Below are 42,813 nucleotides of genomic sequence, written 5' to 3' on the forward strand. Positions count from 1 at the left end.
CGTCCCATCACATACGCGCCGCGCGGCCGCATCAGCCAGCCGATCGCGGCCGTGTCCTCCTCGGTCGCCCGGGGATCGCCCAGATGCCAGGCGTGCAGCTCCAGTCCCCGCTTTCCGAGCGGGTTCTCCCGGCTTTGCTCCGGCCCGGCGACGAAGCCGTCCAGCGAGACCGACATGTGGCAGGTGGTGTCCGGCATCGCGAACCTCCCAAGTGATTGCGAATTGCAAGCAGTAAGCCGGACGTTAGCAGCCCGAGGGCACTGGCACCAGCCCTGTCGCCGCCCTTCGCGCGGCTCTCTCGCGCCCTCGCGCACCTACCGAGCGCCCGCTCGCGCGCGCCCGGCCCGGAGGTCCGTGAAGGGCCCCTTGAGGGACTTAGATTCCGGCAAGGGGCCCTTCACAGACAGCGCTACCCCTCCGCGCGAAGGATCATCGCTCGTCCTCACTGGGGGCAGGTGGACGGCGAGGAAGCCGGCTTGATCCGCGGCCGCCTTCTCTACTACCGGCGGGTGGCAGACCGGGAAGTGATCCGCATCGTAGTGGTTGAGCACCGCGTTCGGCGCGTCCTGCGCGGCCCGCTCGGCGATCGCCGGACCGAGCTGGCGGGGTCGCTCGGCACCGGGTGATTCGTTCGCGGCATCCGCCGGGCGGAGGAGCGGCTTGTGCATAATTCCGATCATGACGCCCGTGGGTGACGACGCCGCTACCTTCAAGACGCTCCTGCTGAGCTACCGCCTGCGCGCGGACCTCACTCAGGAAGAGCTGTCCGAGGGCTCCGGCGTAAGCGTCCGGGCGATCAGCGACATGGAGCGAGGGGTCGCGAAGAGCCCGCAGCGGCGCACCGTCGAGGCGTTGGCCCGGCCGCTCCGGCTCAGCCCGGACGAGCTGGCGCAGTTGCAGCAAGCCGGCAAGGCGGGCCGTGCCCGGCCGCTGGCCGAGCTGCCCTGTCCCGCGGTGCTGCCGTCCGACCTGGACGACCTCACCGGACACGAAACCGACCTCGAGATCCTCCGCGAGCTCGCCGCCCGCAGCCGCCGGTCGGCCGGGGTCGCGGTGCTCAGCGGACCTCCCGGCACCGGCAAAACCAGCCTCGCCGTGCGGACCGCGCACGACCTCGCCGGGCAGTTCCCGGACGGGCAGGTGTTCCTCAAGCTGCGCGGGATGTCCGCCGAACCTGCGGGGCCCGCCGATCTCCTGCACCTGGTGCTGCGTTCGGTCGGAGTGGACGCGGTGCGGATCCCGCCCGGCCTCGACGACCGGGTCAACCTGTGCCGCTCGATCCTGCACGACCGGGCGGTGCTGTTCGTGCTGGACGACGCCGCCGACGAGGCCCAGGTCCGGCCGCTGCTGGTCGGCGGGCCGCGGTGCCTGACGCTCGTCACCAGCAGGCAGATGCTGGTCGGGCTCGAAGGCCCGCAGCGGCTGAACCTGACCGAGCTGACGCCGGACGACGCGGTCGCACTGCTCACCGCGATCGTCGGTCCGGGCCGGGTGGCCCGCGAACCGGCGGCGGCCGCCGAAGTAGCTGAACTGTGCGGACGGCTGCCGCTGGCCATCCGCATCGCGGGCAACCGGCTCGCCAGCCGGCCGGCCTGGCCGCTGTCCCGGCTGGTCGAGCAGCTGCGCGACCAGGGACGGCGGCTGACCACGCTCACCGCGGGCGACCTCAGCGTGCGGAGCGTCTTCGACCTGTCCTACCGCCAGCTCACCCCCAGCGCCGCCCGCGTGTTCCGGCTGCTCGCGCTCAACCCGTCCGCCGACTTCTCCCCCGGGGCCGCGTCGGCCCTGACCGAAGCTGCCGACGAGGACGAAGCCGCCCTGTTCCTGGAAGAACTAGCCGACGCGAGCCTGTTGCAGAGCACCGCGCTGGACGGCCGCTACCAGTTCCACGACCTGCTGCGGGTGTTCGCGACCGAGCGCCTCGCGCAGGAGGAAAGCCGCGCCGACGTCGACGCGGCGCGCGCCCGGCTCGAAGACTGGCTGGGGGAAACCGCGACCGCGGCGGGGAACTACTTCCAGCCGTCGGTCGATCTCACCACTGCCCCGGTGCCGACCCGGTCCTTCGCCGACCATGTCGGCGCGGGCCGCTGGCTCGCCGCCGAGCAGCAGGGCTGGTCCGCCGCCGCGCGCCGGGCGGCCGGGCGCGGGAGGCACCAGCAGGTACTCGACCTGGCCGAGTCGATGCACTGGTACTCGGAGCTCGGCGGCACCGCGGACCTGTGGGAGGAACTGTTCACGCTGGCGCGGGACTCGGCGCTGGCGATCGGCAGCAAACGCGACGAGGCGGTGCACGCCAACTACCTGGCTTGGGTGCAGACGACGCTGAAAGGGCAGAACGAAGCCGCGATCCGGACAGCCGGCCAGGCACTGGCGGCGGCGGTCGCCGCGGGTGATGCGCGCGAACAGGGCTGGGCCCGGCTCTACACCCTCACCGTCGCGGTGCGCACCGGCGCCCTGCCGGTCTCCGGCGAACTCTTCGACGAGGTCATCCGGCTGTTCGACGAAGCCGGCTACCAGTACGGGTCGATCGTCGCGCGCTCGGTGCGGGCCACCTACTGGCACACGAACGGCCGATTCGCCGACGCTGCCGCCGAACTGGAGGAGTGTCTCGCATTCTTCCGCCAGCCGGTCGCCGGGACGCGCACCCCGACCGACGACATCAGCGTCGCGTACCTGCTGATGCGGTCCACCCGGACGCTCGCCTCGCTCGGTTCGGTCGAGCTCGCGCTGTCCCGGTGCGAAGAAGCGCTGCGGGTCTTCCAGGACTACGGCGCGACGATGGGCCAAGCCCGCGCGCTGGCGACCGCCGGCGAGCTCGTCACCCGGCTCGGCGACCCGGCGAAAGCCCACGAGCGGTTCGCCGAAGCTCTCGAACTGTACGAGCGAACCGGCATGGGACGCGCCCAGGTGGAGGTTCTGACCGCGATGGCCGACCTGTCCGATCAGCTCGGCGCGCACAGCGTCGCGCAGGAAGAGCGGCAGCGCGCCCTTTCCCGTTCCGAACAGGCCGGGGCGGCCCCCGGGGATGCGTTGCCTCCGAAGAAAACGGCCAACCGCGTCACCGCGTCCTGACCGCGGGTTCGAGCAGCTGCCGTTGGGCGAGCCGGCGAAACAGCCCGCCTTCCTCGGCGAGCAATTCGTCGAACGAGCCGCATTGGGCGACGCGGCCGTGGTCCATCACCACGATCTGATCGGCATCGCGCACAGTGGACAGTCGGTGCGCGATCACCACCCGGGTCACCGCCAAGGCACGCGTGCTGTCGGTGACGACTGCCTGCGCACGGTTGTCCAAGGCACTGGTGGCCTCATCGAAGAACAGCACTCGCGGTTTCGCCGCCAGCGCCCGGGCGATCAGGACTCGCTGACGCTGTCCCACCGACAACGTTCCGCCGCCGTACGGGACGAGACTGTTCATGCCCATCGGCATCCGGCGGATGTCTTCCTCGATGCCGGCCAGCCGCGCCGCTTCCCACACCTGCTCCAACGGCAACGGCTGCGCACCGCAGATGTTGCTGCGGACGGTGCCGTCGAACAGCTGCCCGTCCTGCAGCACGACACCGCATTGGCGCCGCACGGCTTGCCGGTCGAGCCGGGCCAGGTCTAGCCCGTCGTAACGCACCGAACCGGCCTGTGGCTGCTCGAAGCCCAGCAGCAAGCGAAGCAGCGTCGACTTCCCGGACCCGCTCGGGCCGACGATCGCGACGAACCGGCCGGCCGCGATGCGCAGCGATACTCCTTTCACCGCAACCGATTCCGTGCCGGGATAGCCGAACGTCACGCCCCGAAGCTCCAGGTCGCCCCGCAGCGCGGGCGGCTGGATCCGGCCTTCGTCGGATTCCGTCGGCTCGGCCAGGATCTCGCTGATCCCGTCGAGGCGCGGCAGCACCGCGACGAACTCGACCGCGGCGGACAGCAACGTCGTCATCGACTGGGCCAGCATCGCGAACGCCGCGTTGAGAGTGAAGAAGTCCGTTGCCGGGACGCGCACCGCCAGCAGCAGGACAAACGGTCCGGCGATCGGCAACGCGACCGACAACGCGGTCAGGACGGCCTGCATCCGCCCGACGTGCAGCCGCTCGACGCGTGCCGCGACGGTCGCGCGGGACCATCGGTCGAACGCCCGCTGTTCGGCGGCGGCCAGTTTGATCTTCGCGATGCCGTGGATCGTTTCGTGCGTCACGGCCGCTGCCCGGTGTTCGGCGGGCAGTGCGGCGCGCAGCCGGCGAGCGACCAGGAAGCCCAATCCGATCCCGGCCGAGCTCGTGCCGAGGACCAGCGCGACCGCGAGCCAGATCAGCGGAGAACCCAGGACGAGGAGGAAGCCGATCCCCGCCACGACGGTCAGCACCGCAAGCATTGTCGCCGTGATCAGGCCGTCGATCGCTTGCCTGGCGAAGGAAATCCCGATCAGCTTGTTCGCAAGAGCGCCGCTGTTCTCCCGCGCGAAGAAGGTCGCGGGCAACCGCAGGAGCCGGTCCCACAGCGCCAGCTGGACGCCGGTCTCGAGCCGGTCCTCGAAGCGGAGAGTACGCAAGTTCGCCACGACGGTCAGCAGCGCGGCGGCCAGCGCGCTCACCAGATACAGCGCGCTGGTCCAGGAAAGACCGTCCAGCTCGCCGTCGGCCAACTGGCTCAGCACGTGTCCGATGAGGACTGGAGTGGCCAGGCTGACTACCGCGACCGCGGTCGCCGAGGCCAGCATCGCGCACAGTTCTCCGCCGGTACCCGCCAAACCGGACCGGAACAGCTGCCGAAGCCCGGATTCGGCGGGCAACGGAAGCCGCTGACCGGGCGCGGCACCGTCGAGCCGCCGGCCGAGTCGCATTCGGACAGTCATGCGTCCTCCCGGAGTTCATGGCAGCGCACCAGGTCCGCGTACGCGCCGGCTCGCGCGAGCAGTCCGTCGTGGGTGCCGCGCTCGACCTCTTTGCCGTCCTCCAGCACGACGATCAGGTCGCAGTCGCGCACGGTGGACAGCCGGTGCGCGATGATCAGGCAGGTCGCGCCGCGATCGCGGAGGTTGGCGTCGACCAGCAGCTCGGTCTCTGGGTCCAGCGCGCTGGTGGCCTCGTCCAGCACGAGAATCCGGGGACGGCGGACCAGCGCGCGGGCGATCTCCATCCGCTGCCGCTGTCCGCCGGAGAAGTTCCGGCCGCCTTCGAGGACTACGCCGTCGAGTCCGCCGGGCCGGGCTTCGATCACCTCGCGCAGCTCGGCGTCGGCGAGCGCGGCCAGCACTTCCTCGTCGCTGACCGACGAATCCCAGAGCGTCACGTTGTCCCGCACGGTGCCTTCGAACATCGCCGTGTCCTGGTCGACCACCGCGAACACGCGCGCCAGCACCGCCGGATCGACGTCGGTGACCGGGCAGCCGTCGATCGTCACGCTCCCGCTCCACGGCCGGTACAGGCCCGCGACCAGTTTGCCCACTGTGGACTTTCCGCTGCCGGACGCGCCCACCAGCGCCACTCGCGCACCGGGCGGCAGATCGAGGGAAAGCCCGTCCAGCAACGGCTTCGCCAGCGGGTTGTAGCCGAACCGGACGGATTCGAGGACGACGCGACCCCGCGGCGGCGGCGCGGCGACCGACGGCGCGGGCGGGACCGGGTAGCGCTCGACGTCGTCCAGCCGCTGCAGGTCGACCCCGATCTCCTGCACCTGCCCGGCCAGCACGCTGAGGTCGCCGATCGGCCGGCTCATCGACGAGACCAGGAACTGCACGGCGACCAGCAGGCCGACGGTCAGCACGCCGGCGGCGACCAAGCTGCTGCCGATCAGCAGGAGCACCACCGTGTTCGCGGCCGCCAGCAACGCCGGCACCACCGCGAACACCGCGGCCGGCGCGCCCGCTCGCTGCCGCCGGGTCGTCAACGCCGCCTGCCGGGCGGCGAAGCGGCGGAAGCTGACGTCTTCCTGGCCGCTGGCTTTCACGGTTTCGATCATCGCGATGGTCGCGTAGACCACCGAATACCACCGCGCGCGCTCGGCTTGCAGCCCAGCGACCGCGGACAACCGCATCCGGGACAACCCGCGCAGCACCACCAGGTTCAGCCCGGAGAACGCCATCGCACACAGCCCGAGCAGAGAACTGTACGAGCAAAGCAGCACACCGTAGGCGACAACGAGCGCGACATCCACGGCGGTCGCGGCGAACCGTCGCGTATAGACATCCGCGACGTCGTCATTGGTACGCACCCGATAAGCCAGGTCGGCAGTGTCGCGCTGGGAAAAGAAGGCCATCGGCAACCGCAGCAGGTACTGGACGAAGCCGACTGCTCCGGCGAGCCCGCTCACCGTCGAGGCCCGAGCCAGCAGCAGCCGTTGCGCTAAGGCAGCCGCGAAGGTCAGCACCATCGCGATGCCGAGTGCCGGCACCACTCCGGCGACCGAATCGGCGTCCCCGGCGAGCAGCGCCCGGTCGACGAAGACGCGGATCAAGGCCGGCACCGCGATGCCGGCGACCGCCACGCACAATCCGAACAGAATGGCCAGCGGCAGGAGCGGCCCGATCGAACGCCACCGCGCGAGCAGCGCGCGGACCAGGCTGAACTTCCGGCCGCCGGTACGGAACTCCGGCCCGGGCGCCAGCTTGATCGCGACCCCGGTGTAGGAGCGGAAAAGCTCGTCCATGCTCACCGAGCGCGGCCCGGTCGCCGGGTCGTTCAGCCGGACCTTGCCGCGCTGGACGCCTTCCAGCACCAGAAAATGCGAGAACTGCCAGAACAGGATCGCCGGGACCGCCATCTTGACCAGGTCCTCGGCGCCGCACTGGATTCCCTTGGCGGTCAGGCCGTAGGCGCGCGCGGCTTTGACCACGCTGGAGGCGGTGGACCCGTCGCGGCTGACGCCGCAGGTCTCCCGAAGCTCGCCGAGCGGGACGTGCCTGCCGAAATGCGCGAGCACGATGCCCAGCGAAGCCGCCCCGCATTCGGTGGCTTCCATCTGGATGAGGGTGGGCGTGCGCACCCGCTTTCCGGTCATGACAGCAGCCAGCGGACCGGGTGCTCGTACGCGAGCGTGATAGTGGCCTTGACGTCGCTTTGCGAAGCGAGTTCGAACGGCGGGGCGGCCTTGGACCACCGGATCTTGTCCAGGGCGATCACCACTCGCACCACTGGCCCGGACGCCAGCAGCGCGCGTACGTCGTGGGCAGTGCCGAGAAAGGCTCGCAGCGATTCTTCAGTCTCCGGGAACGTGCCCACTTCGGACACGATTCCAGCGAAAGTCCCGTAGTCGCCGACGGATACGGCACGCGCCTCGAGCCGGACGGCCATGCCAGGCCGCAGCGAAGGGGCGACGACCGCGTCGACGTACACCGCGGCTTCGAGCTTGCTGCTGTCCAAGCGTTCCAGCGCGAAAACCGGGGTCTCCGGGCGGAGCCACTGCCCGCTGGAGATCAACTGGTTGACGACCAGCGCAGGCCACGGCGCCAGGACGTTGTGCTGCGATCCGGCCTCATCGGACTCGGTGTACAGCGGCTGGCCTTGCGCCACTTGCTGGTCCGAGCGGGCCCACACGGTGACCACCTGCCCCGGTTTCCCGGCTGCCAAAGTGGACACTCCGGCCGAATAGGTCAGCACACCTTGCGCGGAGACAGTACGGGGAACCACCGCGAAGATCGCCCAGCAGCCGCCGACCGCGAGTACGAGCGCCGCCGCGGCAGCGGCCAGCCAGACCGGGGCCGGCACCAACCGGGCGGCCTCGTCCAGATCCTCCGCCGATTCGAGGGTCCGCAGCGCCTGCTTGCTGAATCGCATCGCCGCTCCGGCCCTCGGCTCAGCTCAACGGCCCGCGCGGGCCGCCGCCGGCGCCGGCGATGACGTCCAGTTCCGGGTCTTCGGTCTCGACCGCGACGTAGTCGGCGTCGTCGTCGGCCAGGGTGTGCTGGGGCTGCGCCATGATCCGGCTCCTGCAGGGCGAAAGGGGTCCGGGGGCGCGGGCGGACGGGAGGGGGAGCCGCCCGCCCGCGCGTTCCGGAGAAGGGCTGGAGTTCAGGCACCGGCGGCCCGAAGGGCTTCCGCCGGGCCGCCGGTGCCTGAAGTGCCGGTCCACTGTGTACTGACCAGGGAACCGGCACTTGCCCGGAACCGCGCCGCCGCCGGTCGCGGCCCGGGCAAGAAGGTGAGGTCAGGCGCGCGGCTGGCGCGGCACGGAGCCGAACTCGCCGGCCGCGGCGATCGCGTCCAGCTCGTGGTCGGCGATCTCGACGACCGGGGCAAGCTCTTCGGTGACGGTGATCTGCGCGGTGTTCGCCATGACAACGCTCCTCGATAAGGTAAGCCGCTTCCGGAGGTTGTCCCTCCGGCGCCGCCGCTCGGCGACTGGTCATGAAACTAATCGCGGCACAGTTGCCGTCCCAGGCAGTTCCACCGGCAGAACCGGGTTCTTCCGGCCGTCTCGCGGCCACAGTGGACAGTGGCGCGGCAGTCCGGAGATTGCGAGAATCGCCAGGTGAACGAAGGTGCGGAAAGAGGCGAAGCGGCCGCGCGGCGGCTGGCCGAACTGGACTGCTGCCTGCTCACGCCCGGGCTGACCGACGCCGAGTTCGCGCGCATCGAGCGCGAATACGGTTTCGAGTTCGCCCACGACCACCGCGCGTTCCTCGCAGTGGCGCTGCCGGTGGCCCGGCCGTTCGACCCGGCGACCGGCGATCCGGCGGCTCGGCGTCCGCCGTGGCCGGACTGGCGCGACGGCGATCCCGAGGAGCTGCGCGGGAAAGTCGCCTGGCCGGTCGAGGGCGTGCTGCAGGCGGTCGAGCACGGCTGGTGGGATCCGGCCTGGGGCGAACGTCCGGCCCCGGCGGCGGCCGCGGTGGCCGCGGCGAAGCGGCGGGCCGAAGCCGCGCCGAGGATGGTTCCGGTCTTCTCGCACCGGTACCTGCCCGGCGGCCACGGCTCGTCCGGACGGCCGGTGCTGTCCATGATGGGCGCGGACATCATTTATTACGGCACGGATCTGCTGGACTACCTGAACCAGGAGTTCGGCGGATCCGGGCGCGCCAGCCTGGCCGCGTTGACGAAGCAGGACGCGGGACCGTTCTGGAGCGACTTCCTGTAACCGAAAGGGTCTGCCCCGGCCGGAGCCGGGGCAGACCGGCTGGCGCTCAGGACAGGTGATGCACCTCCTGCAGCCCGTACACCGGCGTGTCCATGCCTTCGAAGCGCGCCTTCAGCTGCAGCGCCAGATACAGCGAGTAATGCCGCGATTGGTGCAGGTTCCCGCCGTGGAACCAGAGCCCTTCCTGCTGGGTCGGCTTCCACATGTTCCGCTGCTCGCCCTCCCACGGGCCCGGGTCCTTCGTCGTCTCCGAGCCGAGGCCCCAGCACTTGCCGACCTTGTCCGCGGTCTCCTGCCCGACCAGGTCGGCGACCCAGCCGTTCATCGAGCCGTAGCCGGTCGCGTAGACCACCACATCGGCTTCCAGCTCGGTGCCGTCGGCGAGTACGACCGAATTCGCCGTCAGGTGGTCGACCTGGCCGTGCGCCAGCTTGATGCTGCCGTTGGCGACCAGCTCGGACGCGCCCACGTCGATGTAGTAGCCGGAGCCGCGCCGCAGGTACTTCATGAACAGGCCGGAGCCGTCGTCGCCCCAGTCGTGCTTGAACCCGGCCGCCTCCAGCCGGTCGTAGAAGTCCGCGTCGCGCTCATGGATCGCTTGGTACACCGGGATCTGGAACTCGGGCATGATCCGGTAAGGGATCGACGCGAAGATCAGATCGGCCTTCTCGGTGGTGACGCCCGCGGCCAGCGCACGCTCCGAGTACAGGTCGCCGAGGCCGAGGTCCATCAGCGAATCCGACTTGACGATGTGCGTCGACGAGCGCTGCACCATCGTCACGTCCGCACCGTGCTCCCACAGCGCCGCGCAGATGTCGTGCGCAGAGTTGTTCGAGCCGACCACGATCGCCTTCTTGCCCGCGTACGCGTCCGGCCCGGGGTGCTGCGACGAGTGGTGCTGGTCGCCCTGGAACTCGTCCATCCCCGGGAACGACGGCAGGTTCGGCTTCCCGGACATGCCGGTCGCGAACACGACGTGCCGCGGGGTGAGGACCACCTGCTCGCCGTCGCGGTCGACGTTCACGTGCCACTGCTTCGCTTCGTCGTCCCACACCGCCGAGGTGACCGCGGACCGCGTCCAGTACGGCACCTCCATCAGGTGCGTGTACATCTCCAGCCAGTCGGCGATCTTGTCCTTCGGCGCGAAGACCGGCCAGTTCTCCGGGAACGGCAGGTAGGGCAGGTGGTCGTACCAGACCGGGTCGTGCAGGCAGAGGTTCTTGTACCGCTTGCGCCACGAGTCGCCGGGGCGATCGTTGCGCTCCACCACGAGCGCGGGCACGCCGAGCTGCCGCAGCCGCGCGCCGAGCGCGATGCCGCCCTGCCCGCCGCCGATCACGACGACGTAGGGCTGCTCGTCGTAACCGAGCTTCTCCTGCTCCTCAGCCCGCTTCTCGGCCCACGACCGGCGGCCGCGCACGACACCGTGCTCGACGCCCTTCGGCCGCCGCTCGCGCTGCGACTCCTCGAAGCCCTTCAACTCGCGCAGGCTGGTGAGCAGCGTCCAGGCACCCTCGTCCTTCAGCCGCAGGTGCCCCTTCGCACGGCCGGCAGCGGTCTCGAACTCGATCCAGGCGTCGATGACCCCGTCGGCCTCGGTGGCCGGTTCGGTGGTGCGGAACCCGCTCGGATCGGTCGTCTCCAGGCAGCCGCCGAGCAGGCCCGCGATGCCGTCCCGGCCTTCGACGGTCTTGATGTTCCAGGTGAAGGAGACCAGGTCGCGCCAGTAGGAGTCGACCGCGAACAACGCCGCGGCGGCCTCCACGTCGCGAGCCGCCAGCGCGGCCTCGAACCGGGCCAGCCAGTCCTCGACCCGAGCCTGCGGCGACCCGGTCCGCACTGTCCGGTCGACCGTCTGTGTCATGGCTAACTCCTCAGACCTCGATGTCGGTGTAGCGCCGATCACACTCCTCTCGGCCGGTCGGCAACAAGGGTTGCAGCGAGTTGCACGCGCCCGGCGCATAGCGACGTCGACGCAGGTCACCTATGCTGGATCGCCTACGCGACGGTGCGGAGGTGGACTGTGGCGGTGCACAGTGCGGTTCCACCCGGCCGCAACCTGCCCGCACACGCCCGCGACCTGGTCCGGATGCACGAGGCCGTGATCGGCGGCAGCCGCCCCGCGGTCTTGCCGCGGCCGCTCGTGTCGCGTTCCTGGTCCCGGGCGCTGAGCCTCGGCCTCACCGCCGACCGGATCAACGCCCGCGATTCGGTGCCCGGCTACGAGGTCGAGCGCCGCCGGCACGGCTCCCCGCTGCGGCACGTCATCGAAGACCTCCGCCAGATCGTCGGAGCGACCTCCGACGCGGCGCACATGCTCCTGGTGGTCACCGACGCGGACGGCATCATCCTGTGGCGCGAAGGGTCGTCCGCAATCCGGCGGAAGGCCGACACGCTGGGCTTCATCGAAGGCTCCGAATGGACCGAAGCCCGCGTCGGCACCAACGCGATCGGCACCGCGCTCGCCGAAGCCGCCCCGATCGAGCTGCTGGCGGGCGAACACTTCGAACTGGGTCAGCACCCGTGGTACTGCACCGCTTCGCCGATCCACGACCCGCGCACCGGCGAACTGCTCGGCGTCATCGACGTCAGCGGGCCCGCGCTCACGCTGCATCCGGCGGTCGGCGCGCTGGTCGAAACCGGACGCCGGCTCGCCGAGTCCGAGCTGTGGCGCACCCACCGGCAACGGCTGGAACGACTGCGCCAGCTGTCGGAACCAGTCCTGATGTCCGGGCCGGCCCTGGTCGTCGACGAGGACGGCTGGGTCGCGCACAGCATCGGCGTCTCCGTGGGCGAACGCATCGCCGCTCCCAGGGCCGGCCAGATCGTCGCCGTCCCCGGACTCGGCGCCTGCCTCCCCGAACCGGTCGCCGACGGCTGGCTCGTCCGCCCGGCCGGCACCGGCCGCGAGGTCCGCCTCGACCTCGACCTGACTCCCGCTCCCCTGCTCAGCTTCCAAGCCGGCGACTCCGGCTGGCGCGCCCGGTGACCAAACGCCACGCCGAAATCCTGGTCCGGCTCCAGAAGGCCGGCCGCGAAGGACTGTCCGCCGTCGCGCTCAGCGAAGCCCTCTACGGAGACGCCGAACACCTGGTCACCGTGCGTGCCGAAGTGTCCCGCCTGCGCCGGCTCCTCGGCGCGATCGTCGACACCCGCCCGTACCGGCTCGCCGAAGGCGTCCGGATGACCGTGCGCGCCGGACAGTAACCAGGCGTTACGGCGCAACGCGGGGGGTGCTGCACGACGCCTCGCAGGCATCCGCTAATGTTGACCACACGTTGCACGGCAGCACGCGCGATTAGCTCAGCGGGAGAGCGCTTCCCTGACACGGAAGAGGTCACTGGTTCAATCCCAGTATCGCGCACTCCAGTCCACCCCAAGACTGGTGCGTTGCACAACGGGCGATTAGCTCAGGGGGAGAGCGCTTCGTTCACACCGAAGAGGTCACTGGTTCGATCCCAGTATCGCCCACTCGATTCTCGAGGCGAGTCGGCTTGCGGAACACGCAGGCTGGCTCGCCTCGAGGCGTTTCTGGGGTTGCTGTGGAGGTCCGTGAAGGGCCCCTTGAGGGAATTAGATTCCCTCAAGGGGCCCTTCACGGACGTCGAAGACGCGCGGGCCGAGGCCGCGCTGCGCGCGCGTCAGCGGAGCGTTTTGGCGCGGTTGACGGCTGTGTTCCGGGTTTTCTTGGTGCGGGCGTGAGCGGCCAGGAGGGCCAGGACCGGGAGCGAGTCGGACAGGTCCGCCAGGCGGCGTTGCATCCAGTCGCTGACGGCGGCCAGTTCATCCGACGTCGGGACGTCGCCGGTTTCGGTTGCCAGCCACAGGGTCCAGTCCCGGACGCGTTGGCGGAGGAACTCCCGGTCCTTTTCCGAAGACAGGCGGTCGGTTTCGGGCAGGATCGACGCGGCCCAGGCGGAGAAGGCGGCGCCGTCCGGCATCGCGCCGGCGACTTGGTCGACCAGTTCCACCGCCGCGGTTTTCGCGGTCAGCGGTTCCGGGTCGCGGACCAGGACCGCGGCCAGCGCACGGTCCGCGGTCCGGTCGCCGGATCGGGCCGCGGCTTCGACGACGCGGCGGTAGGCGGCGGAGCGCAGGTGCTCGTCCGCCGCCGTCGCGGCCGGGTCCAGGTCGACCAGGCCGGCCCGCTCGAACAAAGCGGCCAGATCGGCTTCCAGCGTCGTCACTTCGTGCACCCTTTAGCGGCCTTCTTGCGCTCTTCCTCGGCCCGCTGCTCCGCCTGATTCCGTTTGCCGAGCTTGCGGACCGCCTTCCGGATCTCCTTCTTGTACTCTGCCACCACCGCGCGCTGCTTGCCGGAAAGCTCCGGCTGGTTGTCCAGCGGATGCCCGTTCGGCCCGATCCGCACCTCCCGGCCCCCGCCGCCGGTGACGTGCGCGTGCGCCGGCTTGTCCACGTCGTACTCGTGCACCACGATGTGCACGCCGTTCTTGCCCACGTCCAGCAAGGACAACCCGACCGGGTCCAGCCAGGTCAGCGGGTTGGGCACGTAGCTGTGCGGCCAGTACCCACCGGCCAGCCCCACCGGGTCCGCGCTGAAATACCGCGCGGTTTCCGGGTCGTAGTAGCGGAAGTAGTTGTAGTTGAGGCCGGATTCCGGGTCGGCGTACTGGCCGGGGAACCGCAGCGGCGTCCCCGCCGTGCCGCCGTGCGCGATCGGCTTGCCCCAGACCGTGTTCTGCCCGTACCAGGCCACGCCGCCGTGCTCGTCCAGCAGCTCAGTCGGCGCCCCGACCAGGTCGGTGACGATCGCATAGAACCGTTCGTCGGCGCCGCGCCGCTCCGTCTGCACCAACGGCCGGTGCGACGACGGGTCGTAGTCCCAGGTCGTCGCATGCCCGGCGGACTCCTGCTCGGCCAGCGTCGTGCCGTCCCAGACGAAGTCGACCCGTTCGAGCACTTGGCCGTCGACGTGCCGTTCCTTCGCGATCCGCCTGCCGAGCGCGTCGTACCGATAGTGCCAGTGCGCGTTGTCCGGAGTGATCAGGCCGGCCAGCTGGTCGTCGGCGTTCCAGTCGTACTGCCAGACCTCGGTGCCCCGCTGCTTGCGCACGACCCGGCCCTGTGCGTCGTACTGATAGTGCAGCGCGCCCGCATCGTGCAGCAAAGTCCCGGTGCTGCGCCAAGACTCGCCGCCTTCGCCGGCCAGGTTGCCCGCCGCGTCGTACTGGTACTGCTCGGACCAGCGTTGGCCGCGCACCCGCAGGACCCGGCCGAATCCGTCGAGATCGAACTCGCGCGAGCCATGGATCTGATCGGTCGTCGCGAGGACGCTGCCGTCCGGCCGGTACCGGAACGCGCGGCGCTGCACCGGGTCGGCTCCCCCGCCGAGCACCGTCTGCCCGACCAGCCGGTCGGACGGATCCCAGGACTGGGCCAGCCGCACTCCGGACGGGGTTGTCCGGACCGTTTCCCGGCCTGCCGCGTCATACGCGAAGGTGAGCGCGCGGCTCCCGTTGCGCAGCATGACTGGCGAACCGGCCGCGTCGAACTCCCAGGTCGTCACAGCTCCGCTCGGCGTGCGCCGGCGGACGCACCGGCCGAGCGCGTCGAACTCCGACTCGACGGTCCGGCCGTTCACCGTTTCGGACCGCACCCGGCCGAGCGCGTCCCGGGTCAGCTCGACGACCGCGTCGCGGTTCGCCGCGGACACCAGCCGGCCGGCCCGGTCGTAGGCGAAGCGCTGGGTGTCCGTCGAGGACGCCGCGGTCACGATGTTGCCGCGGGCGTCGCGTTCGTAGACGATGCTCTGCCCGGCCCCGTTGGTCTTTCCGACGAGCTGGCCCGCCGCATCCCGGGCGTAGACGGTGACCCGGCCGTTGAAATCCGTTTCCCGGGCGAGGAAACCGGCGGCGTCGTACTCGTAACGCCAGACCGCGCCTTGCGAGTTCGTGACCGTGGTCAGGTTCAGCTCGGTGTCGTAGCCGAACTCGATCCGGCTGCCGTCCGCGCCGACCTGCGCGACCGGCAAGTCGAAATGCGTCGTGGCGACCGAAAGCGACGGGCCGCCGCCCACGGAGTACTCGGCGAAGTTGCCCTCCGGGTCGTGCCGCCACCGCTCGACCGTCCCGTCCGCCCGGGTCCGCGACAACGGCTTGCCCTCCACCGTCCACTGTGTCCGGACGGTGTTGCCCAGCGGATCGGTCTCCGCGACGATCCGGCCGAACTCGTCGCGGGCGATCCGGGTGACCCGGCCGAGCGGATCGGTCAGCGCGACCGGCAGGCCGCGGCTGTCCGTTTCGATCCGGCGGACGTTGCCCAGCGCGTCGGTCTCGGCACGCAGCTGGCCGAACTCGCCGTACTCGTACCGGGTGACCGCGCCCGCCGGGTCCGTCTCTTCGACGAGGTTGCCGTGTTCGTCGCGCCGGTAAGTCCACTGTGCACCGTCCGCGTCGACCACCGCGACCGGCAGCCCGTACTCGTCCTGGACCGTGCTGGCGACGCTGCCGTCCGGGTAGCCGGTCCGGACCGGTTCGTCGGTCCGGTCGTACTCGTAGCGCGTGGTGCGGCCCAGCGGATCGGTTTCGGCGAGAACCCGGCCGAACCGGTCGCGCTCGAACGCGGTGGCCGCGCCGAGCGGATCGGTCTGGCGCACCAGTTGCCAGTCCTCGTCGAACTGGAAAACGCTGACCCCGCCGAGGGAATTGCGGTACGTGGTGACCCGGTTCCGCTCGTCGTAGCTGATCGTGCAAGCGAGTGCGCCGCCGCTGCCGTCGGTCCGCACCACCTGGCCTTCGGCGTTGTAGTGGTAGGTGTACCAATGCCCGTTGCGGTCGGTCCAGGTGGTGACCCGGCCATCGCGGTCGTAGTCGAACCGCATCGCGCGTCCGGACGAGTTGCCGACCGCGACCAGCCGGTCCGCTTCGTCGTACTGATAGCTGGCCAGCGGAATGCCGGCGCCGGCCGTGCGGGCCAGCCGCAGTTCCACCACGCGCCCGGCGACCGTCTCGACCTCGACGCGATAGCCGCCGGAGTGCTCGATCGCGGTCGGGAACCCGGCCTCGTCGCGGGAGAAGGAAATGACATTGCCGTTGCGGTCGGCGATCGCGGACAGCAGCACCCGCGTGACGGCGCCGTTTTCGGTGACCGCCCGGAAGTGCCGGACCTGCCCGTCGGCCGGGCTGGTCACGGTGTACTCGGTCGCGGAAACCGCGCGCAGCGGCCAGCGCGCACCGTGCGACGGGGCGACCGGCGTGCCGTCGAGCGCGGGCAGCGGATAGGTGAGCGTGATCCCGTCCTCGCCGACGTAGCAGACGCCTTCGGCGTCGACCTCGACTCGCTGGTCCATTGTGGACGCCCAGGACTCGCCGAACGACCGGCCGAGACGGTACGTCGACACGTGTGTCCGGCGCAGCACCAGCGGCAGCAGGCCGGGCAGTTCGACGTCCGTCTGCGACATCAGCATTTCGCCGGTGGCCAGGTCGACCGGGTCGCCGCCGGTGCACTTCTTTTCGTTCGGCCGCCCGTCCTTCGCCGGGTCGGTGTTCTCGCGCGCGGTGCCCTTGCCCGGTTTCCCGGTCGAGTCGCCCGGCTTGCCGGGGTGGCCCGGATCCGCGCTGCTGGGCGCGGTCCCGTCGTCCGGCGGATGCGATCCGTCGCCGCCGCGATGCGGTTCGCCGGACGCTTTCGAGGAGTGCGGCTCGTCGGCCGAGGAGATGTGCGTCCCGTCGCCGGCTTCGCCCGGCCGCCCGTGCAGATCCGACAGCACCTTTTTGATCGACCCGAAGATCTCTTCGAGCTTCGACATCATCGGCCGCAGCTTCTCGACCGAGTTGATCAGCTTCTTGATCAGCGCGCCGATCTTCTCGATCCACGCCGAGACCTGCTCGACCACCTGCGCCACCACGACCGGCGTGCCGAGCCCGAGCGAGAAGACCTCCTCCAGCGCGTCCTGGATGAAGTCGCCGACCGCCTGGGTGATCATGTCGCGGACCAGGCAGCGGACCGCCGCGGTGACCACGCCGACGATCTCCACGACCGTGCCGATAGTGTTCGCGCAGGTCGCGGCCGCGGTGATGTGGTCGATCTTCTTCTTCAGGTTGTCCCGGTAGGCGTCCGCGCCGCCGCCCCGCCAGTTCGCGGTGTCCTTCTGCACGGTCGCGGCGAGGTCCTTGGCCGCCTGCTGGGTCGCGGTGCCGACGTTTTTCCAGGTCTGCGCGTACGCCGCGATCTGGTCGCCGTCGCCGGCCAGCTGGTTCAGCGCGTCCTGCAGCGGCTTGACGTGCTCGATCAGCCAGTTCAGCCCGTACGAGATCAGCGTGCCGACCGGATTCATCGCGACAGTCAGCATGTCCAGGCCGGTGCCGAGGGCGGCGATTCCGCCCTCGATCCACGAACCCGACTGCACGCCGTCGTACACGCCCGCGGCATCGTCCAGAACACTGATCCCGGAGTGCCAGGTCGTCGAATCCTGCCGCTGCGCCACCAGCGGATTGCTCATGGAAGCTTCTTCCCCAGATTGTCGATGGCCTGCTTGTGGTTCTGCTCGGCCGTCTGATAAGTCGTGACCGCCAACTTGACGGCATCGGACACCGTGCCCATCGCCTCGGCCGCCAGGCCGAGGGTGGCCAGCCCGGGCGCGCTGACGCCGAGCACGATCGGCACGAACAGCGGGCCGCAGATCATCCCGTACGCCTGCACGCCCATGGTCACCTGCTCCGCCGCCGACAACGCCTGCCCCAGCGTCTTCCCGACCTGTTCGACCGCCTTCGCGTGGGTGGCCAGTTCGTCCGGCCGGACTTCGTAACCGCCGTCGCCTGCCATGGCTCCTCCCGCACTCATCCCCGGGTCATGAACGATTGGCCGAAATCGTCGTCCGCGTCGTCGGATCCGGCTGCCGGGCGGCGGGCCGGACGCGGCGTCGCAGCCGGTGCGCCGGCTTCTGTCCGCTCGTCTTCGATGGCGCCGAGCTTGCGCTGGTTCCCCGGTTCCGCGGATTCCGGTTCGTCCGGCTCGGGTTCCGGGAACTTGGCCCGGTAGTTGCCGACGATGGCGTCCACCGTCGCGCGGTCGTCGCCGATCGTGCCCGCCATGACCTCGCCGAGCTTCTCCGGCAGCCGCGACTGCGCGCGGCGCAGCGTGCTCAGCACGGCGGCGGCGATCCGGTCGCCGGGCAGTTCCCGGATCCGGTCCGAGATCTGCAGGCCGGTGACGTTGCCTGCGGAATCGACGGTGACCGTCACCAGCCCGTCCTTGCCGGTCTCGGTCACCGAGACCTGTCCGGCGGCGGCTTGCATCGCCTGGTACCGCTCGGCTTTCGCTTTGGCCTGCGCGACCATCTGGTCGATCCGCGCCGAGGCGGCGGCCCCGTCCTCGCTCATGTTCCGCTCCGTTTTCCCTACCGGGTCACCGCGAGGAACCCCCAGGCTCCGGACCCGCGCGCGTCAGGAAAGCACAGATCGACGCGCGGCGGCGAAAGGGTTTCCAGGCGGTAACCGAGCTATGAACCTTTTGTCCGGATCACCGTTCGCGGCCGCAGCGGGGCAGCCTCGGGCTTTCGCGGACGGCGCCGGGAACGTCACCGGATCCGCGTTGCCTAAATCACGAAAATGCATACGGCGCAACGGTTCCCCGCGCGTGTCCCGCTCACCGGGCCGCTGCGGCCGGAGTATTCATTCGCGCTCTAGATCCGCGACACCCGGCTCCTCCATTCTCTCTCGGGGCGAGCGGCGGCCGGGGACTTCCGGACGAGGCGCTGTCTCGCCGCGATCAAGTGGAGGAACACATGGCGGGTACGAGTCGCCGGAATTTTCTCGGCATGGCGGGCGCGTCGCTGGCCGGGGCCGCCGCGGGCGGGCTGCTGCCCGGATCGATCGGCAAGGCGCTCGCGGTCGAGCCGTCCCGCCGCTCGGGCACCATCGAAGACGTCGAGCACGTTGTCGTCCTGATGCAGGAGAACAGGTCCTTCGACCACTACTTCGGCACCATGCGCGGGGTGCGCGGCTTCGGCGACCCGCGGCCGCACCTGCTGCCGAACGGCAAGCCGGTGTTCTACCAGCCGCCGGCCAAGGAACACACCGAACACTGGAACGCGCGCGGCCTGCCCGCCGACGCCGAGTACGTGCTGCCGTTCCCGCTCGACGCGCTGCGCACCAGCGAGCACATCGCCGGCACCCACCACGGCTGGGGCAGCGGCGAGCCGCTGTGGAACGGCGGGCGCTACGACGGCTGGGTGAACGAGAAGCAGGACGTGTTCACCATGTGCTACCAGCAACGTTCCGAACTGCCCTACCACTACGCGCTGGCCGAGGCGTTCACCATCTGCGACGCCTACCACTGCTCCGTTCCCGCCGACACCGCGCCGAACCGGATCCAGCTGTGGACCGGCACCATCGACGCGCAGAACCGGTTGGGCAGCAAGCCGAACGGACCTGGGCTGGACGAGCGGCCGGACACCAACGGCTACACCTGGACCACCTATCCGGAACGGCTGCAGAAGGCCGGCGTGACCTGGAAGCTCTACCAGGGCGGCAGCGGCATCCCGGGCGAGCCGACGGACAACTACACCGACAACAGCCTCGAGTTCTTCGCGCAGTACCACCGGCAGGAGGGCGCCACGGGCCCGCTGGTCGAGCAGGGCGTTTCGACGCACACGCTGAAGGAGTTCCGCGCCGACGTGCAGGCGGGGACGCTGCCGCAGGTCACCTGGATCGTGCCGCCCTACAAGTACAGCGAGCACGCGGCCGCGTCCGCCAGCGACGGCGCGTACTACCTGAACCTCGTGCTCGACGCACTCGTCTCGAACCCCGAGGTGTGGAGCAAGACCGTCTTCTTCATCAACTACGACGAGAACGACGGCCTGTTCGACCACGTGGTCCCGCCGATGCCGCCGCTGCTGAACCGGCCGGGCACCGACGGCCTGGTGTCGCCGTCGCTGGCGGCGAGCCTCGCCGACGAGTTCCTTGACTTCGACAAGCTGCGCCCGAGCACCGGCACCGGCCCGAGCGGGCACCGGCTGACCGGCAAGCATCCGGTCGGGCTCGGCTCGCGGGTGCCGATGCTCGTCGTGTCGCCGTGGTCGCGCGGCGGCTGGGTCTGCTCGGAAACCTTCGACCACACCTCGGTGCTGCGGTTCCTGGAGGCCCGGTTCGGCGTGTCCGAGCCGAACATCAGCGCCTGGCGCCGCTCCGTGTGCGGCGACCTGACCTCGGCGTTCGACTTCTCCCGGCCGCAGACCCGGCCGGTCTCCACGCCCGCGCCGAAGCCGCTGCCGAGCCAGAACCAGCCGTTCTCGGTGAAGCTGCCGCAGGCGATGCCGAAGCAGGAGCCGGGTGTCCGCCCCGCGCGTGCGCTGCCGTACCAGTTCACCGCCGGGGTCGCCGAAAAGCGCGACGGCAGGTCGATTTCGGTGCGGTTCGCCAACAGCGGCACCGTCGGCGCGTATTTCTATGCCTACGCGCACGGCGATTCGCCTCGCCGGTACACGGTCGCCGCGCACGACACCGTCACCGACGTCTGGGAAGGCGCGCCGGGCACGGACGAGCACGGCAACTACGACCTGCGCGTCACCGGCGCGAACGGCTATCTCGCGCAGTTCACCGGCGTCACCGCGGACACGTCGGAGCCGGAAGTTTCGGTGTCCGCGAACAACTACGGCGCTCCGCTGCTGACACTGACCATCACGAACCCGGGCCGCCAGCGCCGCAAACTGCGGCTGAGCAACGCTTACAGCCGCGGCGCCACCCGCACGATCGTGCTCGGCCCGGGCGAAACCCGGCGAGTGCCGTGCGAAACGGCGTCCGCGTTCGGCTGGTTCGACATCTCGGTGACCGACCCGGCCGCCCCGGGCTACCTGCGCCGGTTCGCCGGGCACAACGAGACCGGCCGGCCGAGCTACAGCGACCCCGGCCCGCGCTCCTAACCGCCCAAGTCCGTGATGGGCCCCTTCCGGGAATCGGATTCCCGGAAGGGGCCCTTCACGGACTCTCCAGACTCGACCTCTGTCCCGAGCTAAAGTCCGCGCATGAAGCGCGCATCAGTGGCCGACGGACTCGACCTCTTCCTTCCCGTCTCCACCACCCGCCCCGCGCACGCGCTCGAAACCGCCCTCCGAGAAGCCGTAGTGGACGGCCGGCTCTCCGTCGGCACTCGCCTGCCTGCGTCCCGCGCGCTGGCCGCCGACCTCGGCATCGCCCGCAGCACCGTCTCCGAGGTCTACTCCCGCCTGGCCGCCGAAGGCTGGCTCCAAAGCCGGGTCGGCGCGGGCACCTGGATCGCCGGCGCCCCGCAACAGCCCCGGCCGACAACGGCGCAGCATGCCGCTGCCCCGGAGTACGAGCTGCGCGGCGGTCTGGCCGACGCAGGCGACTTCCCCCGTACCCAATGGAGTGCGCAAACGCGGCGCGCACTGGCCGAGATGCCGGTTTCGGCATTCGCGTACGCGCCGCCGGAAGGCGTCCCCGAGCTCCGCGAAACCCTCGCCGGGTACCTGGCGCGCACCCGCGGCGTGGTCGTGACCTCGGCGGAAGTCCTGGTCGGCAGCGGCTTCGGCGATCTGCTTGCGTTGGCCTGCCGCAGCATCCGGGCGCGCGGCGGCAAGCGGATCGCGGTCGAGGAGTACGGGCACGAACGGCACCGGCGCATCATCGGCGAAGCCGGGCTGGAGATCGTCCCGGTCCGCATCGATGCCGACGGCGCGGATCTGGCCGAGGTGAAAGCCGATGCCGCGTTCCTGACTCCGGCGCACCAATTCCCGACCGGCGTACCGCTGTCCCCGGACCGCCGCCGCGCCGCCGTCGAATGGGCGAACGCCCGCGACGCCCTGCTCCTGGAAGACGACTACGACGGGGAATTCCGGTATGACCGCCGCAGCATCGGCGCGCTGCAGGCGCTGGCCCCGGACCGGGTCGTCTACCTGGGCACGTCCAGCAAAGCCCTCGCCCCCGCGGTCGGCGTCGCCTGGGCAGTCGCCCCGCCCGAGTTCCTTCCGGACCTGGTGCGGCAGCGCACGCTCAGCGGAGTCACCCCGAGCGGACTGCACCAGCAAGCCCTCGCCCGGTTCATCGAGTCCCACGAGTACGACCGCGCCGTCCGCCGCCGCCGCGCCACCTTCCGGACCCGCCGCGAACTGTTCGCCCGCCTCCTCGCCGAACGCGTACCGGACCTGCGGCCGGGCGGCTTGGCCGCGGGCCTGCAATGCCTCGTCGAGTTGCCCGGCCAAGCCGCCGAGGAACGCACCGTCGCCGCGGCTCGCCAGTTCGGCGTCGCCCTCGAAGGGCTGTCCGGCTACCGCGCTCCCGGCGGGGACGAGACCCGCGCCGGAGTCGTCATCGGCTACGGCGCGGTGTCGTCCGCGCGCGCCGCGCGGGCGCTCGCTCTAGCCGCGGACGCACTGGCAAATGGTCTGAGTTCTTAGCTTCGGATTGGCCAGGAACTCGGTCCATTCGCGCCCTAATCTGAGTCCATGACCACCACGAAAGACGCCCTCGTCACGATCCCCCAGCGCCTCGATTTCGACGCTCTCGCCCCGATTTTCTCCCGAGCGATGAGCACGCTCGACGACGCCGCGACCGAGCAGCTCGACCAGGCCGGCATCGACCACGGCCTGCGCGAACTGGTCCGGCTGCGTGCGTCGCAGATCAACGGCTGCGCCTACTGCGTCGACATGCACGCCCGGGCCGCGCGCAAGGCCGGCGTCTCCGCCCAGCGGGTCGACGCGATCGCCGCCTGGGCGGAGTTCGGCCTGTTCACCGCCGCCGAGCGAGCCGCCTTCGCCCTCACCGAGGACGTCACCCGCCTCGCCGAAACGCACGTGCCCGAAGCGACCGTCACCGAAGCCGTCGCGGCGTTCGGCGAGGAAGGAACCGCCGCACTGGTTTCGCTGCTCACCGCGATCAACATGTGGAACACGGTCGGCGTGACCACCCGCTGCTGGTCGGTCAGCCCGGCATGAACAACGCGCGCACGGCGATCCGACGGCTCGCCACCGCACAAGCCCTGACGTCCGCGGGGGACGGCGCGGTCCTGGGGGTATCCGCCGTCCACTTCACCACCCGGGTCGGCCTGCCGGCCGGGATCGTGGCTCTGGGCCTGTCCCTCGGCGCGGCGACCAGCCTGACCACCACGGTTCCGTTCGGAACCCTGCTGGACCGGATCGGCGCCCGCCGAGCTCTCGCCGCCGCGACTGTCGCGGCGGTCGCGAGTCTGCTGCTGTTCGCCGTGGCGCGCAACGTTTCCACCTACATCGCCGCGTGCGCGCTCTTCGCCTGCGGGCAGAGCGCGCTCGCGGCGGGCCGGCAAGCCGTCGTCGCGACGGTGGTGGCCCCGGAAGGCCGGGTCCGGGCCCGCGCGGTGCTGCACACCGCGGTGAACATCGGCATCGGCGTCGGATCCGGCCTCGGAGCTCTGGTTCTCGCCTCCGGTGCCAACGCCGGCACGGTGTTCGCCGTCGATGCCGGGTTGTTCCTGTTCGCCACCGCGCTCTACCTGCACGCCGGACCGGACGCCCCCGCCGAACGCCAGTCCGGCTGGCCCGCCCTGCGCGACCGCCGCTACGTGACGATGACGGTGCTGGCCGCGGTAACCCAGCTGACCATGCCGATCCTCAGCGTCACCCTTCCGCTGTGGATCGTCACGCGCGGATCCGCTCCACAATGGACGTCCGCGATCGTGCTGCTGGCCAACACCGTCCTCGTCGTCGTGCTGCAATTGCCGATCAGCCGCCAGGTGCGCGACGCCCGGACCGCCCGCCGCTCGCTGGCTTTCGCCGGCCTGTTCCTGATCGCGGCCTGCGCGGTGTTCGGCTCGCTCGGCGCCACCAGCCAGCCGGTAGTCGTCGCGCTGATCGGCGCGCTCCTGCTCACGCTCGCCGAAACGACCGCGTCCGCCGGCTGCTGGCATCTCGCGTTCAGCCTCGCTCCCGAAGGGCACCAAGGCCAGTACCAGGCCCTGTTCGCCACCAGCACCGCGCTGGCCCGCATCACCGGACCGATCGTGCTGGTCCCGCTGGTGCTGACCTTCGGCTTCCTCGGCTGGACGCTCGCCGGGCTCGGCATGCTGACCGCGGCGCTGGCACTCGCCGCGATGGCTCAGCGGAACGCGGACTGCCCGGTGATCGCCTGACCCAGCACCAGCGTGTGCATCTCGACGGTGCCCTCGTAGGTCAGCACCGATTCGAGGTTGTTCATGTGCCGGATCACCGGGTACTCCAGGGAAATCCCGTTCGCGCCCAGGATCGTCCGGGCGGTGCGGCAGATCTCGATCGCCTCGCGGACGTTGTTGAGCTTGCCGATGCTGACCTGCTCCGGCCGCAGCGCACCGGCGTCCTTGCGCCGTCCCAAGTGGACAGCCAGCAGCAACGCCTTGGTGTATTCCAGCGTCATGTCGACAAGTTTCTGCTGGGTCAGCTGGAACGCCGAGATCGGCTTGCCGAACTGCGTGCGGTCCTGGGCATAGGACATCGCCGCGTACAGGCAGGACCGGGCCGCGCCGACCGAACCCCACACGATGCCGAACCGGGCTTCGTTCAGGCAGCTCAACGGTCCTTTGAGGCCGGTCACCTCCGGCAGCACCGCGTCCGCCGGCAGCCGTACTCCGTCCAGGACCAGTTCGCTGGTGATCGACGCGCGCAGCGACAGCTTGTGCTTGATCTCCGGCGCGGAGAAGCCCGGGGTGTCGGTCGGCACCACGAACCCGCGAACGCCCTCGTCGGTCTGCGCCCACACCACCGCGACGTCGGCGACGCTTCCGTTGGTGATCCACATCTTCCGGCCGTCGAGGAGCCAGTCGCCGCCGTCGCGCCGGGCGCGGGTGCGCATGCTGGCCGGGTCGGAACCGGCGTCCGGTTCGGTCAGCCCGAAGCAGCCGATCGCGTCGCCCGCCGCCATCCGCGGGAGCCACTCCTGCTTCTGCTCCTCCGAACCCCACCGCCAGATCGCGAACATCGCCAGCGAGCCCTGCACGGACACCAGCGAGCGGATGCCCGAGTCGGTCGCCTCCAGCTCCAAGCAGGCCAGGCCGTACTCGGTCGCCGACATCCCGGCGCAGCCGTAGCCCTCCAGGTGCATTCCGAGCACGCCCAGCGACCCGAGGTCCTTGGCCAGGCCCCGGACGTCCGGCAGCTCGCCGCGCTCGAACCAGTCGCCGACGTACGGGTCGATCCGCTCCGCACAGACCTTGCGGACCGCGGCCTGGATCGCCTTCTCGTCGTCGGTGAACAGGTCGGCCAGCCCGGCGGGGTCGCGCGGGTCCAGCGGCGGCAGGGATTTCGTGGCGCTCATTTCTTCTCCTCTGCGAGCCAGCGGCGAATCTCGTCGCTGTGCTGCCCCAGCCGGGGCGGGGCGGTGTAGCGGGCGACCGGCGTCTCCGAATAGCCGATCGGATGGCGGACCTGCGGCGGCGCGCCGTCGCCCACCGGCACGGTCGGCGCGAGGCCGAGCGATTCGGCGAGCCGGAACCCGTCGGCGAGATCCCCGACCGGCCCGGCCGGCACGCCGGCTTCGGTCAGCTTCTCCGCCCATGCGGCGACGGTGTCGGTCCCGAGCCGGGCCTCCAGCGCGGCCCGGAGTTCCGGGCGGTTGCGCACGCGCTCCGCGTTCGTCGCGAATCGCGCGTCGCCGGCCAGCTCCGGCACGCCCAGGACTTCGGCGAGCTTGCCGAACTGCCCGTCGTTGCCGCACGCCAACGCGAGCACGTCGTCCTTGCACCGCAAGGTTTCATACGGCGCGATCGACGGATGCGCGTTGCCCATCCGCCGCGGTGCGATGCCGGTGGCGAGGTACGCGGACGCCTGATTCGCCATCGAGCCGAGCAGGCTGGACAACAGGTTCACCTCGACCTGCTGCCCGCGCCCAGTCGCCTCGCGGGCGCGCAACGCGGCGAGAATGCCGATCGTCGCGTCCTTCGCCGCGAGCACGTCGACCAGCGCGACACCGACCTTGGCCGGTTCTCCGTCCGCCGCACCGGTGATGCTCATCAGACCGCCCATCGCCTGCACGAGGAAGTCGTAGCCGGGCAGATCCGCGTCACCGCCGAAGCCGGACACCGAGCAGTACACAATGCCGGGATTGTCCGCGCGCACCGACTCGTAGTCCAGGCCGCGCCGCCGCAGCGCCCCCGCGCGGAAGTTCTCCACCAGCACATCCGCGCGGCGAGCCAGTTCGCGCGCCAGCACCTGGTCGCCCGGGTCGCCCAGGTCGAGCACCACGGACCGCTTGGAGCGATTGGCGCACTCGAAGTAGGAGCTGGAGTGCGCCGTCCAGGGCGGTCCCCAGCCGCGGGTGTCGTCGCCGGACCCCGGCCGCTCGACCTTGATCACGGTCGCACCGAGGTCGGCCAGGTTCACGCAGGCCAGCGGACCGGCCAGCACCCGGCTGAAGTCCGCGACGACGACCCCGTCCAGCGGCATGTCCACGACGACACCTCCTCGCTACGCATACTGGCATCAAAATACGTATTTACGCAACACCCTGGCGCGGGTAAAGTTCCCGATCACCCTGAGGAAAGAAAGCACCCGATGCCGACGCACCCCACGCCGGACGGCCGCCCGAGGCCGCACCACCGGATGATCGACCGGGTGTCGACCATCCTGGACCGGGCCGCCCGCTCCCGGAACGGGGTCACGCTCACCGAGTTCGCGCGGGAGCTGGACGCGCCGATGAGCTCGATCCAGGGCCTCGTCAACGGACTGGTCGCGACCGGGTACCTCGACGAACACGACCGCCGGTACACCCTCGGCCCGGCCCCGTTCCTGCTCACCCGCCTCGCCGGCCGCCCCACCGTGACGACGGTGACGCACGAAGACCTCGAAGCACTGCACGCGGAAACGGGGATGACCGCGGTGCTGGCCATCGTGGTCGGCAGCGACCTCTATTACGTCGACTACGCCTCCCACGACCCGCGGTACGCATACCTCGCCGAAGGCTTCGTGCGCCGCTCCCCGATCCGGACGTCGACCGGCTGGGTGCTGCTGGCGGCGATGGAGAACCGGGACCTCTGGGCGCAGATCGCCGCGCTGCCGCCGGGCGACGCCGAACTGGTCGAGCGTTTTCTGCAGGCCTTGCCGCGAATCCAGTCCGAACGGCTGGCCGCCGCCCCGAACGCGTCGACGGAGGCGGACGGCGTGTCGGTCGCGGTCGTGGAGAACGGGCGGACCGTCGCCGCGGTCGGGATCATGGGCAGCCACGCCGAGGTGGGCGAGCGGAAGGACGAGCTGATCGAGGTGCTGGGCCGGCATCGGCTCGGGTGGCGGTCGCGCGGGTGACGCCGGCCTCCCGCGACGGCGGCTGCACCTGGAGCCCCCTGCAGGTAGTGGACAGCAACGGCGATGGCACCGCCGGAAACCCGGCTCCGGTAGCAGCACGCAACGGCGACCTCGTCCTGCTGACCGTCCACAACGGACCTGTCAGCGAGCGGGACATCATGTCCGGCACCGTGTCCGAGCAAGACACCCGCCGGGTCTACGTCCGCCGCAGCACCGACAACGGCCGCACCTGGAGCGCGGCCCGCGATCTCACCGCGACGACGAAACTGCCGTCCTGGCGCTGGTACGCCACCGGTCCCGGACACGCAACGCTGCTGAAGCACGGCCGCTACGCCGGCCGGATCGTCGTTCCGGCCAACCACTCCGCCGCGCCGCCGGCGGGTTCGCCGGACGTCGGCACCGAAGCCAAATATTACGGCGGCCACGACCTCTACAGCGACGACGACGGCCGGACCTGGCACATCGGCTTCGTCGACGCCCCGCAGGACGGCGTCATCGCCCCCAACGAAACCACCGCCGCCGAACTGCCAGACGGAACGGTCTACTTCTCGAGCCGCAACCAAGGCTCCGCTCCCGACCACCGTCTGGACGCCTACAGCACCGACGGCGGACGCACCCTGACCCGCCCTTACCAGGTCCAGCCGGCCATTTCCGGCCCGAAGGTCGAAGGCAGCGTCCTGCAAACGACCGACCGCCGCGTCCTGCTGTACTCGGGCCCGTCCGACTCGACGATGCGCAAGACGATGCAGTTGCGCATCAGCCAGGACGGCGGCCGGACCTGGCATCCCGGCCGGACCCTGACGCCGTCCCCGGCCGGCTACTCCGACCTGGTGCAAGCCGACCGCAGCACCGTCGGCGTCCTGTACGAGACCGGTGCCACTGGCCCGTACGAAAAGATCGAATTCGCGCGCGTCGCGCTCCGCGACGTGCAGTAGCTGCTCCTCGGTACGGCTTCGCCGATCGTCGGCAGCCCGTTGCCCGGTAGGGTCGCGGGCATGAGGGACCCGTGGCTACGCCGCTTCCACCCCGCCGACGACGCTCCCGCCCGTTTGGTGTGCCTGCCGCATGCGGGCGGCTCGGCCGCGTTCTTCCACTCGATGTCGAAAGCGATCGCCCCCGCCGCGGACGTGCTGGCCGTCCAGTACCCCGGCCGGCAAGACCGGATGGCCGAGCCCGCTCTGCGCAGCATCCCGGAGTTGGCGGACGCGATCACCCAGGCGCTGGCGTCCTGGTTCGACCTGCCGGTGGTGCTGTTCGGCCACAGCATGGGCGCGACCGTCGCCTATGAAGTGGCTCTGCGGCTGGAAGCCCGAGGCGTCTCCCCTGCCGCGGTGGTGGTTTCCGGCCGCCGCGCCCCGTCCCGGCTGGTCGAGGAAGACGTGCACCTGCGGGGAGACGACGCCCTGCTGGCCGAGATCCAGGCCCTGGACGGCACCGACCCGCGCGTCCTGCAGGACCCGGAACTGCGCGAGTTGATCTTGCCGGCCTTGCGAGCCGACTACACGGCGATCGAAACGTACCGCCCGAGCCCCGGCCCGCTGAAGGCCGCGCTGCACGCCCACACCGGCGACGCGGACCCCCACGCCCCTGTCGCCGACGTGGAGGCTTGGTCGGCCCACACCACCGGCGACTTCACGATCACTACCTATCCGGGCGGGCATTTCTACCTGGTGGACCAGGCGCCGGCGCTGACGGCTTCGCTGCTGAAGCTGACCGGAGCAGCCGCCCAGGCCTAGTTTTCGGGGATGACCGGCCGACCGGCGGGGCTTCCAGTGCGGTTCAGGGGCAGCCCGCCTGCCAGCCGCGGCCCGTCCCGCCCCGTAGGCTGCCAGCCATGGAACTGCGCAGAGTCTTCGCCGGTTTGGGCCGCAGCAAAGCATTCGCCGCCTTCGGCCAGGCGATGATGCCAGCGGACCGGCTCCTGCTCCGCGTCACCGGCGGCCGACTGGGCGTAGGCGCGGCAGTCGGGTTGCGCACTCTTCTGCTCACCACGATCGGCCGCACGACCGGCGAGCCGCGGCAGGTCCCGCTGCTGTACGTCGAACGTCCGACCGGCTACGTCGTCATCGGCTCGAACTGGGGCGGAGAACGCCATCCCGCCTGGACCGCGAACCTCCTGTCCCACCCCGACGCGACGATCTCCGTCCACGGCCGCACCGTGCCCGTGCGCGGCCGGCTTCTGCAAGACCCCGAACGACAGGAGATGTGGGACGCCGTCGCTTCCTACTGGCCGGCTTACGACCGTTACGCCGAACGCGCCGCACACCGCGAGATCCGCGTCTTCCTCCTGGAACGGACGGACCGCACCGGCTGACCGGGCGGGCCCTACTCTCCAGGTGTGCGGAACCTCGCCGCCTTCGCCCGGAGATATCGCCGTTCCGGCATGCTGCTCGTGCGTTGCGCCGCACGCAGGTAGTGCTCGCGCGCTGCCGACGTCTCGCCGGCCAGCTCGAGCAGGTGCGCGCGCACCGCATCCAGCCGATGCCCCTGCGTCAGCCGCGCGTCGCCTTCCAGCGTCGTCAACAGCTCAAGAGCTTCCGCAGGGCCGTTGACCATCGCGACCGCGATCGCCCGGTTCAACCTCGTCACCGGGCTGGGCGCGAGCTGTTCGAGCAGGGTGTAGAGCTCGAGAATCTGCGGCCAGTCGGTCGAATCGGTACCGGCCGCCTGGTCGTGCAACGCCGCTATCGCCGCCTGCACTTGATACGGCCCCACCGGGCCGCGACCCAGGACCCGGTTCACCAGTTCCAGGCCCTCGACGATCAGCGACACTGTCCATTGTCGACGGTCTTGCTCGGCCAGCGGCGTCAGCGCCCCGTCCGGGCCGGTGCGCGCCGGCCGCCGCGCGTCGGTGAGGAGCATCAGCGCGAGCAAGCCGGCAACCTCGCCGTCGTCCGGCAGCAACGCGTGCACTGCGCGCGTCAGCCGGATCGCTTCCTCGGACAGCTCGACCCGATGCAAGTCCTCGCCGGACGTCGCGGTGTATCCCTCGTTGAAGATCAGATACAGCACATGCAGCACGACCTGCAGCCGGGCCGGCCAGTCCGCGGCGGACGGCGGCGCGAAAACCGAGCCTGCCGCCGCGACGCTTTCCTTCGCTCGCGTGATCCGGCGCGTCATGGTGGCCTCCGGAACGAGGAACGCGCGAGCGATCTCAGCCGTCGTCAACCCGCCGACCGCGCGCAACGTCAGAGCCACCTGGGAGCTCGGAGTGATCGCCGGATGACAGCACAAGAACAGCAAGGTGAGCGTGTCGTCCTCGGCTGGCAGCTGCTCGTCCTCTGGTCCGGGGACGACCGCGGTCAGCGCGACCTCCTGCACGGCGGCGGTTTCCTCCCGCCGCCGACGCGCGCTCTCGCTGCGCCAGAGGTCAGTGAGCCGACGGGTGGCGACCGTCAGCAGCCAAGCCCGGGGATTGTCCGGTACCTCGCCCGCGGTCCATTGCTCGATCGCCGCGAGCACGGCTTCCTGCACCGCGTCCTCGCACGCTTCGAACTGCCCGTACCGCCGCACGAGCGTCGCGAGCACCTGCGGCACGAGCGGCCGCAGCAGCTCGCCGGCGTCCGTCATCAACCGAGGTCGACGTCGGTTTCCGCGTCAGCGAAGTACGCCACCGGCCGGACCTCGATGCCGAGCCCGTCGATAGCGGCGTCCGGAATCATCGCGGCGACCTCGATCGCCCGGTCCCGGCTCTCGCACTCGACCAGGTAGAAGCCGGCCAGGAACTCCTTCGACTCCGCGTACGGACCGTCGGTGACCGCCGGTACCCCGCCGCGCACCCGCACGACCGCGCTGTCGTCCGGCCCGCCGAGCGCCTGCGTGTTGATCAGCTCTCCGGACGCCCGGATCTTCGCGATGAAATTCGCGTGCCCGTCCATCACCCCCTGCCGGGTCTCCTCGCTCAGCCCCTCCCAGACGGCGGGGTTCATATGCATCGTCAGCAGGAACTTCACGGCGTCTCCCCCGGTAGGCGGTCCAGGCACGCCCCAACCTAGCGGAGCCGTGCGGCGATGCCGTCGAGCAGCCGGGCGTGCCGAGCACGGCAAGCTCGTCCGGCAGGCACAACGATGCCGGCCCAGGTCACTCGAACCGGGACGGGTCCCCCGCCCCGTACCGCACGATCTCCGCCTCGCCGGAGGAGAAATCGATCACGGTGGTGGGTTCCACGCCGCAGTCGCCGGAGTCGAGGACGGCGTCCAGCACGTGGTCGAGTTCTTCCTTGATCTCCCAGCCCTGGGTGAGCGGTGCGCCGGAGTCGGGCAGCAGCAGCGTGCTCGACAGGATCGGCTCGCCCAGTTCGCCGAGCAGCTCCTGAGTCACCACGTGGTCGGGGATCCGCACGCCGACGGTCTTCTTCTTGGCGTGCAGCAGCCGCCGCGGCACTTCCTTGGTGGCCGGGAGGATGAACGTGTACGCGCCGGGCGTGCTGGCCTTGATGGCCCGGAACACCGCGTTGTCGACGTGCACGAACTGGCCGAGCTGGGCGAAGTCCTGGCAGACGAGCGTGAAATGGTGCCGGTGGTCCAGTTTGCGGATGGTGCGGATCCGCTCCATCCCCTGCTGGTTGCCGATCTGGCAGCCGAGCGCGAAGCACGAGTCGGTCGGGTACGCGATCAGCCCGTCGTTGCGCAGGATGTCGACCACTTGGCCGATCGCGCGGCGCTGCGGGTTCTGCGGATGCACGTCGAAGTAGCGGGCCATTGCCCGAGCTTAGGCGCGGTCGCCTGGCCGGGCGCGCGGACTCTCCGGGAGCCGGGCAGAGTACAGGAGAGGAGGTATGTCCGTGCACGCTCTCTGGTCCACCGGCGAGCAGTGGGAACTGCTGCCGCCGGTTTTGCTCGCGCTGCTGCTGAGCACGGTGATCGGTATCGAACGCGAGGTCGGCAACAAGCAGGCCGGCCTGCGTACGCACACGTTGGTCGGCGTCGGGTCGGCAGTGTTCATGCTGGTGTCGAAGTACGGCTTCGCCGATCTGCTCGGCATCGAGCACGTCGCGCTCGACCCGTCCCGGATCGCCGCGCAGATCGTCTCCGGCATCGGCTTCGTCGGCGGCGGCTTGATCTTCGTGCGGCGCGACGCGGTGCGCGGCCTCACGACCGCCGCGACGGTGTGGCTCGCCGCGGCGGTCGGTGTCGCGAGCGGGGCCGGGCTGCCGGTGCTCGCGGTCGCGACCACTGCCGGGCTGGTGGTGATCACTCGCGGGTTCCCGCCGCTTTCCCGGTTCGTCGCACGCCATCGCCGGCAGCCGCCGGTCCTTCGGCTGAGCTACGCCGACGGACACGGCGTGCTGCGCTCGGTACTGACCGCGTGCACCGACCGGGGCTGGGCGGTGCACCGGGTCGCCGTCGATCGCGAAACAGTTTCCGAAGAGGGACAACGGATCGCGGTGGTCACACTGATGCTGCAGGGGCGCGGCGATCTTCCCGAGCTCACCGCGGAACTGGCCGAATTGCCCGGCGTGCGAAGCACTGCGACCGGCACGGAGGATCCGCTCGAAGATTGACCGGACCGGACGTCCCCGGATCGCCGGACTTCAGGCACACTGGAGGCAACGCGGAATTTCCCGGTGCGGCAAGAAAAACGAGCGCCGAGGAGAAACCATCCAAATGGGAGGTGAGAGCATGGCCCCCGTCGGTGGCGAGGACCTGACGTCCGTCCGGCCGTCCTTCGAGTCGGCATGGCGCGGCTACCAGCGCGGCCAGGTCGACGAATTCGTGGCCTGGGCGCAGGACGAGTTCCGGCGGCTGGCAGCCGAACGCGACGCCGCGGCTCGGCGCGCGGACGAACTGGCCGAGCGCAATCGCGAGCTGCGCGCGACAGTCGACCGGATCAGCCGCACCCCGATCGAACCGGACGCGCTGCAGGAACGCTCCCGCCGGATGGTCGAGCTGACCCGCGAGGAAGCCGCGGAAATCGTCTCCCGCGCCGAAGGCGCCGCCGCGCGGATCGTCTCCGACGCGAAAGCGGAAGCCGTCCGTCTCACCGAAAAGGAACACGCGCTGGTCGAAGCCGTGGTCGAGGACCGCGCGCGACAGCGGCGAGAACACGAAGATCTTCTCCGTCGCGCGGCCGAGGAACGGGCAGCCGCGGACGAAGCAGCCGCGAAAGAACGACGCCGGCTGGAAGAACACCTCACCCGCACACTGGCGGACCGCCGCGCGGACGCGCTGCGCGAGATCTCCGACCGCACCGCCGCCGCCCGCCTCGAAGCCGACCAGGCGGTCCGGGAAGCAGCTGACCATTCCGCCCGGATCGTCGCCGACGCGGAGCGCAGAGTCTCCGAACTCGTCGCCGTCCAGCACCGGGTCAAGACCGCGCTGCGCGGTGCCCGCGAACTCCTGGCCACGGCGAACGCCGAGCTAGCACCGGACGGCACTCCGGTGCCGAACCAGCGCCGGACGTCCGCGGTCACCGAGGTCCCGGAGACGGCCGCCGCCGGCTGAACGCCGGACCCGGATACACCGGGCGGGTATCATCGGTGGTGAACCACGGGGATGCGAGAAGGGGAAGATGCGCGATGACCGGCTACGGCAGTGAACGAGAGGCATATCTCAAGCGCCTGCGCCGGATCGAAGGCCAGATCCGCGGCTTGCAGCGCATGGTCGAAGAAGACAAGTACTGCATCGACATCCTGACCCAGGTGTCCGCGGCGACGAAGGCGCTGCAGTCGTTCTCCCTCGAACTCCTCGACGAGCACTTGGCGACCTGCGTGGTCCAAGCCGCGGCAGCGGGCGGCGAAGAGGCGGACCTCAAGGTGCGCGAAGCCTCCGACGCGATCGCCCGGCTCGTCCGGTCCTGACCTGGGCCGACCGACCCGAAGGGCCGGCGGCGACACAATCCGCCACCGGCCCGGTCTCCAGGGTCACCCAGCCCGGAACCGTCGCAACCGCAAGCTGTTCGACACCACGAACACCGACGAGCACGCCATCGCCCCCCCTGCGATCATCGGGTTGAGCAGGCCGAACGCCGCCAGCGGCAAGGCCGCGACGTTGTAGGCGAACGCCCAGAACAAGTTCCCTTTGATCGTGCCGAGCGTGCGTCGGGAAAGCCGGATCGCGTCTGCCGCCGCGCGCAGATCGCCGCGGACCAGCGTCAGGTCGCTGGCCTCGATCGCCGCGTCCGTGCCGGTGCCCATCGCGAGCCCGAGGTCGGCCTGCGCGAGTGCGGCCGCGTCGTTCACGCCGTCGCCGACCATCGCGACGACTCGGCCCTCCGCCTGCAGCCGCTTCACTACGGCGACCTTCTCGGCCGGCAGCACCTCGGCCACGACTTCGGAGATGCCGGCGGCATCCGCGATCGCCTGAGCCGCGCCCGCGTTGTCGCCGGTCAGCAAGACCGGCCGCAGGCCGAGCGACCGCAGTTCGGCGACCGCCTGCGCCGACGTCGGCTTGATCGTGTCGGCCACGACCAGTACGCCCCGTGCCACGCCGTCCCACGCGACGAGCACCGCCGTCGCGCCGTGTTCTTCCGCAGCGGACTTCATTTCGGCCAGCCGTTCGTCGACGTCGACGCTCCGGTCCGCCAAGAACGCCGCGCGACCGGCGAGCACCGGCAGCCCCTCGACCAGTCCGGAAACGCCCAGCCCCTCCGCGTTCCGGAACTCAGTCGCCGGCGGAAGATCCCCGACGCGCGACCTCGCGCCCTCCGCGATCGCCTGCCCGACCGGGTGCTCCGACGAGTCCTCGACCGCGCCCGCGTATCGCAACAACTCGCTCTCCGTGACACCGTCGCCGACGTGGACGTCCACCAGACTCATCCGCCCAGTCGTGACCGTGCCGGTCTTGTCCAGCACCACGGTGTCGACGCGACGAGTCGACTCGAGCACTTCCGGACCTTTGATCAGGATGCCGAGCTGTGCGCCCCGGCCGGTCCCGACCAGCAGGGCGGTCGGCGTCGCCAGCCCCAGCGCGCACGGGCAGGCGATGATCAGCACGGCAACCGCGGCCGTGCCCGCTTCGGCAGAGTTTCCGCTGGCGACTAGCCACGCGACCGCTGTAGCCACCGCCAAGACCAGCACGATCGGCACGAAGACCGCCGACACGCGGTCCGCCAGCCGCTGGACCGCGGCCTTGCCGTTCTGTGCCTCCTCGACGAGCCGCGCCATCTGCGCGAGCTGGGTATCCGAGCCGACCCGGGTCGCTCGAACCGTGATGCGCCCGCCGACGTTCACTGTCGCGCCGATGACGCCGTCGCCTGTCGCGATCTCGACGGGCACCGATTCACCGGTGACCGTGCTGACGTCGACAGCCGAACTGCCCTCCGTCACCACCCCGTCGGTGGCGATCTTCTCGCCAGGCCGCACCACGAAGGTGTCCCCGACCCGCAGCCGCTCGACCGGGACGCGCTGCTCGCGCCCGTCTCGCAACACCGCCACGTCTTTCGCCCCGAGTTCGAGCAACGCCCGAAGCGCGGCACCGGACCGCCGCTTCGATCGCGCTTCGAAGTATCGGCCGGCGAGGAGGAACGTCGTCACCCCGGCCGCGACCTCGAGGTAGATGTTGTCGACCCCGGAGCCGGCGGAAACGCCGAACTCGAACCCGTGCCGCATCCCGGGCATGCCCGCAGTGCCGAAGAACAGCGCGTACAGCGACCAGAGGGTGGCCGCCGAGACGCCGAGCGAGACCAACGTGTCCATGGTCGCCGCGCCGTGGCGCAGGTTCGTCCAGGCGGCGCGGTGGAACGGCCACGCTCCCCAGACCACGACCGGTGCCGCGAGGGTCAGCGACAGCCACTGCCAGTTGGTGAACTGGAGTGCGGGAACCATGGCCAGCAAGACCACCGGGGCGGTCAGGACCGCCGAGTACACGAGTCGGTCGCGCAGTGGCCGGGTTTCGTCCTGCTCGGCCGTCTCGGCCGTCTCCGGTTCCGGCGCCCGCGCGGTGTAGCCGGTCGCTTCCACGACGCCCACCAGATCGTCGACCGACACCGTGGAGGGGTATTCGACGTGCGCCTTCTCCGTCGCGTAGTTCACGCTCGCAGTGACGCCCTCGACCTTGTTGAGCTTGCGCTCGACGCGAGCAGCGCACGACGCGCAGGTCATCCCCCCGATGACGAGTTCGATCGACTGCGCCGGGGCGGGCGTCGTGGTGCTCATGTCACTCCTTGTTACGCGACGACCTGGTAACCGGCCTCCGCGACGGCGGCCTCGACGGCTTCGCGCGAAAGCGGCGCGGCACTGCTTACCTTCACCGCACCCGTGGCGAGGTCGACATCGACCGCCTGGACGCCGTCCAGGCCGCCGACCTCCTCTTTCACCGACGCGACGCAGTGCCCGCAGGTCATGCCCTCGACCGTGTAGATGGCTTCAGTCATAGCCTTGCTCCTCATGGTGCTCTCGACTACTGACTCCTTTATACCCCTAGGGGGTAGGAACGGCCAGTCGACCCAGGAGTGAGGCCGGTTACCCGTCAGGGGAGACTGCGTGGATGCGGAAGATCTACGCGATCGGGATCGGCGCCGGCGACCCGGAACACCTGACCGTCCAGGCGGTCGACCGGATGAATCGCGTCGACGTGTTCTTCGTGCTCGACAAGGGCAGCGCGAAGGCCGACCTGGTTCGGCTCCGGCAGGACATCCTCGATCGGTTCGTCAGCCGGCCTGGGTATCGCGTCGTCAGCGCGAAGGACCCGGACCGGGACCGCACTCCCGCGAACTACCGCACCGCGGTCGCCGACTGGCATCAGCTGCGGACCGACGTCTACGAGCGGCTGATCCGCGACGAGCTGGCCGACGGCGAGACCGGCGCGTTCCTCGTGTGGGGCGACCCGGCGCTGTACGACAGCACGATCGCGTTGATCGAGGCAGTGCTGGCGCGCGGGAACGTGGCGTTCGACTACGAAGTGGTGCCGGGGATCAGCAGCATCTCGGCGCTCGTGGCGCGGCATCGCACGACGATGAATCAGATCGGCCGCGCGGTGCAGTTGACGACCGGCCGCCGGCTGGCAGAGGGATGGCCGGAGGATGCCGACGACGTCTTCGTGCTGCTGGACGCGCATACGACGTTCGACCAGTATGCGGATCGGGGGCTGTGGATCTACTGGGGCGCGTACGTAGGGACGCCGGACGAGATCCTGCGGTCCGGCCCGTTGGACGCGGCGCTGGCGGCGGAGATTCGGGAAGTTCGGGCTGCCGCTCGGGAGCGCCACGGGTGGATCATGGACACCTACTTGCTGCGGCGGCCGGAGTGAGGCGGTTCGGCTGATCCGGACGTGGCGAAGGCCGGCCCCTGGGCATGACGAAGGCCCGGTCCCCTGGGTGGGGCCGGGCCTTGCTTGTTCGAGCGTGGTCGTGGATGCATGAAAAAAGCTGGGCCCCGGGAGAACCTGTTGGGGGTTCTCGACCGGGACCCAGCCTGTTGGTTGAGTTCGGCGGTGTCCTACTCTCCCACAACCCTTCGGTTGCAGTACCATCGGCGCAATCAGGCTTAGCTTCCGGGTTCGGAATGGGACCGGGCGTTTCCCTGACGCTAAAACCACCGAAACACTCCGAAACAACACACACCCGCCACCCGGTATCCGGTGACAGCCGGTGTGGTGTTTCAGAACCGTAGAGTGGATGCGCAACATCTTCGTAGGCAAGTCCTCGGCCTATTAGTACCAGTCGACTCGACAACACATTACTGTGCTTCCATCTCTGGCCTATCAACCCAATCGTCTCTTGGGGGCCTTAACCCACAAAGGGGTGGGATACCTCATCTTGGAACAGGCTTCCCGCTTAGATGCCTTCAGCGGTTATCCCTTCCGAACATAGCCAACCAGCCATGCCACTGGCGTGACAACTGGCACACCAGAGGTCCGTCCGTCCCGGTCCTCTCGTACTAGGGACAGCCTTCCTCAAGTATCCTGCGCGCGCGGCGGATAGGGACCGAACTGTCTCACGACGTTCTAAACCCAGCTCGCGTGCCGCTTTAATGGGCGAACAGCCCAACCCTTGGGACCTACTCCGGCCCCAGGATGCGACGAGCCGACATCGAGGTGCCAAACCATGCCGTCGATATGGACTCTTGGGCAAGATCAGCCTGTTATCCCCGGGGTACCTTTTATCCGTTGAGCGACACCCCTTCCACCAGGAGGTGCCGGATCACTAGTCCCGACTTTCGTCCCTGCTCGACATGTCTGTCTCACAGTCAAGCTCCCTTGTGCACTTGCACTCGACACCTGATTGCCAACCAGGCTGAGGGAACCTTTGGGCGCCTCCGTTACTCTTTAGGAGGCAACCGCCCCAGTTAAACTACCCATCAGGCACTGTCCCTGAACCGGATCACGGTCCGAGGTTCAGATTCCCAATCCGACCAGAGTGGTATTTCAACAACGACTCCACCCGAACTAGCGTCCGAGCTTCACAGTCTCCCACCTATCCTACACAAGCCGAACCGAAAACCAATACCAAACTATAGTAAAGGTCCCGGGGTCTTTCCGTCCTGCCGCGCGTAACGAGCATCTTTACTCGTAATGCAATTTCGCCGGGCCTGTGGTCGAGACAGCCGGAAAGTCGTTACGCCATTCGTGCAGGTCGGAACTTACCCGACAAGGAATTTCGCTACCTTAGGATGGTTATAGTTACCACCGCCGTTTACTGGCGCTTAAATTCTCAGCTTCACCCACCGAAATGAGTTAACCGGTCCTCTTAACGTTCCAGCACCGGGCAGGCGTCAGTCCATATACATCGTCTTGCGACTTCGCATGGACCTGTGTTTTTAGTAAACAGTCGCTTTCCGCTGGTCTCTGCGGCCAACCACAGCTCCACCCGCAAAGGGGTATCACCGCGCTTGGCCTCCCTTCTCCCGAAGTTACGGGGGCATTTTGCCGAGTTCCTTAACCACAGTTCACCCGATCGCCTTGGTATTCTCTACCTGACCACCTGTGTTGGTTTGGGGTACGGGCCGTGCATGCACTCACTAGAGGCTTTTCTCGGCAGCATAGGATCACTCGCTTCACCTCAAACGGCTACGCATCACGTCTCAGCCTCNTGNNANNCGGATTTGCCTNNNTNNCGGCCTACACGCTTACACCAGGACAACCATCGCCTGGCAGAGCTGCCTTCCTGCGTCACCCCATCGCTTGACTACTACGGAATCAGGTCCCACGCTCCACACGACGCCTCCGTCCGAAGACTTCGACGCCGGCTTCGGGTGGTTAGTGTCAACCGCCTCGCCATGGGCGCACATGCTCGGGTACGGGAATATCAACCCGTTGTCCATCGACTACGCCTGTCGGCCTCGCCTTAGGTCCCGACTTACCCTGGGCGGATTAGCCTGGCCCAGGAACCCTTGGTCATCCGGCGGCAGAGTTTCTCACTCTGCATTCGCTACTCATGCCTGCATTCTCACTCCCGCACCCTCCACGACTGGCTTCCGCCGCCGCTTCACCGGATGCAGGACGCTCCCCTACCCATCAACACGACTGGACGCCCGCCTCAAGGACGAACGCCGATCTAAAGTGTCAATGACACAGCTTCGGCGGTGTGCTTAAGCCCCGCTACATTGTCGGCGCAGGACCACTTGACCAGTGAGCTATTACGCACTCTTTCAAGGGTGGCTGCTTCTAAGCCAACCTCCTGGTTGTCTGGGCAATCCCACATCCTTTCCCACTGAGCACACACTTAGGGGCCTTAGCTGGTGTTCTGGGCTGTTTCCCTCTCGACGACGAAGCTTATCCCCCGCCGTCTCACTGCCGCACTCTCACACCACGGTATTCGGAGTTTGGTTGATTTCGGTAACCCGGTAAGGCCCCTAGACCATCCAGTAGCTCTACCCCCGCGGTGAAACATGCGACGCTGCACCTAAATGCATTTCGGGGAGAACCAGCTATCACGGAGTTTGATTGGCCTTTCACCCCTACCCACAGCTCATCCCCTCAGTTTTCAACCTAAGTGGGTTCGGGCCTCCACGACGTCTTACCGTCGCTTCACCCTGGCCATGGGTAGATCACTCCGCTTCGGGTCTAGACCACGCGACTACAACCGCCCTGTTCGGACTCGCTTTCGCTACGGCTACCCCACCCGGGTTAACCTCGCCACGCAGCACTAACTCGCAGGCTCATTCTTCAAAAGGCACGCCATCACCTCAACGGCTCTGACGGCTTGTAGGCACACGGTTTCAGGTACTCTTTCACTCCCCTCCCGGGGTACTTTTCATCTTTCCCTCACGGTACTCGTCCGCTATCGGTCTCCAGGAAGTATTTAGGCTTACCGGGTGGTCCCGGCAGATTCACAGCAAATTCCACGAGCTCGCTGCTACTCGGGAACACCGCCAAGGCTCATGCAACTGGTTTTCGCGTACGGGGCTCTCACCCACTCCGGCCGCCCGTCCCAAGGCGTTCCACTAACCAGCACATCAACCCGAGAATCTGTCAGAATTCTCAAGGCAGGTCCCACGACCCCGACCACACAACCCCTGACAGGTATCACATGCAATCGGTTTAGCCTCTTCCGCTTTCGCTCGCCACTACTCACGGAATCACGGTTGTTTTCTCTTCCTGCGGGTACTGAGATGTTTCACTTCCCCGCGTTCCCTCCACACCGGCTATATATTCACCGGCGGGTAACACCACATCACTGGTGCTGGGTTTCCCCATTCGGAAATCCTCGGATCACAGCTCGGTTGACAGCTCCCCGAGGCATATCGCAGCCTCCCACGTCCTTCATCGGCTCCTGAAGCCAAGACATCCACCATGTGCCCTTAACAACTTGACCACAAAGATGCTCGCATCCACTCTACAGTTCTCAAACACCACACCAGAAACAACGTGTGTTGCCTCAGGACCCAACAGCGCGCCAGCGAACAAGAACCCGCCCGGATCCGCGGCCGCCGTTCCACGCGAAGCCGAAGCCCCGCAGTACTAGGTCGGCGGCATCACCACCGCGAGAACCCGTAACCAGTAGTTCCACAATTCCTTGAGCAACCCGGACGGAAACACATTCGGCTTCCGAGCCCGAGCCACCCCGCGCCCTGGTTCCGGGTATCCCGGGGACGCGGATGTGTTGTGCTCCTTAGAAAGGAGGTGATCCAGCCGCACCTTCCGGTACGGCTACCTTGTTACGACTTCGTCCCAATCGCCAGTCCCACCTTCGACCACTCCCTCCCTTGCGGGTTGGGCCATGGGCTTCGGGTGTTACCGACTTTCATGACGTGACGGGCGGTGTGTACAAGGCCCGGGAACGTATTCACCGCAGCGTTGCTGATCTGCGATTACTAGCGACTCCGACTTCACGCAGTCGAGTTGCAGACTGCGATCCGAACTGAGACCGGCTTTAAGGGATTCGCTCCACCTCGCGGTATCGCAGCCCTCTGTACCAGCCATTGTAGCATGTGTGAAGCCCTGGACATAAGGGGCATGATGACTTGACGTCATCCCCACCTTCCTCCGAGTTGACCCCGGCAGTCTCCCACGAGTCCCCGCCATGACGCGCTGGCAACGCAGGATAAGGGTTGCGCTCGTTGCGGGACTTAACCCAACATCTCACGACACGAGCTGACGACAGCCATGCACCACCTGTACACCAACCACAAGGGAAGCCCCATCTCTGGGGATGTCTGGCGCATGTCAAGCCCAGGTAAGGTTCTTCGCGTTGCATCGAATTAATCCACATGCTCCGCCGCTTGTGCGGGCCCCCGTCAATTCCTTTGAGTTTTAGCCTTGCGGCCGTACTCCCCAGGCGGGGCGCTTAATGCGTTAGCTACGGCACGGACAACGTGGATGTCGCCCACACCTAGCGCCCAACGTTTACAGCGTGGACTACCAGGGTATCTAATCCTGTTCGCTCCCCACGCTTTCGCTCCTCAGCGTCAGTATCGGCCCAGAGACCCGCCTTCGCCACCGGTGTTCCTCCTGATATCTGCGCATTTCACCGCTACACCAGGAATTCCAGTCTCCCCTGCCGAACTCAAGTCTGCCCGTATCGACCGCACGCTCCACGTTAAGCGTGGAGATTTCACGGCCGACGCGACAAACCGCCTACGAGCTCTTTACGCCCAATAATTCCGGACAACGCTCGCACCCTACGTATTACCGCGGCTGCTGGCACGTAGTTAGCCGGTGCTTCTTATCCAGGTACCGTCACTTGCGCTTCGTCCCTGGCGAAAGAGGTTTACAACCCGAAGGCCGTCATCCCTCACGCGGCGTCGCTGCATCAGGCTTGCGCCCATTGTGCAATATTCCCCACTGCTGCCTCCCGTAGGAGTCTGGGCCGTGTCTCAGTCCCAGTGTGGCCGGTCACCCTCTCAGGCCGGCTACCCGTCGTCGCCTTGGTAGGCCATTACCCCACCAACAAGCTGATAGGCCGCGGGTTCATCCTGCACCGCCGGAACTTTCCACCACCNANGATGCCNCCNNTGGTCNTATCCGGTATTAGACCCAGTTTCCCAGGCTTATCCCAGAGTGCAGGGCAGATTACCCACGTGTTACTCACCCGTTCGCCACTCATCCNCNNCCGAANCNGNTTCAGCGTTCGACTTGCATGTGTTAAGCACGCCGCCAGCGTTCGTCCTGAGCCAGGATCAAACTCTCCAACAATGCTGTAAAGTTCGATCGAGACTA

35 protein-coding genes, 2 tRNA genes and 3 rRNA genes (1 of these 40 running past the window's edge) are annotated in these 42,813 nt (G+C 68.9%); 19 read left to right on the forward strand and 21 right to left on the reverse strand.

Annotated elements, in window-relative coordinates:
* Positions 1–197, reverse strand: the 5' portion of a protein-coding gene (locus AMYBE_RS0120165; RefSeq protein WP_020661201.1) for a dihydrofolate reductase family protein. It extends 409 nt beyond the left edge of the window; only the first 197 of its 606 coding nucleotides appear in the window; the start codon lies at positions 195–197; its stop codon lies beyond the left edge, outside the window.
* A gap of 258 nt (positions 198–455) precedes the next feature.
* Here AMYBE_RS0120165 and AMYBE_RS44980 point away from each other — a divergent pair, with 258 nt between their 5' ends.
* Together AMYBE_RS44980 and AMYBE_RS0120175 are read left to right on the forward strand one after the other, a co-directional pair.
* On the forward strand, positions 456–626 hold the full coding sequence (locus AMYBE_RS44980; protein ID WP_020661202.1) for a hypothetical protein: 171 nt from the start codon (positions 456–458) through the stop codon (positions 624–626).
* A 52-nt stretch (positions 627–678) separates the two neighbouring features.
* Positions 679–3,072, forward strand: coding sequence for an ATP-binding protein (locus tag AMYBE_RS0120175; protein ID WP_027927832.1), 2,394 nt, complete (start codon positions 679–681; stop codon positions 3,070–3,072).
* Here AMYBE_RS0120175 and AMYBE_RS0120180 read toward each other — a convergent pair.
* From AMYBE_RS0120180 to AMYBE_RS46680, 5 genes are all read right to left on the reverse strand, one after another.
* Entirely contained in the window at positions 3,059–4,837 is a 1,779-nt protein-coding gene (locus tag AMYBE_RS0120180; protein WP_154676255.1) for an ATP-binding cassette domain-containing protein, read from the reverse strand. The genes AMYBE_RS0120175 and AMYBE_RS0120180 overlap by 14 nt on opposite strands.
* Positions 4,834–6,981 (reverse strand): cysteine peptidase family C39 domain-containing protein, encoded by a 2,148-nt coding sequence (locus AMYBE_RS0120185; protein WP_051124750.1) that lies wholly within the window; start codon positions 6,979–6,981, stop codon positions 4,834–4,836. The genes AMYBE_RS0120180 and AMYBE_RS0120185 overlap by 4 nt, the downstream gene beginning before the upstream one ends.
* Positions 6,978–7,757 (reverse strand): HlyD family efflux transporter periplasmic adaptor subunit, encoded by a 780-nt coding sequence (locus tag AMYBE_RS0120190; RefSeq protein WP_020661206.1) that lies wholly within the window; start codon positions 7,755–7,757, stop codon positions 6,978–6,980. The genes AMYBE_RS0120185 and AMYBE_RS0120190 overlap by 4 nt, the downstream gene beginning before the upstream one ends.
* Before the next feature lie 19 nt (positions 7,758–7,776).
* Positions 7,777–7,899, reverse strand: coding sequence for a hypothetical protein (locus AMYBE_RS46675; RefSeq protein WP_020661207.1), 123 nt, complete (start codon positions 7,897–7,899; stop codon positions 7,777–7,779).
* A gap of 228 nt (positions 7,900–8,127) precedes the next feature.
* Positions 8,128–8,256, reverse strand: coding sequence for a hypothetical protein (locus AMYBE_RS46680; protein ID WP_020661208.1), 129 nt, complete (start codon positions 8,254–8,256; stop codon positions 8,128–8,130).
* Between the two features lie 195 nt (positions 8,257–8,451).
* On the opposite strand from AMYBE_RS46680, the gene AMYBE_RS0120205 reads away from it, so the two are divergent.
* Positions 8,452–9,057, forward strand: a complete 606-nt coding sequence (locus AMYBE_RS0120205) for an SMI1/KNR4 family protein (RefSeq protein WP_020661209.1) — start codon at positions 8,452–8,454, stop codon at positions 9,055–9,057.
* 46 nt (positions 9,058–9,103) lie between these two features.
* Here AMYBE_RS0120205 and AMYBE_RS0120210 read toward each other — a convergent pair whose 3' ends face one another.
* Positions 9,104–10,921 (reverse strand): flavin-containing monooxygenase, encoded by a 1,818-nt coding sequence (locus AMYBE_RS0120210; protein ID WP_020661210.1) that lies wholly within the window; start codon positions 10,919–10,921, stop codon positions 9,104–9,106.
* A gap of 165 nt (positions 10,922–11,086) precedes the next feature.
* On the opposite strand from AMYBE_RS0120210, the gene AMYBE_RS42035 reads away from it, so the two are divergent.
* The 4 genes from AMYBE_RS42035 (at position 11,087) to AMYBE_RS0120225 (ending at position 12,528) form a co-directional block, all read left to right on the forward strand.
* Positions 11,087–12,046, forward strand: a complete 960-nt coding sequence (locus AMYBE_RS42035) for a sigma-54-dependent transcriptional regulator family protein (RefSeq protein ID WP_245573226.1) — start codon at positions 11,087–11,089, stop codon at positions 12,044–12,046.
* Positions 12,043–12,264 (forward strand): hypothetical protein, encoded by a 222-nt coding sequence (locus AMYBE_RS46235; protein WP_245573227.1) that lies wholly within the window; start codon positions 12,043–12,045, stop codon positions 12,262–12,264. Before AMYBE_RS42035 ends, AMYBE_RS46235 begins: the two co-directional genes overlap by 4 nt.
* An 85-nt stretch (positions 12,265–12,349) precedes the next feature.
* A tRNA-Val gene (locus AMYBE_RS0120220) sits at positions 12,350–12,421 on the forward strand.
* Between the two features lie 35 nt (positions 12,422–12,456).
* Positions 12,457–12,528 (forward strand) — tRNA-Val (locus AMYBE_RS0120225).
* A gap of 170 nt (positions 12,529–12,698) precedes the next feature.
* On the opposite strand, the gene AMYBE_RS0120230 is transcribed toward AMYBE_RS0120225, so the two are convergent.
* The 4 genes from AMYBE_RS0120230 to AMYBE_RS0120245 are packed head-to-tail and all read right to left on the reverse strand — an operon-like array spanning position 12,699 to position 18,398.
* Positions 12,699–13,244, reverse strand: a complete 546-nt coding sequence (locus AMYBE_RS0120230) for a hypothetical protein (RefSeq protein WP_169515257.1) — start codon at positions 13,242–13,244, stop codon at positions 12,699–12,701.
* Positions 13,241–17,518, reverse strand: a complete 4,278-nt coding sequence (locus AMYBE_RS42040; protein ID WP_051124752.1) for a DUF6531 domain-containing protein — start codon at positions 17,516–17,518, stop codon at positions 13,241–13,243. Before AMYBE_RS42040 ends, AMYBE_RS0120230 begins: the two co-directional genes overlap by 4 nt.
* Complete coding sequence (locus AMYBE_RS0120240; RefSeq protein ID WP_020661212.1) at positions 17,515–17,841, reverse strand: type VII secretion target; 327 nt, start codon at positions 17,839–17,841, stop codon at positions 17,515–17,517. Before AMYBE_RS0120240 ends, AMYBE_RS42040 begins: the two co-directional genes overlap by 4 nt.
* A gap of 14 nt (positions 17,842–17,855) precedes the next feature.
* Positions 17,856–18,398 (reverse strand): YbaB/EbfC family nucleoid-associated protein, encoded by a 543-nt coding sequence (locus AMYBE_RS0120245; RefSeq protein WP_020661213.1) that lies wholly within the window; start codon positions 18,396–18,398, stop codon positions 17,856–17,858.
* A 404-nt stretch (positions 18,399–18,802) separates the two neighbouring features.
* Here AMYBE_RS0120245 and AMYBE_RS0120250 point away from each other — a divergent pair, with 404 nt between their 5' ends.
* The 4 genes from AMYBE_RS0120250 (at position 18,803) to AMYBE_RS0120265 (ending at position 24,138) form a co-directional block, all read left to right on the forward strand.
* On the forward strand, positions 18,803–20,938 hold the full coding sequence (locus tag AMYBE_RS0120250; protein WP_027927833.1) for a phosphocholine-specific phospholipase C: 2,136 nt from the start codon (positions 18,803–18,805) through the stop codon (positions 20,936–20,938).
* Between the two features lie 102 nt (positions 20,939–21,040).
* Complete coding sequence (gene pdxR, locus AMYBE_RS0120255; RefSeq protein ID WP_027927834.1) at positions 21,041–22,432, forward strand: MocR-like pyridoxine biosynthesis transcription factor PdxR; 1,392 nt, start codon at positions 21,041–21,043, stop codon at positions 22,430–22,432.
* Between the two features lie 48 nt (positions 22,433–22,480).
* The gene (locus AMYBE_RS0120260; RefSeq protein ID WP_020661216.1) at positions 22,481–22,969 is read left to right on the forward strand and encodes a carboxymuconolactone decarboxylase family protein; all 489 of its coding nucleotides are present in this window, start codon (positions 22,481–22,483) and stop codon (positions 22,967–22,969) included.
* On the forward strand, positions 22,966–24,138 hold the full coding sequence (locus AMYBE_RS0120265; RefSeq protein WP_020661217.1) for an MFS transporter: 1,173 nt from the start codon (positions 22,966–22,968) through the stop codon (positions 24,136–24,138). The genes AMYBE_RS0120260 and AMYBE_RS0120265 overlap by 4 nt, the downstream gene beginning before the upstream one ends.
* Here the strand turns inward: AMYBE_RS0120265 and AMYBE_RS0120270 are convergent.
* Positions 24,105–25,295, reverse strand: a complete 1,191-nt coding sequence (locus AMYBE_RS0120270; protein WP_020661218.1) for an acyl-CoA dehydrogenase family protein — start codon at positions 25,293–25,295, stop codon at positions 24,105–24,107. The genes AMYBE_RS0120265 and AMYBE_RS0120270 overlap by 34 nt on opposite strands.
* Positions 25,292–26,422: a CaiB/BaiF CoA transferase family protein gene (locus AMYBE_RS0120275; RefSeq protein ID WP_034288929.1), complete on the reverse strand. Its 1,131-nt coding sequence runs from the start codon at positions 26,420–26,422 to the stop codon at positions 25,292–25,294. Before AMYBE_RS0120275 ends, AMYBE_RS0120270 begins: the two co-directional genes overlap by 4 nt.
* Positions 26,423–26,530: 108 nt before the next feature.
* On the opposite strand from AMYBE_RS0120275, the gene AMYBE_RS0120280 reads away from it, so the two are divergent.
* From AMYBE_RS0120280 to AMYBE_RS0120295, 4 genes are all read left to right on the forward strand, one after another.
* Positions 26,531–27,277, forward strand: a complete 747-nt coding sequence (locus AMYBE_RS0120280) for a helix-turn-helix domain-containing protein (RefSeq protein WP_020661220.1) — start codon at positions 26,531–26,533, stop codon at positions 27,275–27,277.
* Positions 27,274–28,212: a sialidase family protein gene (locus tag AMYBE_RS42045; RefSeq protein WP_245573228.1), complete on the forward strand. Its 939-nt coding sequence runs from the start codon at positions 27,274–27,276 to the stop codon at positions 28,210–28,212. The genes AMYBE_RS0120280 and AMYBE_RS42045 overlap by 4 nt, the downstream gene beginning before the upstream one ends.
* Before the next feature lie 60 nt (positions 28,213–28,272).
* Positions 28,273–29,013, forward strand: a complete 741-nt coding sequence (locus AMYBE_RS0120290; RefSeq protein ID WP_027927836.1) for a thioesterase II family protein — start codon at positions 28,273–28,275, stop codon at positions 29,011–29,013.
* Positions 29,014–29,111: 98 nt separating this feature from the next.
* Positions 29,112–29,591, forward strand: coding sequence for a nitroreductase family deazaflavin-dependent oxidoreductase (locus tag AMYBE_RS0120295; RefSeq protein ID WP_020661223.1), 480 nt, complete (start codon positions 29,112–29,114; stop codon positions 29,589–29,591).
* A gap of 11 nt (positions 29,592–29,602) precedes the next feature.
* Here AMYBE_RS0120295 and AMYBE_RS0120300 read toward each other — a convergent pair whose 3' ends face one another.
* The 3 genes from AMYBE_RS0120300 to AMYBE_RS0120310 all read right to left on the reverse strand — a co-directional run bounded on the left by AMYBE_RS0120300 (position 29,603) and on the right by AMYBE_RS0120310 (position 31,978).
* On the reverse strand, positions 29,603–30,847 hold the full coding sequence (locus AMYBE_RS0120300; RefSeq protein ID WP_020661224.1) for an RNA polymerase sigma factor: 1,245 nt from the start codon (positions 30,845–30,847) through the stop codon (positions 29,603–29,605).
* Positions 30,847–31,230, reverse strand: coding sequence for a YciI family protein (locus AMYBE_RS0120305; protein ID WP_020661225.1), 384 nt, complete (start codon positions 31,228–31,230; stop codon positions 30,847–30,849). Before AMYBE_RS0120305 ends, AMYBE_RS0120300 begins: the two co-directional genes overlap by 1 nt.
* 127 nt (positions 31,231–31,357) lie before the next feature.
* Positions 31,358–31,978 (reverse strand): L-threonylcarbamoyladenylate synthase, encoded by a 621-nt coding sequence (locus AMYBE_RS0120310; RefSeq protein ID WP_020661226.1) that lies wholly within the window; start codon positions 31,976–31,978, stop codon positions 31,358–31,360.
* 76 nt (positions 31,979–32,054) lie between these two features.
* Between AMYBE_RS0120310 and AMYBE_RS0120315 the strand changes: the two genes are divergently transcribed.
* The 3 genes from AMYBE_RS0120315 (at position 32,055) to AMYBE_RS0120325 (ending at position 34,076) form a co-directional block, all read left to right on the forward strand.
* A complete protein-coding gene (locus AMYBE_RS0120315; protein WP_020661227.1) occupies positions 32,055–32,780 on the forward strand; it encodes an MgtC/SapB family protein in 726 nt (241 codons plus the stop codon).
* 118 nt (positions 32,781–32,898) lie between these two features.
* Positions 32,899–33,720 carry a DivIVA domain-containing protein gene (locus tag AMYBE_RS0120320; protein WP_020661228.1) on the forward strand — a complete coding sequence of 274 codons (822 nt, stop codon included), beginning with the start codon at positions 32,899–32,901 and terminating at the stop codon, positions 33,718–33,720.
* Positions 33,721–33,794: 74 nt separating this feature from the next.
* Positions 33,795–34,076 carry a metal-sensitive transcriptional regulator gene (locus AMYBE_RS0120325; RefSeq protein WP_009081418.1) on the forward strand — a complete coding sequence of 94 codons (282 nt, stop codon included), beginning with the start codon at positions 33,795–33,797 and terminating at the stop codon, positions 34,074–34,076.
* Between the two features lie 63 nt (positions 34,077–34,139).
* Here the strand turns inward: AMYBE_RS0120325 and AMYBE_RS0120330 are convergent, their stop codons facing one another.
* Both AMYBE_RS0120330 and AMYBE_RS0120335 read right to left on the reverse strand, forming a co-directional pair.
* Positions 34,140–36,371, reverse strand: a complete 2,232-nt coding sequence (locus tag AMYBE_RS0120330; RefSeq protein WP_020661229.1) for a heavy metal translocating P-type ATPase — start codon at positions 36,369–36,371, stop codon at positions 34,140–34,142.
* An 11-nt stretch (positions 36,372–36,382) separates the two neighbouring features.
* Entirely contained in the window at positions 36,383–36,589 is a 207-nt protein-coding gene (locus AMYBE_RS0120335; protein WP_020661230.1) for a heavy-metal-associated domain-containing protein, read from the reverse strand.
* A 113-nt stretch (positions 36,590–36,702) separates the two neighbouring features.
* Between AMYBE_RS0120335 and cobF the strand changes: the two genes are divergently transcribed.
* Entirely contained in the window at positions 36,703–37,464 is a 762-nt protein-coding gene (cobF, locus tag AMYBE_RS0120340; RefSeq protein WP_020661231.1) for a precorrin-6A synthase (deacetylating), read from the forward strand.
* A gap of 175 nt (positions 37,465–37,639) precedes the next feature.
* Here cobF and rrf read toward each other — a convergent pair.
* From rrf to AMYBE_RS0120355, 3 genes are all read right to left on the reverse strand, one after another.
* Positions 37,640–37,756, reverse strand: a 5S ribosomal RNA gene (rrf, locus tag AMYBE_RS0120345).
* Positions 37,757–37,846: 90 nt separating this feature from the next.
* Positions 37,847–40,969 (reverse strand): 23S ribosomal RNA (locus tag AMYBE_RS0120350).
* 301 nt (positions 40,970–41,270) lie between these two features.
* Positions 41,271–42,789, reverse strand: a 16S ribosomal RNA gene (locus tag AMYBE_RS0120355).
* The 16S, 23S and 5S rRNA genes sit together here, the layout of an rRNA operon.
* Between the last annotated feature and the right edge of the window lie 24 nt (positions 42,790–42,813).

Source organism: Amycolatopsis benzoatilytica AK 16/65 (genome assembly GCF_000383915.1).
Lineage (GTDB): Bacteria > Actinomycetota > Actinomycetes > Mycobacteriales > Pseudonocardiaceae > Amycolatopsis > Amycolatopsis benzoatilytica.

Bases quoted from the DNA above. Each gene is read 5' to 3' on its own strand.
- AMYBE_RS0120245 (WP_020661213.1), bottom strand. From the start codon at position 18,398: ATGAGCGAGGACGGGGCCGCCGCCTCGGCGCGGATCGACCAGATGGTC.
- AMYBE_RS0120310 (WP_020661226.1), bottom strand. From the start codon at position 31,978: ATGGCCCGCTACTTCGACGTGCATCCGCAGAACCCGCAGCGCCGCGCG.
- AMYBE_RS0120280 (WP_020661220.1), top strand. From the start codon at position 26,531: ATGCCGACGCACCCCACGCCGGACGGCCGCCCGAGGCCGCACCACCGG.
- AMYBE_RS0120330 (WP_020661229.1), bottom strand. From the start codon at position 36,371: ATGAGCACCACGACGCCCGCCCCGGCGCAGTCGATCGAACTCGTCATC.
- AMYBE_RS0120250 (WP_027927833.1), top strand. From the start codon at position 18,803: ATGGCGGGTACGAGTCGCCGGAATTTTCTCGGCATGGCGGGCGCGTCG.
- AMYBE_RS0120300 (WP_020661224.1), bottom strand. From the start codon at position 30,847: ATGACGGACGCCGGCGAGCTGCTGCGGCCGCTCGTGCCGCAGGTGCTC.
- AMYBE_RS0120190 (WP_020661206.1), bottom strand. From the start codon at position 7,757: ATGCGATTCAGCAAGCAGGCGCTGCGGACCCTCGAATCGGCGGAGGAT.
- AMYBE_RS0120210 (WP_020661210.1), bottom strand. From the start codon at position 10,921: ATGACACAGACGGTCGACCGGACAGTGCGGACCGGGTCGCCGCAGGCT.
- AMYBE_RS0120260 (WP_020661216.1), top strand. From the start codon at position 22,481: ATGACCACCACGAAAGACGCCCTCGTCACGATCCCCCAGCGCCTCGAT.
- AMYBE_RS0120175 (WP_027927832.1), top strand. From the start codon at position 679: ATGACGCCCGTGGGTGACGACGCCGCTACCTTCAAGACGCTCCTGCTG.
- AMYBE_RS0120290 (WP_027927836.1), top strand. From the start codon at position 28,273: ATGAGGGACCCGTGGCTACGCCGCTTCCACCCCGCCGACGACGCTCCC.
- AMYBE_RS42040 (WP_051124752.1), bottom strand. From the start codon at position 17,518: ATGAGCAATCCGCTGGTGGCGCAGCGGCAGGATTCGACGACCTGGCAC.
- cobF (WP_020661231.1), top strand. From the start codon at position 36,703: ATGCGGAAGATCTACGCGATCGGGATCGGCGCCGGCGACCCGGAACAC.
- AMYBE_RS0120270 (WP_020661218.1), bottom strand. From the start codon at position 25,295: ATGAGCGCCACGAAATCCCTGCCGCCGCTGGACCCGCGCGACCCCGCC.
- AMYBE_RS0120335 (WP_020661230.1), bottom strand. From the start codon at position 36,589: ATGACTGAAGCCATCTACACGGTCGAGGGCATGACCTGCGGGCACTGC.
- AMYBE_RS0120180 (WP_154676255.1), bottom strand. From the start codon at position 4,837: ATGACTGTCCGAATGCGACTCGGCCGGCGGCTCGACGGTGCCGCGCCC.
- pdxR (WP_027927834.1), top strand. From the start codon at position 21,041: ATGAAGCGCGCATCAGTGGCCGACGGACTCGACCTCTTCCTTCCCGTC.
- AMYBE_RS0120320 (WP_020661228.1), top strand. From the start codon at position 32,899: ATGGCCCCCGTCGGTGGCGAGGACCTGACGTCCGTCCGGCCGTCCTTC.
- AMYBE_RS0120185 (WP_051124750.1), bottom strand. From the start codon at position 6,981: ATGACCGGAAAGCGGGTGCGCACGCCCACCCTCATCCAGATGGAAGCC.
- AMYBE_RS46680 (WP_020661208.1), bottom strand. From the start codon at position 8,256: ATGGCGAACACCGCGCAGATCACCGTCACCGAAGAGCTTGCCCCGGTC.
- AMYBE_RS0120325 (WP_009081418.1), top strand. From the start codon at position 33,795: ATGACCGGCTACGGCAGTGAACGAGAGGCATATCTCAAGCGCCTGCGC.
- AMYBE_RS0120295 (WP_020661223.1), top strand. From the start codon at position 29,112: ATGGAACTGCGCAGAGTCTTCGCCGGTTTGGGCCGCAGCAAAGCATTC.
- AMYBE_RS0120265 (WP_020661217.1), top strand. From the start codon at position 22,966: ATGAACAACGCGCGCACGGCGATCCGACGGCTCGCCACCGCACAAGCC.
- AMYBE_RS0120240 (WP_020661212.1), bottom strand. From the start codon at position 17,841: ATGGCAGGCGACGGCGGTTACGAAGTCCGGCCGGACGAACTGGCCACC.
- AMYBE_RS0120315 (WP_020661227.1), top strand. From the start codon at position 32,055: ATGTCCGTGCACGCTCTCTGGTCCACCGGCGAGCAGTGGGAACTGCTG.
- AMYBE_RS0120275 (WP_034288929.1), bottom strand. From the start codon at position 26,422: ATGCCGCTGGACGGGGTCGTCGTCGCGGACTTCAGCCGGGTGCTGGCC.
- AMYBE_RS46675 (WP_020661207.1), bottom strand. From the start codon at position 7,899: ATGGCGCAGCCCCAGCACACCCTGGCCGACGACGACGCCGACTACGTC.